Annotated in this window: 54 protein-coding genes, 1 tRNA gene and 1 pseudogene (1 of these 56 cut by a window edge); 26 read left to right on the top strand and 30 right to left on the bottom strand. The window is 71.6% G+C overall.

Annotation, left to right across the window (positions count from 1 at the left end):
• Window positions 1-235: 235 nt before the first annotated feature.
• Window positions 236-1345: a DUF2330 domain-containing protein gene (locus ACIGYR_RS10655; RefSeq protein WP_399595776.1), complete on the top strand. Its 1110-nt coding sequence runs from the start codon at window positions 236-238 to the stop codon at window positions 1343-1345.
• 63 nt (window positions 1346-1408) lie between these two features.
• Window positions 1409-2080 (top strand): O-methyltransferase, encoded by a 672-nt coding sequence (locus ACIGYR_RS10650; RefSeq protein WP_399595777.1) that lies wholly within the window; start codon window positions 1409-1411, stop codon window positions 2078-2080.
• A gap of 61 nt (window positions 2081-2141) precedes the next feature.
• On the opposite strand, the gene ACIGYR_RS10645 is transcribed toward ACIGYR_RS10650, so the two are convergent.
• Entirely contained in the window at window positions 2142-2534 is a 393-nt protein-coding gene (locus tag ACIGYR_RS10645) for a hypothetical protein (RefSeq protein WP_391838694.1), read from the bottom strand.
• A gap of 99 nt (window positions 2535-2633) precedes the next feature.
• On the opposite strand from ACIGYR_RS10645, the gene ACIGYR_RS10640 reads away from it, so the two are divergent.
• On the top strand, window positions 2634-3068 hold the full coding sequence (locus ACIGYR_RS10640) for a DUF1992 domain-containing protein (protein ID WP_399595778.1): 435 nt from the start codon (window positions 2634-2636) through the stop codon (window positions 3066-3068).
• Window positions 3069-3373: 305 nt separating this feature from the next.
• Here ACIGYR_RS10640 and ACIGYR_RS10635 read toward each other — a convergent pair whose 3' ends face one another.
• Complete coding sequence (locus ACIGYR_RS10635; protein WP_399595779.1) at window positions 3374-4354, bottom strand: hypothetical protein; 981 nt, start codon at window positions 4352-4354, stop codon at window positions 3374-3376.
• A 5-nt stretch (window positions 4355-4359) separates the two neighbouring features.
• On the bottom strand, window positions 4360-5040 hold the full coding sequence (locus ACIGYR_RS10630) for a hypothetical protein (RefSeq protein WP_399595781.1): 681 nt from the start codon (window positions 5038-5040) through the stop codon (window positions 4360-4362).
• 170 nt (window positions 5041-5210) lie between these two features.
• Between ACIGYR_RS10630 and ACIGYR_RS10625 the strand changes: the two genes are divergently transcribed.
• Window positions 5211-5828, top strand: coding sequence for a GNAT family N-acetyltransferase (locus ACIGYR_RS10625; protein WP_399595783.1), 618 nt, complete (start codon window positions 5211-5213; stop codon window positions 5826-5828).
• Between the two features lie 67 nt (window positions 5829-5895).
• Here ACIGYR_RS10625 and ACIGYR_RS10620 read toward each other — a convergent pair whose 3' ends face one another.
• Window positions 5896-7938: a DHA2 family efflux MFS transporter permease subunit gene (locus tag ACIGYR_RS10620; RefSeq protein WP_399595785.1), complete on the bottom strand. Its 2043-nt coding sequence runs from the start codon at window positions 7936-7938 to the stop codon at window positions 5896-5898.
• A gap of 1153 nt (window positions 7939-9091) precedes the next feature.
• The gene (locus ACIGYR_RS10615; RefSeq protein WP_399595787.1) at window positions 9092-9319 is read right to left on the bottom strand and encodes a hypothetical protein; all 228 of its coding nucleotides are present in this window, start codon (window positions 9317-9319) and stop codon (window positions 9092-9094) included.
• 19 nt (window positions 9320-9338) lie between these two features.
• On the opposite strand from ACIGYR_RS10615, the gene ACIGYR_RS10610 reads away from it, so the two are divergent.
• Window positions 9339-9566, top strand: coding sequence for a peptidoglycan-binding protein (locus ACIGYR_RS10610; protein ID WP_399595789.1), 228 nt, complete (start codon window positions 9339-9341; stop codon window positions 9564-9566).
• Between the two features lie 365 nt (window positions 9567-9931).
• On the opposite strand, the gene ACIGYR_RS10605 is transcribed toward ACIGYR_RS10610, so the two are convergent.
• Together ACIGYR_RS10605 and ACIGYR_RS10600 are read right to left on the bottom strand one after the other, a co-directional pair.
• The gene (locus tag ACIGYR_RS10605; protein ID WP_391838682.1) at window positions 9932-10600 is read right to left on the bottom strand and encodes an HAD-IA family hydrolase; all 669 of its coding nucleotides are present in this window, start codon (window positions 10598-10600) and stop codon (window positions 9932-9934) included.
• Between the two features lie 170 nt (window positions 10601-10770).
• Entirely contained in the window at window positions 10771-11352 is a 582-nt protein-coding gene (locus ACIGYR_RS10600; protein WP_399595791.1) for a TMEM165/GDT1 family protein, read from the bottom strand.
• Window positions 11353-11728: 376 nt separating this feature from the next.
• Here ACIGYR_RS10600 and ACIGYR_RS10595 point away from each other — a divergent pair, with 376 nt between their 5' ends.
• Window positions 11729-12373, top strand: a complete 645-nt coding sequence (locus tag ACIGYR_RS10595) for an HNH endonuclease family protein (protein ID WP_399595793.1) — start codon at window positions 11729-11731, stop codon at window positions 12371-12373.
• Between the two features lie 292 nt (window positions 12374-12665).
• Here the strand turns inward: ACIGYR_RS10595 and ACIGYR_RS10590 are convergent, their stop codons facing one another.
• The 3 genes from ACIGYR_RS10590 to ACIGYR_RS10580 all read right to left on the bottom strand — a co-directional run bounded on the left by ACIGYR_RS10590 (window position 12666) and on the right by ACIGYR_RS10580 (window position 14654).
• Entirely contained in the window at window positions 12666-13280 is a 615-nt protein-coding gene (locus ACIGYR_RS10590) for a DedA family protein (protein WP_391838677.1), read from the bottom strand.
• Between the two features lie 211 nt (window positions 13281-13491).
• Window positions 13492-13947, bottom strand: a complete 456-nt coding sequence (locus tag ACIGYR_RS10585) for a DoxX family protein (RefSeq protein WP_399595795.1) — start codon at window positions 13945-13947, stop codon at window positions 13492-13494.
• A gap of 461 nt (window positions 13948-14408) precedes the next feature.
• The gene (locus ACIGYR_RS10580) at window positions 14409-14654 is read right to left on the bottom strand and encodes a DUF2277 domain-containing protein (protein ID WP_391838673.1); all 246 of its coding nucleotides are present in this window, start codon (window positions 14652-14654) and stop codon (window positions 14409-14411) included.
• 93 nt (window positions 14655-14747) lie between these two features.
• Between ACIGYR_RS10580 and ACIGYR_RS10575 the strand changes: the two genes are divergently transcribed.
• On the top strand, window positions 14748-15647 hold the full coding sequence (locus ACIGYR_RS10575; RefSeq protein ID WP_399595797.1) for a ketopantoate reductase family protein: 900 nt from the start codon (window positions 14748-14750) through the stop codon (window positions 15645-15647).
• Window positions 15648-15743: 96 nt separating this feature from the next.
• Window positions 15744-16085 (top strand): hypothetical protein, encoded by a 342-nt coding sequence (locus ACIGYR_RS10570; RefSeq protein ID WP_399595799.1) that lies wholly within the window; start codon window positions 15744-15746, stop codon window positions 16083-16085.
• Between the two features lie 49 nt (window positions 16086-16134).
• On the opposite strand, the gene ACIGYR_RS10565 is transcribed toward ACIGYR_RS10570, so the two are convergent.
• Window positions 16135-16206, bottom strand: a tRNA-Val gene (locus ACIGYR_RS10565).
• 205 nt (window positions 16207-16411) lie between these two features.
• Here ACIGYR_RS10565 and ACIGYR_RS10560 point away from each other — a divergent pair.
• The 3 genes from ACIGYR_RS10560 to ACIGYR_RS10550 all read left to right on the top strand — a co-directional run bounded on the left by ACIGYR_RS10560 (window position 16412) and on the right by ACIGYR_RS10550 (window position 19319).
• Window positions 16412-17182, top strand: coding sequence for a DUF4097 family beta strand repeat-containing protein (locus tag ACIGYR_RS10560; RefSeq protein ID WP_399595801.1), 771 nt, complete (start codon window positions 16412-16414; stop codon window positions 17180-17182).
• 74 nt (window positions 17183-17256) lie between these two features.
• On the top strand, window positions 17257-18651 hold the full coding sequence (locus ACIGYR_RS10555; protein WP_399595802.1) for a hypothetical protein: 1395 nt from the start codon (window positions 17257-17259) through the stop codon (window positions 18649-18651).
• A 77-nt stretch (window positions 18652-18728) separates the two neighbouring features.
• A complete protein-coding gene (locus ACIGYR_RS10550) occupies window positions 18729-19319 on the top strand; it encodes a DUF4383 domain-containing protein (RefSeq protein WP_399595803.1) in 591 nt (196 codons plus the stop codon).
• Here ACIGYR_RS10550 and ACIGYR_RS10545 read toward each other — a convergent pair.
• The 3 genes from ACIGYR_RS10545 to ACIGYR_RS10535 all read right to left on the bottom strand — a co-directional run bounded on the left by ACIGYR_RS10545 (window position 19307) and on the right by ACIGYR_RS10535 (window position 24135).
• Entirely contained in the window at window positions 19307-20419 is a 1113-nt protein-coding gene (locus ACIGYR_RS10545) for an amidase domain-containing protein (protein WP_399596511.1), read from the bottom strand. The genes ACIGYR_RS10550 and ACIGYR_RS10545 overlap by 13 nt on opposite strands.
• Before the next feature lie 175 nt (window positions 20420-20594).
• A complete protein-coding gene (locus tag ACIGYR_RS10540) occupies window positions 20595-21890 on the bottom strand; it encodes a hypothetical protein (RefSeq protein ID WP_399595804.1) in 1296 nt (431 codons plus the stop codon).
• Window positions 21891-21933: 43 nt separating this feature from the next.
• Window positions 21934-24135, bottom strand: coding sequence for a transglycosylase domain-containing protein (locus tag ACIGYR_RS10535; protein WP_399596512.1), 2202 nt, complete (start codon window positions 24133-24135; stop codon window positions 21934-21936).
• Window positions 24136-24345: 210 nt separating this feature from the next.
• Here ACIGYR_RS10535 and ACIGYR_RS10530 point away from each other — a divergent pair, with 210 nt between their 5' ends.
• Window positions 24346-24561 carry a zinc ribbon domain-containing protein gene (locus ACIGYR_RS10530; RefSeq protein WP_391838661.1) on the top strand — a complete coding sequence of 72 codons (216 nt, stop codon included), beginning with the start codon at window positions 24346-24348 and terminating at the stop codon, window positions 24559-24561.
• Window positions 24562-24727: 166 nt separating this feature from the next.
• On the opposite strand, the gene ACIGYR_RS10525 is transcribed toward ACIGYR_RS10530, so the two are convergent.
• Genes ACIGYR_RS10525 through ACIGYR_RS10515 form a run of 3 tightly spaced genes read right to left on the bottom strand, consistent with a single transcriptional unit; the run spans window position 24728 to window position 29280 of the window.
• A complete protein-coding gene (locus tag ACIGYR_RS10525; RefSeq protein ID WP_399595806.1) occupies window positions 24728-25558 on the bottom strand; it encodes an HAD family hydrolase in 831 nt (276 codons plus the stop codon).
• Complete coding sequence (locus ACIGYR_RS10520) at window positions 25558-28086, bottom strand: phosphoribosyltransferase (RefSeq protein WP_399595807.1); 2529 nt, start codon at window positions 28084-28086, stop codon at window positions 25558-25560. The genes ACIGYR_RS10525 and ACIGYR_RS10520 overlap by 1 nt, the downstream gene beginning before the upstream one ends.
• A 27-nt stretch (window positions 28087-28113) precedes the next feature.
• A complete protein-coding gene (locus ACIGYR_RS10515; RefSeq protein ID WP_399595808.1) occupies window positions 28114-29280 on the bottom strand; it encodes an HpcH/HpaI aldolase/citrate lyase family protein in 1167 nt (388 codons plus the stop codon).
• Window positions 29281-29456: 176 nt separating this feature from the next.
• Here ACIGYR_RS10515 and ACIGYR_RS10510 point away from each other — a divergent pair, with 176 nt between their 5' ends.
• The gene (locus ACIGYR_RS10510) at window positions 29457-30239 is read left to right on the top strand and encodes a TerD family protein (protein ID WP_399595809.1); all 783 of its coding nucleotides are present in this window, start codon (window positions 29457-29459) and stop codon (window positions 30237-30239) included.
• Window positions 30240-30330: 91 nt separating this feature from the next.
• Here the strand turns inward: ACIGYR_RS10510 and ACIGYR_RS10505 are convergent, their stop codons facing one another.
• From ACIGYR_RS10505 to ACIGYR_RS10480, 6 genes are all read right to left on the bottom strand, one after another.
• Entirely contained in the window at window positions 30331-31068 is a 738-nt protein-coding gene (locus tag ACIGYR_RS10505; RefSeq protein ID WP_399595811.1) for a Tellurium resistance, read from the bottom strand.
• A gap of 88 nt (window positions 31069-31156) precedes the next feature.
• Window positions 31157-32296, bottom strand: a complete 1140-nt coding sequence (locus ACIGYR_RS10500) for a DUF475 domain-containing protein (RefSeq protein WP_391838649.1) — start codon at window positions 32294-32296, stop codon at window positions 31157-31159.
• Between the two features lie 75 nt (window positions 32297-32371).
• Window positions 32372-32950, bottom strand: coding sequence for a TerD family protein (locus ACIGYR_RS10495; RefSeq protein ID WP_391838647.1), 579 nt, complete (start codon window positions 32948-32950; stop codon window positions 32372-32374).
• Between the two features lie 95 nt (window positions 32951-33045).
• On the bottom strand, window positions 33046-33621 hold the full coding sequence (locus ACIGYR_RS10490; protein ID WP_391838645.1) for a TerD family protein: 576 nt from the start codon (window positions 33619-33621) through the stop codon (window positions 33046-33048).
• Between the two features lie 137 nt (window positions 33622-33758).
• Complete coding sequence (locus tag ACIGYR_RS10485) at window positions 33759-34217, bottom strand: peroxiredoxin (protein WP_391838643.1); 459 nt, start codon at window positions 34215-34217, stop codon at window positions 33759-33761.
• A 194-nt stretch (window positions 34218-34411) separates the two neighbouring features.
• Window positions 34412-34849 (bottom strand): DUF3052 domain-containing protein, encoded by a 438-nt coding sequence (locus ACIGYR_RS10480; protein WP_391838641.1) that lies wholly within the window; start codon window positions 34847-34849, stop codon window positions 34412-34414.
• 409 nt (window positions 34850-35258) lie between these two features.
• Between ACIGYR_RS10480 and aceE the strand changes: the two genes are divergently transcribed.
• Together aceE and ACIGYR_RS10470 are read left to right on the top strand one after the other, a co-directional pair.
• Complete coding sequence (aceE, locus tag ACIGYR_RS10475) at window positions 35259-38006, top strand: pyruvate dehydrogenase (acetyl-transferring), homodimeric type (RefSeq protein ID WP_399595814.1); 2748 nt, start codon at window positions 35259-35261, stop codon at window positions 38004-38006.
• A 146-nt stretch (window positions 38007-38152) separates the two neighbouring features.
• The gene (locus tag ACIGYR_RS10470) at window positions 38153-39001 is read left to right on the top strand and encodes a potassium channel family protein (RefSeq protein WP_399595816.1); all 849 of its coding nucleotides are present in this window, start codon (window positions 38153-38155) and stop codon (window positions 38999-39001) included.
• 27 nt (window positions 39002-39028) lie between these two features.
• Here ACIGYR_RS10470 and ACIGYR_RS10465 read toward each other — a convergent pair whose 3' ends face one another.
• Entirely contained in the window at window positions 39029-39334 is a 306-nt protein-coding gene (locus ACIGYR_RS10465; protein ID WP_391838635.1) for a small hydrophobic protein, read from the bottom strand.
• A 239-nt stretch (window positions 39335-39573) separates the two neighbouring features.
• A complete protein-coding gene (locus tag ACIGYR_RS10460) occupies window positions 39574-41193 on the bottom strand; it encodes an MFS transporter (RefSeq protein ID WP_391838633.1) in 1620 nt (539 codons plus the stop codon).
• Window positions 41194-41307: 114 nt separating this feature from the next.
• On the opposite strand from ACIGYR_RS10460, the gene ACIGYR_RS10455 reads away from it, so the two are divergent.
• The 3 genes from ACIGYR_RS10455 (at window position 41308) to ACIGYR_RS10445 (ending at window position 44227) form a co-directional block, all read left to right on the top strand.
• Window positions 41308-41934, top strand: coding sequence for a TetR family transcriptional regulator (locus ACIGYR_RS10455; RefSeq protein WP_399595819.1), 627 nt, complete (start codon window positions 41308-41310; stop codon window positions 41932-41934).
• Window positions 41935-42094: 160 nt separating this feature from the next.
• Window positions 42095-43312, top strand: coding sequence for an alpha/beta hydrolase (locus ACIGYR_RS10450; RefSeq protein WP_399595820.1), 1218 nt, complete (start codon window positions 42095-42097; stop codon window positions 43310-43312).
• A gap of 66 nt (window positions 43313-43378) precedes the next feature.
• Complete coding sequence (locus tag ACIGYR_RS10445) at window positions 43379-44227, top strand: DUF4429 domain-containing protein (protein ID WP_391838627.1); 849 nt, start codon at window positions 43379-43381, stop codon at window positions 44225-44227.
• Here ACIGYR_RS10445 and ACIGYR_RS10440 read toward each other — a convergent pair whose 3' ends face one another.
• Together ACIGYR_RS10440 and ACIGYR_RS10435 are read right to left on the bottom strand one after the other, a co-directional pair.
• Window positions 44228-45244 carry an aldo/keto reductase gene (locus ACIGYR_RS10440; RefSeq protein WP_399595822.1) on the bottom strand — a complete coding sequence of 339 codons (1017 nt, stop codon included), beginning with the start codon at window positions 45242-45244 and terminating at the stop codon, window positions 44228-44230. It lies immediately after the preceding gene.
• Window positions 45241-45705 carry a MerR family transcriptional regulator gene (locus ACIGYR_RS10435; protein WP_391838625.1) on the bottom strand — a complete coding sequence of 155 codons (465 nt, stop codon included), beginning with the start codon at window positions 45703-45705 and terminating at the stop codon, window positions 45241-45243. Before ACIGYR_RS10435 ends, ACIGYR_RS10440 begins: the two co-directional genes overlap by 4 nt.
• A 158-nt stretch (window positions 45706-45863) precedes the next feature.
• Between ACIGYR_RS10435 and ACIGYR_RS10430 the strand changes: the two genes are divergently transcribed.
• Window positions 45864-46685 (top strand): serine hydrolase domain-containing protein, encoded by an 822-nt coding sequence (locus ACIGYR_RS10430; RefSeq protein ID WP_399595824.1) that lies wholly within the window; start codon window positions 45864-45866, stop codon window positions 46683-46685.
• A gap of 27 nt (window positions 46686-46712) precedes the next feature.
• Here ACIGYR_RS10430 and ACIGYR_RS10425 read toward each other — a convergent pair whose 3' ends face one another.
• On the bottom strand, window positions 46713-47369 hold the full coding sequence (locus ACIGYR_RS10425; protein ID WP_399596514.1) for a pirin family protein: 657 nt from the start codon (window positions 47367-47369) through the stop codon (window positions 46713-46715).
• An 84-nt stretch (window positions 47370-47453) separates the two neighbouring features.
• Between ACIGYR_RS10425 and fasR the strand changes: the two genes are divergently transcribed.
• From fasR to ACIGYR_RS10400, 5 genes are all read left to right on the top strand, one after another.
• The gene (fasR, locus tag ACIGYR_RS10420; RefSeq protein WP_391838621.1) at window positions 47454-48659 is read left to right on the top strand and encodes a fatty acid biosynthesis transcriptional regulator FasR; all 1206 of its coding nucleotides are present in this window, start codon (window positions 47454-47456) and stop codon (window positions 48657-48659) included.
• A gap of 89 nt (window positions 48660-48748) precedes the next feature.
• Window positions 48749-49696 carry an ACP S-malonyltransferase gene (locus tag ACIGYR_RS10415; protein WP_399595825.1) on the top strand — a complete coding sequence of 316 codons (948 nt, stop codon included), beginning with the start codon at window positions 48749-48751 and terminating at the stop codon, window positions 49694-49696.
• A gap of 16 nt (window positions 49697-49712) precedes the next feature.
• Window positions 49713-50744, top strand: a complete 1032-nt coding sequence (locus ACIGYR_RS10410) for a ketoacyl-ACP synthase III (protein WP_391838617.1) — start codon at window positions 49713-49715, stop codon at window positions 50742-50744.
• An 80-nt stretch (window positions 50745-50824) separates the two neighbouring features.
• Window positions 50825-51073: an acyl carrier protein gene (locus ACIGYR_RS10405; protein ID WP_018545314.1), complete on the top strand. Its 249-nt coding sequence runs from the start codon at window positions 50825-50827 to the stop codon at window positions 51071-51073.
• Window positions 51074-51156: 83 nt separating this feature from the next.
• Window positions 51157-52428: a beta-ketoacyl-[acyl-carrier-protein] synthase family protein gene (locus ACIGYR_RS10400; RefSeq protein WP_399595827.1), complete on the top strand. Its 1272-nt coding sequence runs from the start codon at window positions 51157-51159 to the stop codon at window positions 52426-52428.
• 291 nt (window positions 52429-52719) lie between these two features.
• Here ACIGYR_RS10400 and ACIGYR_RS10395 read toward each other — a convergent pair whose 3' ends face one another.
• A complete protein-coding gene (locus tag ACIGYR_RS10395) occupies window positions 52720-53214 on the bottom strand; it encodes a DUF3145 domain-containing protein (RefSeq protein WP_330340336.1) in 495 nt (164 codons plus the stop codon).
• A gap of 257 nt (window positions 53215-53471) precedes the next feature.
• Between ACIGYR_RS10395 and ACIGYR_RS10390 the strand changes: the two genes are divergently transcribed.
• Window positions 53472-54356, top strand: a complete 885-nt coding sequence (locus tag ACIGYR_RS10390) for an SGNH/GDSL hydrolase family protein (RefSeq protein WP_399595829.1) — start codon at window positions 53472-53474, stop codon at window positions 54354-54356.
• Between the two features lie 402 nt (window positions 54357-54758).
• Here the strand turns inward: ACIGYR_RS10390 and ACIGYR_RS10385 are convergent.
• A pseudogene (locus ACIGYR_RS10385) lies at window positions 54759-54926 on the bottom strand (fibronectin type III-like domain-contianing protein); the annotation flags it as partial.
• A 215-nt stretch (window positions 54927-55141) separates the two neighbouring features.
• Here ACIGYR_RS10385 and ACIGYR_RS10380 point away from each other — a divergent pair.
• Window positions 55142-55758 carry the start of a pyroglutamyl peptidase gene (locus ACIGYR_RS10380; protein WP_399595830.1) on the top strand. The gene runs 625 nt beyond the window's last position, so the window shows 617 of its 1242 coding nt (coding positions 1-617); it begins with the start codon at window positions 55142-55144; the stop codon falls past the right edge of the window.

Below are 55758 nucleotides of genomic sequence, written 5' to 3'. Positions count from 1 at the left end.
GTGCGGGGCGTGCGCCGGGGTGCGGTGAGCACCGCAGGGGTGCGAGCTGCCCCGGGGTCGGTAGGCGCCGAAGGGGTGCGGGACGTGCGCCGGGTGCGGGTCCGCCGTGGCCGCCCGCTTCCCGCGCCCTCTCCCCCTCCCCGGTGCCTCCCCTTGCCCTTCGGGGGCGCGGGGAGGCGCCGCCGGGTCGCGCTGACACCGGAACCGCCGCCACACCGGCACCGTCTGTAACCCTGTGACACGCGCCCGGATACTCACCGTCGTCCTCGCTCTGCTCGGCGTTCAGCTCGGTTGGCTGATGGCCCCCGCCTACGCCTGTGGCTGCGGTGCGATGGTGCCCGGTCCGGCCACCCGCATCGCCGTCTCCGAAGAGCGGTCCGTCCTGCGCTGGGACGGCCGGCGGGAGCAGATCGTGATGCGGCTGACGGTCGACGGCGACGCCGAGCACGCCGCCTGGATCATGCCGGTCCCGCACCGGGCGACCGTCCGCCTCGGCGACCCCGCCCTCTTCGCCCAGCTGGCCAAGGCCATCGCCCCCGTGCACCGCACCCGGTACCACTTCTGGCCGGAGAACGGCGACTGGCCCTTCGACGACCACGACATCACCGACGGCGCCCCGCCCCCCGCGGCCCCCGGCGCCACCGCCGTCGGCGTCGTCGGCCGCCAGCGGCTCGGCCCCTTCGACGTGGCCCGCCTGACCGCCACCGACCCGGCCGCCCTCCAGGACTGGCTGCGCGACCACGGCTTCTCACTGCCCGCCCGGCTGAAGACCGCCCTGCGGCCGTACGTCGACCGGCACTGGGAGTACGTCGCCGTCCGCCTCGCCCCCGACACGCACGGCACCCCGCTGCACGGCGCCCTCGACCCGCTGCACCTCACCTTCGCCGCCGACCGGCCCGTCTATCCCATGCGCCTGTCCCGGCTGGCCACCACCCCGCAGTCGCTCGGCCTGTACGTGCTCGCCGCACACCGCATGGAGACGAGCGGGACGATCGGCGGCGCGCCGCCCGGCGTGGTGTTCGCCGGCCGGCTCGACACCCGCGAAGGCGCCCTGGGGAGGCTGACCGCCGGCACCCCGTATCTGACGGCGCTCACCCAGAGCTTCCCCGACCCCGCCCGCATCTCCGGCGACCACGAGCTGCGCCGGGCCGCCGCGGACACGCCGGTCCAGCAGGTGATCTACGAGGACGAGTTGCGCCGGGTCGCCGGGATCCCGGCCTGGTCGCTGACGGTCGGCGGGGTGCCGGCGCTGGTCGTCACAGCGGTCGCCCTGGTCGTCGTACGGCGCTCGCGGCGGCCGGTGACTCCCCCGCCGCCGGTCTACCCGCCCGCGCCGCTCGGCTGAGATCATCGAAGAGGGCAGGGCGGTACAGCCCCCGGCAGACACTCGGGAAAGGCAGCAGGCGCTATGAGCGGGTCGCAGGTCTGGGACGACGTCGACGACTACTTCATCAGCCATCTCTCACCGGACGACGATGCACTGCGGGCGGCCCTGCGGGAGAGTGAGGCCGCCGGGCTGCCGAGCATCGCCGTCACGGCCGCGCAGGGCAAGTTCCTCCAGTTGCTCGCACAGTTGCAGGGCGCCCGGAACGTCCTGGAGATCGGCACGCTCGGCGGGTACAGCACGATCTGGATGGCGCGTGCCCTGCCCGAGGACGGCAGGCTGATCTCGCTGGAGTACAGCGCCAAGCACGCCGACGTGGCCACCCGCAACATCGCCCGGGCCGGGCTGGAACGGGTCGTGGAGGTGCGCGTGGGGCCGGCCCTGGAGTCGCTGCCCAAGCTCGCCGACGAGAACCCGGCCCCCTTCGACCTGGTCTTCATCGACGCGGACAAGGCCAACAACCAGCATTACGTGGAGTGGGCGCTGCGGCTCACCCGCGCGGGCAGCCTGATCGTCGTGGACAACGTGGTGCGCGGCGGCCGGATCGCCGACGCGGGCAGCACCGAGCCGGACGTGGCCGGCACCCGCGCCGCGATCGAACTGATCGCCACGCACCCGCGGTTGAGCGGTACGGCGCTGCAGACGGTCGGCAGCAAGGGCTACGACGGGTTCGCGCTGGCCCGGGTGCTGGGCTGAGCCCGGGTGCCGGACTGAGCCCGGGTGCCGGACTCAGCCCGGGGCAGGCCGCGTGCGGGGCTCAGACCTCGTGGTAGAAGCCGACGTTGACGCTGCTCGGCGCGGTGCGGTCCTGGACGATGATCTCGCCGGACCCGCCGTAGGGCAGCGGCACGGTCGCGCCGTAGCCGACGGGCTGCACGTGCGGCCCGGAGGTGAGCCGGACCTCGGACGCCGGGTCGGGCTGGGAGCCGCGCACCCACGTCAGCTGCCAGGTGCCGTCCGGGCCGCACAGGAACTCCAGGTGGACGCGGGAGATGAACAGCCAGTCCTCGGGGGTGACGAGCCGGCACACCGCCGCGTCGCGGCCGACCCGCAGCACGGCGCCGGGCTCGCTGGGCGCCTCGGCCATCGTCATGCCGGCCGTGGCGCCCGCGTCCGCCCCCGAGACGGCGGCCATGGTGAGTTCGAGCACGAGCGATCCCCCTGAGACGTCCTGGTGCGGTGGGCGGAATGCCGTACCGCCGCCGCATGATAAAACGCCCGGCGGGGTCCCGTCCGGCACAATGGGTCCATGACCGAGCGAAAGCCACCGGGTGTTCCGTTCGAGTCCTGGGTGGACAAGCAGATCCGTGACGCGCAGGGGCGCGGGGAGTTCGACCGGCTGCCGGGAGCGGGAGCGCCGCTGCCCACCGAGGTCGACTCCACGTACGACGAACTGTGGTGGGTCAAGCGGAAGATGGTGCGGGAGGGGCTGGCCCTGCTGCCGCCCGCGCTCGCGCTGCGCAAGGAGGCGGAGGACGCGCTGGCGGCAGCCTACGCGGCCCCTTCGGAGCGGATCGCCCGGAAGATCATCGAGGACGTCAACGTGCGGATCCGGGACATGATGTTCAAGCCGCCGCCCGGCCCGCCGCTGGGGAAGAAGCCGTACGACGTGGAAGAGGTCGTACGCGAGTGGCGGCAGCGCAGGGCTGCCGCCGAGGTCAACCCGCCGGAGTCAACCGTGTGACAGACCCCGGCGCCCACGCGAGCGACGCCGGCGCAGGACCGTCCCCGAAGAGGACGCGTCGGCGTGGGCCGTGTGACAGACATCCGGCGCGCACGCGGCTCGGCCGCAGCGCAGGGCTGCCGCCGAGCGGAACGCGCCGGAGTCAACCGTGTGCCGCCATCCGGCGCGCACGCGAGCGACGCCCACGGAGGACCGCCGCCGAAGGGGTAAGCGCCGAAGGGGTAAGCGTCGGCGGTGCAGCAGGCGTCCGGCGCGCACGCGGCCGGCGGCAGCGCAGGGCTGCCGCCGAGCGGAACGCACCGGAGTCAGCCGTGCAGCAGGCGTCCGGCGAGTTCCCGGTAGTCGCGCAGGGCGAGCCGCAGTTGCTCGGTGTCGGTCTCGGCGCCGGGCCCGCGTCCCTCGGTGCCCTCCCAGGACATCCGCAGGGTGCGGCGCCGCTGCGTCACGGCCTCGCTGAATCGCGCGGCGATCTCCTCCAGCGTCCGGTCGGCCTGCTCGACGGCCACCCTGGGCTCGTCCACGAAACCGCCGACCACCTCCCGCAGCTGCCGCTCCCACCGCTCGCTCTCCTCCTGGGCGAGCAGCGGCGCACCGGTGCCGGAGGACCCGTTGCCGGTCTCGCCGACCGTGCCGGTGCCGGGAGCCGCCGTGCCGCCGGGGGTCTCGCCGACCGTGCCGGTGCCGGGAGCCGCCGTGCCGCCGGGGGTCGTCGGCGAGGTGTCGCCTCCCAGGTGGCCGGTGGTGCCCGCCTCGCCTCGGCCGGTACCGCCGGGGGCGGGCTCGCCGAGCCCGTTGTCGGGCATCCGGTCCTCCTCGGCGGACGCCGCCCGCTCCGTCCGGTGGCTGGCGGTGAACCCGGCGTCCACCCCGGTCCCCATGTCCTCCGTACCGGGACGGAGCCCCTCGGTGCCGTGCCACTGCCCGGCGTCCGGGCCGCCCGACCGCCCGGCCTCGGGGACCCCCGCCGGTCCCGGCGGCGGCTGGGGGGTGTTCCCCGGGATGCGGTCGTCGCCCGTCAGACCCTCACGGCCGGGACCGGTCGAGCCGGGCAGCCGGCTCGCGTCCCCGCCCGTACCCGGCCCCCCGGGCAGCCGCTCTCCGGGCAGCTGCTCTCCGGGCAGCCGCTCCTCGGGCCTGGCTTCCCTCGATATGCGCCGCCCCGGCGCCGCGTCTCCCGGCGCCCACTCGTCCTCCGGCGTCATCCGCTCGTCACCCGGCACGACCTCGTCGGCGGGCCGCTGTGCGGAGCGCCGGGCGTCACCCGGATCGCTCGTCCTGTCCGACATGGTGCTCAGCTCTCCTTCGGTCGGCTCCGGTGCAGGGCCCACGGCGCGTGCGAGCGAGCGTGGGTGCGGCTCTTGTCGAGGGCCGTGGAACGGCTCGTGCCGCCCGAAGCCCGGTGACGGCCGGACTCGGCGCTGGTCAGTTCGTCGAAGAGGGCGCGGGCGCCGAGCAGCGCCGAGCGCAGCTCCTCGGTCCCGGCGCCGGTCTCGCCCACTCCGCCGTCGGCACCGGTGCGGGCCGCCAGGTGCACCTGCCGGTAGCCGTCGACGTGGTCGGCGTGGTGCACGGACAGCGCGGCGAGCTGCTCCTCGTAGCGCCCGCCATCGGGGTAGCCGCGCACCGCGGCCACTTCGCCGAGCAGCCGGTCGGCCTCGGCCACCGCCTCCCGCGGGGAGTCGACGAAGCGTTCCTGAACCGCCGTCCAACGGTCCGCGTACCGCTGCCGCTCGACGCCGTCCAGCGGCTTCTCTTGCAGGTCACCATGGCGTTCGACCCGCTCGGCCAGCTCTCGTTCGGCGGCCGCGGTGTCCCCGTCGTGCAGGGCCACGGTCCGCTCGTACTCGGGCCCGAAGCGGTGCTTCAGGCTGGGCCCGCCATGCCGTCCGCGGCTGCGCAGGAACAGGGTGGCTGCGCCGAGGACCACGACCGCCGCGATCACGATCAACAAAATGATCAGCCCAGTGGACATGATTGCCTTCCCCTCGGACCGGCCCCGCCGGCCGGTTCTCCCTCCGGGTGACCCGGAACCCGCCCGGCAAACGGCCTCCCCCGGCGGCCGGCCGGCCCGCGGCGCCAGGGCCGGTCGCGCCGGAGGCCGCGCGATATCCGGTTGCCGAAGGCGCGGGACGGTTCCCCACAATGACCGCCATGACATGGACGATCGCCGCGGAACCGTACGACTCGTCGGCCGCCGCCGCCCTGTGGCGGGCGTACTACACGGAGGTCAGCGACCGCTGGTATCTGCTGCACGAGGGGCGCCGCACCGACCCGGACGAGCTGGAGCGGGAGATCGCGGCCCAGACCGGCGCGGAACTCGCGCCGCCGACAGGCCGGTTGCTCATCGGGCGGTACGACGGCACACCGGCGGGCTCGGCGGGCGTACGGCTGCTGGACCCGGACACCGCCGAGCTGACCCGGGTGTTCGTGCTGCCGGGGATGCGCGGCCTGAACGGGGCCGCGCGGCTCGTGGCCGCCGCCGAGCGGGCCGCCCGTCTGCTGGGCGCCCGGCGGCTGGTCCTGGACACCCGCGCCGACCTGGTCGAGGCCCGCGCCCTGTACGCCCGCCTCGGCTACACCGAGACCGGCCCGCACAACACCGACCCGTACGCCGACCACTGGTTCCGCAAGGAGCTGGGGCCGGATCCGGGCCCGGTCCCCGAGCCGGGTCCCGAGCCGGGTGCGGGTCCCGCGCCGGGTCCGGGTCCCGCGCCGGGTCCTGAGCCGGGTCCCGCGCCCGAGCCGGAGCCGGGTCCGTAGCCCGAGCCAGGTCCCGAGCCGGGTCCCGAACCGAAGCCGGTTCCCGAGCCTGAGCCGGGCAAGGACGTCAGCTGAACCTGGTGACCGGGGCGGCGTCGTGCGGACGTTCGCTCTCGGCGCCGCACAGCTCGCCGGTGAGCTCCTTGACCAGCTGGGTGAGGTCGGCCGAGCGGCCGGGCCGCCACCAGTCGCCGAGCAGCTCGGCCAGGGACTCCTCGCGGGCCTTGGCGAGCCGTTCGGCCACCTCGCGCCCCGCGTCGGTCAGGACGAGGTCCAGGCCCTGGCGCTCGGCGAGCCGCCGTTCCTCGACCTGGCGGGCGGCGGCCATGACCGCCTGGAGCGGGACCACGCTGCGCTCGGCCAGCACCCCCGGTTCGACGGAGCCGTAGCGGCGGACACGGAGCAGCAGCCAGCTGGCGGCGGGCAGCAGGTCGTACCCGGCCCGTTCGGTGATCTTCCGGTAGATCTCGCGGCGGCCCTCACGGGTACCGAGCACGGACAGGGCGCGGCACGTCTCGTCGTAGGACGAGCGCTCGACCGGGTTGGGCGGGATGGTCTCGGAGACGTCCGGCGCGGTGACCGAGCCGCGCAGCCGGTCCTCCTTCAGGTACCAGGCCAGCACGAAGCCGAGGAGGGCGACGGGCGCGGCGTAGAGGAAGACGTCGGTGATGGCGGACGCGTACGCGTGCAGGGCCGCCGGACGCAGCGTGGGCGGCAGGGCGGCGATGCCCCGCGGGTCGGACTTCAGCGCGTCGGCGCCGACACCGGGCGGCAGGCGTACACCCCGGAGGGCGTCGGTGAGCCGGTCGCCGAGCCGGCTCGCGAAGACACTGCCGAAGATGGCCACGCCGAAGGAGGCGCCGATGGACCGGAAGAAGGTGGCGCCGGAGGTGGCGACGCCCAGGTCCTCGTACGACACGGCGTTCTGCACGATGAGCACCAGGACCTGCATGACCAGGCCGAGTCCGAGGCCGAAGACGAAGAAGTAGACGCTCATCTCGGCGGTCGGGCTGGACTCGTCGAGCCGGTGCAGCAGGAGCAGGCCGATGGTGGTGACGGCGGTGCCGGTCACGGGGAAGACCTTCCAGCGGCCGGTGCGGCTGACGATCTGCCCGGAGATCGTGGACGACAGCAGCAGCCCGGCCACCATCGGCAGCATGTGCACCCCGGACAGGGTCGGGGAGATGCCGTGCACGACCTGGAGGAAGGTCGGCAGGTAGGTCATCGCGCCGAACATGGCGAAGCCGACGATGAAGCTGATGACCGAGGCCAGGGTGAAGGTACGGATGCGGAAGAGCCCCAGCGGCAGAACCGGTTCGGCGGCCCGGCGTTCGACGGCGACGAAGGCCGCTGCGAGCGCGACGCCGAGCACGGCGAGCCCGATGATCTGCGCCGAGTCCCACGCCCAGGTGGTGCCGCCGAACGAGGCGACCAGGACCAGGCAGGTGGCGACGGCGGCGATCAGGAAGGTCCCCGGGTAGTCGATGACGTGGCGGGCGGTACGGCGCGGGATGCGCAGCGCGGCGGCGATCACCGCCAGAGCCACCACGCCCACCGGCAGGTTGACGTAGAACACCCAGCGCCAGCTCAGATGCTCGGTGAACAGCCCGCCGAGCAGCGGCCCGAGCACACTGGTCGCGCCGAAAACCGCGCCGAACAGCCCCTGGTAGCGGCCGCGTTCGCGCGGCGGCACGAGGTCGCCGACGATCGCCATGGACAGCACTATCAGCCCGCCGCCGCCCAGGCCCTGCAACGCCCGGAAGCCGATGAGCTGCGCCATGTCCTGTGCCATGCCGCACAGCGCCGAGCCGATCAGGAAGATCACGATGGCGGTCTGGAACAGCCGCTTGCGGCCGTACTGGTCGCCGAGCTTGCCCCACAGCGGGGTCGCGGCGGTCGACGCCAGCAGATACGCGGTGACGACCCAGGAGAGGTGTTCGAGGCCACCGAGATCGCTCACGATGGTCGGCAGCGCGGTCGCCACGATGGTCTGGTCGAGGGCGGCGAGCAGCAGCCCCAGCAGCAGGGCGCCGATCGGGACCAGTACGCCGCCCGGGACGCCTTCGCCACTCCTCGCGTCCTGTGCCGCGCCGTGCGTGTCCAGGGCCATGGAGACCTCCCGGGGCTCGGGTGCACCTCTTCCATCGTGATCGGTGTCACCGCTTATGGCCTGTCGAGTCCTGGGGATGTGACGGAGATCCGCATATTCTCTGAAGTTCCCGAGGGGAGGGCCGGACGGTGACGGGAAGCCAGGGCGCCACGTGCCCGGAGTGCGGGACCCCGAGGGGCCCGGACAACACGCCGTCGTGCGACTGCACCGAGCGGGCGTCCGAGGCGCTGCGCGAGGCACGAACGGCCGAGGCGGCAGCGGCGGAGGACTTCGACTCCCTGCGGATACGGCCGTATGTCGAGGTCCCGACCACGTCCGCCCCACCAGCCCCGCCACCCGATGCCGACGCGTCCACGCCTCGACATCCGACGCCCGAACCGGCCAAGTCCCCGCACCGGCCTCCGACGCCCGAACCGGCCAAGTCCGAACTCCAGCCCCCGACGGCAGAGCCAGTCCCCCCTGCGCCACCACGCCCGCCGACAGGACCCGATACACCGGCACCGGCACCGGCGCCCGTCCCATCGGCACGACCCGGTACACCGGCGTCGGCGCTCGTCCCGGCGGCGGAGATGACCGGGGCCGCACCACGGGCGGCCGAGACCATCGAGACCGACGAGACAAGGGGGACGAAGGGGACCAGGGGGACCCGCGAGAGCGGCGAGCCGATACCGGGCGGACAGACGCCCGACAGGCCGATACCGAACGGGCCGACACCGGACGAGCCCACACCCGGCGGGCGGATACCGGACGGGCCGACACCGGACGGGCCCACACTCGGCGGGCCGGCACCGGACGAGCCCACCCCCGGCGGGCCGGCACCGGACGGGCCCACACCCCGCGGGCGGATACCGGACGGGCCGACACCGGACGGGCCCACACCCGGCGGGCGGATACCGGACGGGCCGACACCGGACGGCCCGGAGGACCACGGACCCCGGATTCGCTCGCGCCCGGCGGACGATGGGCCTGGGCGCCGCTCAGGCGCGGCGGACGACGGGCCTGGGCGCCGCTCAGGCGCGGCGGACGACGGGCCTGGGCGCCGCTCGCGTCGTACCGTGCTGCTGGCCGCCGGAAGCGCGGGGGCGGTGATCTTCGCGGCGGCCGGTTTCGCGCTGTTCTCCTACCACGCGCCGGTCCGGGACCGGGCGGCGGCTCAGGAGGTCAGGGAGAGCATCCCGGCCGCGACCATACGGCCGCCCGCCTCGGTGAAGGCACCGGCTTCGGTACCGCCCGTCGTGCCCCGCTCGCCGTCCCACTCCCCCTCGGCGTCGGCGGACCCGAGCCCCTCCGCCGGTACGGCGTCACCGTCACCGACTCCCACGGCCTCGGGCAGCGCCTCCCCCACCGCCTCGCCCAGCCCGTCCGTGACGGTGTCCGGCACCCCGGGGACCACGCCCGCCGTGGCACCGGTACTGCGGCGCGGCGACACCGGCCCGGAGGTCGTCGAACTCCAGCTCCGGCTGAAGCAGTTGAACCTCTACGGCGACCGGATCGACGGCGCCTTCACCCGCCCGGTGGAGGACGCCGTACGCAACTACCAACTGGCCCGAGGCGTTCTGCGCGACCCCCTGGGCGAGTACGGCCCGGCGACCCGAAAGAGCCTGGAAGCCGAAACAACGAAGCCCTGACACCACCACCCCGCCCCACCCCTTCAGGGGCACGAGAAACCACGCAACCAGCCACCACACACCCGCACCCGACCAACCGACACCCCGCACCCGGCACCCGGCACCCGGCAGGGGCGCGAGGAACTGCGCGACCAGCCACCACACACCCGCACCCGACCAACCGCGGCACCCGGCACCCGGCAGGGGCGCGAGGAACTGCGCGACCAGCCACCGCTCACCCGCACCCGACCAACCGCGGCACCCGGCACCCGGCAGGGGCGCGAGGAACTGCGCGACCAGCCACCGCTCACCCGCACCCGACCAACCGCGGCACCCGGCACCCGCACCCGCACCCGCACCCGACCAACCGCGGCGCCCCCCAATCGTCAGCCGAGGCGCAGCCGAATCGTGCCGTCGGCCACCGCCTCGACCCGCACCCGCGCGAGGTCCGGCACGGCCACGTCCGGCTCGTGGACGACCGCTCGCGGGCCGACACCCACGACCCGCATCCCCGCGGCGCGCCCCGCCGCGATCCCCGCGCCGGAGTCCTCGAAGACGACACAGTCGGCCGGGTCGACGCCCAGTTCGGCGGCGCCCTTGAGGAAGCCCTCGGGGTCGGGCTTGCTCGCGCCCACCGACTCGGCGGTGACGCGGACCGCGGGCAGGGGCAGCCCGGCGGCGTTCATGCGGGCGGTGGACAGGGCGACGTCGGCGGAGGTCACCAGCGCGTGCGGCAGCCCGTCCAGCGCGGCGAGGAAGGCCCCGGCACCGGGGATCTCGATCACGCCGTCGGTGTCGGCGGTCTCCTCGGCGAGCATGCGGGCGTTGTCCGCCAGGTTCTGCTCCTTGGGCCGGTCGGGCAGGAGTACGGCCATGGAGGCGTGCCCCTGCCGGCCGTGCACGACCTTCATCACCTCGTCGCCGTCCAGCCCGTTCCGCTCGGCCCAGCGCCGCCAGATGCGCTCGACCACGGCGTCCGAGTTGACGAGGGTGCCGTCCATGTCGAGCAGGAGGGCACGGGCGGTGAGGACGGTGGGTGCGGCAGTGGCCGGCATCGGCAGCTCCAGATACGAAAAGACCCGGTGTCGTGGGGGACCGCGGGAGGGACAAGGCGGCCCCGCCCGCCGGTCAGGGAGAACGGGCGGGAGCCACTTTGTTCCTCCACGGTACAAAACAAGCCCCTGATCCCGCCACCACCCCGGCGAGCGTTCATCCGCCGTTCAGCTCAGCCGCTCACGGCCTCCCACAGGCTCCACACGCCGAGCGCCAGCATCAGCAGCGCCGCGATCTGCGTGATCAGCCGCAGCGGCACCCGCTTCATCAGGGCCTTTCCACCGACGATGCCGAGTCCGGCGACGGCCCACAGTCCGAGCACGGCGCCGAGACCGACGGAGAGGGGGTCGTCGTAACGGGCGGCGAGGTTGGCGGTCATGATCTGGGTGAGATCGCCGAACTCGGCGACGAGGATGAGCATGAAGCCCGTACCCGCGACCCTCCAGAAGGACTGGTCGGCGGGCTTCTTCACCTCTTCCTCCGCCTCGTCCTTCTTCAGCAGCAGCATCGCGGCCCCGCCGAGGAAGAGGACGCCGGTGAGGGCGTGCACGATCTGCTGCGGCAGCAGGGTGAGCACACTGCCGGCCGCCACGGCGAGCACGACGTGCAGCAGGAAGGCGGCGGCGACGCCCGCGAAGACGTACGAGGCGCGATAGCGGGTGCCGAGGACGAGGCCGGCGAGCGCGGTCTTGTCCGGCAGTTCGGCGAGGAAGATGACGCCGAAGACAAGCGCCGTCACGGTGATGCTGATCAAGGTTCCTCAATCGGTCGGGGCTGCCCGCCGAGAGTGCGGTACATCACGCGATGACACCTCGGCACGGCAGCGCACACGGCGCCCGCACCAGGAGGCACGGGCGTGCACTGCTTGCCGAAGGTCTCGCTGACGGGCCCCACAGGGTCCGCCTCCGGGCGCCGGCTCAGGCTCGCTGAGCAGTATGTCGACGGTCCGGCGAAGAGCTACTCCCCTTCTGCGCCTCCCATCGTACGGGATGTGAAAGTTCGCTCGTAAACCTTGTAGTGACATGCACGCGTCACTAGTTTCTTACCGAGCGCTCACCCTCCGGCAACACGGCCCCGCGAGCATTCCCTCGCTCGCACCCAACGTCCCTACCCCGCAAGGGAGTTCACGCATGTCCAGGTTCTACGCGCGTCGACGGACGAGCATACTCGCGGCCCTCACCGGCCTGATAGCCTCCGTCGCCCTGTTCAACTCCCCGAGCGCCTCCGCCGCCCTCCCCACGCCGGTCAGCGCCGCCACCGCCCGCAGCTACCTCTCCCAGCTCACCGTGGCCACCGAGAACCGCACCGGCTACGACCGCGACCTCTTCCCGACCTGGATCACCATCTCCGGCAGCTGTAACACCCGCGAGTGGATCCTCAAGCGGGACGGTTCGAACGTCGTCACCGACTCGGCCTGCGCCGCCACCAGCGGCAGCTGGTACTCCCCGTACGACGGCGCCACCTGGACCGCCGCCTCCGACCTGGACATCGACCACCTCGTGCCGCTCGCCGAAGCCTGGGACTCCGGGGCGAGCAAGTGGACCACCGCCCAGCGCCAGGGCTTCGCCAACGACGTCACCCGCCCCCAGCTCCTCGCGGTCACCGACAACGTCAACCAGGCCAAGGGCGACCAGGACCCGGCCACCTGGATGCCGTCGCGTACCGCGTACCGCTGCACCTACGTCCGTGCCTGGGTCCAGGTGAAGTACTACTACAACCTCTCGGTCGACTCCGCCGAGAAGAGCGCGCTGACGAACTACCTGGCCGGCTGCTGAGGTTCCGGACTTCTCGGCAGCGCCGTAACGCTTGCCGCCGCGGGCCGGCCGTAGCCGATTGCGAACCCGTGGCTGATCGCGGGCCGGTCGTAGCCGGTTACGGACCGGCCGATCGCGGGCCGGCCGTAGCCGATCGCGAACCCTGGCCGAGCGCGGGCGGGCCGTGGCCGGTTGCCGAACGGCCGGCCGAAGTCCGGTCGCGGCCGGCCGTGGGGTCGTTGGCCGGTCGCGCAGTTCCTCGCGTCCCCGGGGAGCTGCGGCGGCCGGCGTGCCCGCACCGCCCCGCGGCTCGTCAGGAAACCGGCGTGCGGCGCATCACGTAGCCCGCCGCCGCGCCCGCTCCGAACAGCGCGGCCACCGAAACCCCGGTGGCCAGCCAGGTCGCGCCCAGCCACTGGGCGCCGTAGTAGCCGAGAGCCACGCTGTACGCGGCCCAGGACAGGCCGGCCAGGGCGGACCAGGGCAGGAAGTCGCGGGCACGGCGATGGGCCGCGCCCGCGCAGAAGGACACGACCGAGCGGCCGGCGGGAGCGAAGCGGGCCAGCACGACCAGCGCGCCACCGCCACGGGCGAGCGCATCGCCGAGACGTTCCTGCGCGGTGGTCAGCCGCCGGGAGCGGGCTATCGCCCGGTCCAGCCGCTCCCCGCCCCGCCAGGCCAGCCGGTAGGCCACCAGGTCGCCGAGGACCGAGGCCGTCGCCGCGGACAGGATCAGGGCCAGGATGTCCGGCACCTCGTGCGGCACCCGGCCCGTCGCCGCCCCGGAACCCGCCGCCGCTGCCGTGCCGGCGGTGATGACGAGCACACCGCTGGGCAGTACCGGCAGGAACACGTCAAGCAACACCGACACGGCCACCACGGCATAGATCCATGGCCCGGCCGCGAGCGCACCCACGCTTTCGAACACGACGACTCCCGTCACTCCCCCGCTGACAGCCATACAGCGTACGCCGGGGGTGTGACAGGAGGTTCGCGGGGGGTGTGTGGGGTGATCACACGACGTTCACAGTGGGGTGACCGCGTGTGCCGGTCAGGTCGCCGGCGGGGGCCGCTCGGCTGCGAGCCGTATGCCGGTCAGGCCACCACCGAGACACACTCGGCCACGAGCCGTATGCCGGTCAGGCCGCCACCGGGGCCCGCTCGGCCGCGGGCTCGCTGTCCGCCGCCGTGCGCCGGCCGACGAGACGGTCCAGCCCGAAGGCGCCGGAGCCGGTGAAGACCAGCAGGAAGAACGTCCAGCAGAACAGCACCGACAGCTCGCCGCCGTTCTGGATGGGCCACAGGGCGGCCTGCTGGTGGACGTCGAAGTAGGCGTACGCCATCGAGCCGGAGGCGATCAGCGCGGCCCCGCGGGTGCCGAGGCCGAGCAGCACCAGGGCGCCCGCGACCAGCTGGATCACGGCCGCGTACCAGCCGGGCCAGGTGCCGGCCGGGATCGTGCCGCCGCCGGTGCCCCCGGCGCCGCCGAGGACGCCGAACAGGGAGGCGGCGCCGTGCACGGCGAAGAGCAGGCCGACGACCATGCGGAAGGCCCCGATGACATAGGGCTGGGCGGAGTTGAGACGAGCGGACATGAGGGAGGACTCCTCTTCGGTGTCTGTCGGGCCGGCCGGGGACTGAGCGGGCCGGTCGTGGGGGCGGCGGTAACCGAATGGACCATAGGTTAGGCACACCTAATCTGTGCTTGCAAGTTCAACATTCGGCCATGCCACGACTCCCCGCTCAGGGAGTCCGGGCACACGAAAACCGCCGCCCGGCACGCGAGTCATCGGCCGTGCGGCGGGTGAGGGTTCGGGAGCCGTCGCCCCGTACGAGTGATCACCCGGCGACGGCCCCTGCCGTGCAGTGCCCCCGTCACGCGTGGCCCCTGCCGTGCAGTGACCCCGTCACGCGTGGCCCCTGCCGTGCAGTGACCCCGTCACGCGTGGCCCCTGCCGTGCAGTGGTCCCCTTAGGCGGTGACCCCCTCTATGCGGTGACCCCCTCTATGCGGTGACCCCCTCTACGCGGTGACCCCCCTCATGCCGTGGCCCCCCTCATGCGGTGTCCGTCTGTTCGGCGGGCCGCGCGGAACGGCCGCGTACCTCCAGCCCCGCGAGCAGCTCCGCCGTGGCGCGGGCCACGGCGTCCACCGCCTCGTCGAACACCTCACGGTTGTGGGCGGCGGGGGCCCGGAAGCCCGAGATCTTCCGTACGTATTGCAGCGCGGCCGCGCGGACGTCCTCGTCCGTGGCCTCACCCGGCAGCGCGGGCGGTCGCAGCGTCTTGATGCTCCGGCACATGCTCCCAGTCTGGCGCGCCCCGCCCACGCCTGCGATGATCACCGCGAAGGCGGCCACCGACTCCCGGGGCCGACCATCGAAAGGGACAACTCCATGACGAACCCGCTCACCGTGGCCGTCCTCGGCCCCGGCGGCACCGGCGGCCTGCTCGCCGCCCTGCTCTCCCGCTCCGGCCACCGCGTGATCTGCCTGGCCGGGGAGGCCACGGCCGAGACCCTGCGCCGTGACGGCATCACGGTCCGCAGCCCGCAGTTCGGCGACTTCACCGCCCCCGTCGAGGCGGACACCGCACTGCGCGAGCCGGTGGACGCCTGCCTGATCACCGTCAAGCACACCGCGCTCGACGCCGCCCTCACCCGGATCCCGCGCCCGGTCCTCGGCGACGCCCTGTTGGTGCCGCTCCTGAACGGCGTCGAACACCCCGCCGCCCTCCGCGCCGGCCACCGTCCCGACCGGGTCGCCCCGGCCGTGATCCGGGTGGAGTCCACCCGGGTCGCCCCGGGCGTGATCGAACACGGCAGCCCGTTCACGGAGATCGACCTGACCGGGGACGCCGTACCCCGGGGGCGCCTCGAGACGCTGGCCGACCGGCTCACGGACGCCGGCGTGACCGCGCGCGTGGCCGGTGAGGAGACGGCGGTCCTGTGGGCCAAGATGGCGTTCCTCGCGCCGTTCGCCCTGCTCACCACCCGCTACGGCGTCCCGCTCGGCGAGGCCCGCACCCGTCACCGCACGGAGCTGGAGGCACTGGTGGCCGAGACCACCGCGGTCAGCCTCGCCTGCGGCGCCCCCGCCGACCCGGCCCGGGCCCTCGCCCGGTACGACACCTTCCCGCCGGCCACCAAGTCGTCCATGCAGCGTGACGCCGAGGCGGGCCGCCCGCTCGAACTCGACGCGATCGGCGGTGCGTTGCTCCGGGCGGCCGAGCGGCACGGCGTACCGGTGCCGGTGACGGCACGGTTGGTACGGGAGCTGCGGGACGCCGGTCACTGAGCCGGCGCCCCACCGCCGCCACCCGTTCGGCTGAACCTTGTCCCTGGGCCCGGATCGACCTCGCCACCCAAAATCGAACAGGCGTAGCATTGTCGCGTGGCTACGACCTATGAATTCCCCAGTGACCTCCTCGCCGGCCAGGAGGAGCTGCATCAGGTCCGGGCCGAGCTGTCGGCCCTGCTCAAGCGGTTGCCCTGGTCGGTCGAGCCGATGGACGGCTTCAGTGACGACACCGGCTGGCGCAAGGTGGAGCGGCCCGCGTCCCCCGGCTGGACGGAGGACGAGCAGGCCGAGGTGGAGAAGCTGCGGCGGCGCGAGCACGAGCTGGCGGTCTTCGTCAGCACCCATCGCTTCTGGGCCGAGGTCGCGGCGGGGGACCGCATGGAGGCCCGCACGCGGCTGAAGCGCGCCCGCGAGGAGGCGGCACAGGAGGAGTAGCGGAAAGAAACAAACCGGCCCCCCGGAGACTTCCGAGGGGCCGGACCTGTGGGCGCGGACGGTTTCGAACCGCCGACATCCTGCTTGTAAGGCAGGCGCTCTACCCCTGAGCTACGCACCCGGGACAGGTCGACAGCCTACATCGCCCGGTGGGCTGCACCGCAAACCGTCTTCCCCGCCTCACCTGGGCCGAGGGGGGATATCCCCACCCTCGGTACGGGTGGGGGCCGCAGCGCGGTTCCGGGGCGATGACGTCTACGGTCTTCGAAGACCGACACACTTCCGGCCGCCGGGTCCGGCGGGCGGGACCAGGGGGAGAAGACCGAATGGCTCGTTCACGTCCCGTCCGCGCCGCCGGCACGGCCGCGCTCGCCGCTGCGCTCATCGCCGGTGCCAGTGCCTGCGGTGCCTCCGCCGCCGACGACGACCACCCGGACCACCGGGCCTTCACGCTGCACGGCCGCACCCTCACCGTCGACTCCGACGACTCCGCGCTGGAGGTCGTCGCCTCGGACAGGCAGAAGGCCGGGACAGTCGACGTCACCCGCTGGTTCGAAGGGTCCGTGGTCGCCGGCGGCGAACCCACGGTGAAGTGGTCCTTCGCGGACGACCGGCTCGTGCTGAGTGTGCACTGCAACGGCTTCATCGCCGACTGCTCGGCCCGGCACCGGATCGTGGTGCCCCGCGGGGTCGGCGTCAAGGTGGAGAACGCCGACGGAAACGTGCGGGCCTCGGGCTTCCGGGAGCCGGTCAGCATCCACGTCGACGACGGCGCCGTGCGCGTCACCGGCTCCAGCGGGCCGCTGGACCTGGCGGCCGGCGACGGGTCGGTGCGCGCCGAGGTGTCCTCGCGCCGGGTGAAGGCCGTCACGAGCGACGGCTCGGTGGACCTCGAACTCTCCCGCACCCCCGACCTCGTGGACGCCGGCAGCGACGACGGCTCGGTGACGGTCGCCGTGCCCAGGAGCCCGTACCGGGTGTCGGCCGGCTCCGACGACGGATCGGTGTCGGTGTCCGTACCCCGCGACGACAGCAGCCCGCACCGGGTGTCGGCACACACCTCGGACGGGAAAGTCACGGTGCGCACGGCGAACTGACCGGCCCGTGTGTTCGTCTCCAACGGGTGGGAGAATGACACCACCCAGGGCGAACCACAGCACGGGAGAGGGATGTGACGGCGACACCGGGCACGCCAGCGACACCGCCGTACCCGCCGCCGTCCACCCCCCGGGCCCGGCGTACTCGCTCCGCCCTGCGTGACACCCTCGCCCTGCTGAGCCTGCCGCTGCTGGCCGCACCGGTGCTGGCCGCCTCCTTCGCCGGTGGCGGCACCCGGCGCTGGTTCGGTGGCCGGGCCGAGAGCCAGCGGGCCGAGGCGCAGGCCGCGAAGGACGCCGCGGCGGCGGCGTTCTACGAACTCGACACCGCCCAGCGGGATCTGCGGATCTCGATCGAGACCATCTCGGCGGTGGACGACTCCCCCGCCGCCCGGCGCGCCGTCTCCGACTTCGAGGCGCTCGGGCACCGGATCGACGAGGCCAGCGGGCAGTACATCCAGGCCGTGGACGCCCACGACCTGGACCGGCACGACCTGGAGGCCGGCACGGCCGCCCGGGCGCGCGCCGAACTGACCGCGGCCAAGGACGAACTGCTGAGGGCCCGGCAGGAGCTGGACCGGTTCGGCGGCTCGCTCGGGCCGCTGCTGGGCAAGGCGGAGACCCAGCTGGCCCGGCTGGCCCCCGCGGTGGAGCGGGCCCGGCAGTCGCTGCTGGCCGCGAGCAACGCCCTGGACGCCGTACGGGAGAAGAACCTGCGGGCCGATGACCTGGCCGCGCGGCTGGCGGCCCTGTCCCCGGAGCTGACCAGGCTGAACCAGGGCGCCGGGCAGCACGGGGTACAGGCCACGCTGGAGCGGGCCGAGCGGGTGCAGCGGGAGGCCGGGGCGATCCGGGTCGAGGCCGAGCGGCTGCCTGAGCGGGCCGCCGAGACAGACCACCGGCTGGTGTCCTTGCGGACCAGGGCGCAGGCGCTGACCACCCGGGCCGGGCAGGTGGAGCCGGTGCTGAGCGAGCTGCGGCGCCGGTTCGCCGCCGCCTGCTGGCAGGATCTGCAGCAGGTGCCCGGGCTGACCGCGGAGAACGTGCGGCAGGCCGAGCTGAAGCTCCGGGAGGCGCAGACCGCGCGGGACGCCCAGCGGTGGCCGGACGCCACCTCGCTGCTGTCGACCGTGCGGGCGCTGCTGAATGCCACCGACGACGCCGTATCGGCCGCCGGAGACCGGCTGGCCAGGCTGAACGCGGTACAGAAGGACCCGCAGGCGGAGATCGAGCGGACCCGGTTCGCGATCCGGGACGCGCAGCGGCTGGCCATGACGGGCCGTACGACCCCCGATCCGCGGCACGCCCGGCCACTGGACGACGCCGTGGCCCGGCTGGAGCGGGCGATCGGCACGCTGGAGGGGCGGCATCCGGACTACTGGCACTTCCTGACCGAGACGGAAGGGGTGCGGCAGGCGGTGGCGCGGGTGGTGGCACAGATCCGCGAGGAGCGCGGCGCCGGGCACTGAGCCGTGTTGCCGGTCGGCCGGGGCAGGCGGATATTGAATGGACGGATGGCCTCCGCTAGCGCCCGAGGGAGGCGGACATGGCCACACACTCAGTGCGTACCGGGAACGCCGGCGAAAGCCGGCGCACGCGGCTGGACGACCACCTGCCCGTCGACCACCGGCTCAACACGGTCTACCGGATCGGCGCGGGCCTGATCGGCGCGTTCCTGGTCGCCTTCGGCATTCTGGGCCTGATCGACCAGATCGGCTTCTTCAACACCGGCGGCAACAGGGTGGCCGGTCTGAACTCCAACGGCACGCTCAGTGTGCTGTCGATCTGCATCGGCGCGCTGCTGCTGGTCGGCATGGTGATCGGCGGGAACTTCGCGTCGACCCTGAACATGGTCCTCGGCGTGCTGTTCCTGCTGAACGGCTTCCTGTTCCTCGGCCTGCTGGACACCGCCAACAACTTCCTGGCGTTCAAGATCCAGAACGTGTACTTCAGCTTCATCGTGGGCCTGCTGCTGATGACCTTCGGCATGTACGGCCGGGTGGGCCACAACCTGCCGCACGACAATCCGTACTGGCGGGCCCGCCACCCGGAGCCCTCCCCGCACGAGCAGCGGACGCAGCACGAGCTGCGGGAAGGGCGGGAGCGGCAGGACCCGCCGCCGGATCAGGTCCGGTAGGCGTAGAACGCCGCGGTCGGGTACGAGGCGACGAGGCTGGCCACCGACCTGTTGTAGGTGTTGGTCGAGTGGTAGCTCACGTACGGCACGCCCCGGCTGTCACGGTTGGTGACGATCATCGAGTGGTCCTTGGACCCGTCCCGGTTGAAGTCCATCTGCAGCACGTCGCCAATGTCCAGCTGGTAGACGTTGGCGAGGCTGGTGACCCGCTTCGAGGACAGGGCGAACCAGGAGAACTCGTTGACACCGACGAAGGAGTCCGACTGGATCTCGGAGTTGCCGAACCACTTGTGGAAGTCGTTGGTGTAACCGGGCACGTGCTTCCAGCCGCCGGCCTTGAGGGCCTGGCTGACGAAGTTGGTGCAGTCGCCGCCGGCTCCCTGACCGTTGAAGTCCGGGTAGTCCGGGTTGTACGTGTTCCAGTACTTGGCCGCGTACGCCACCATGGCCTTGTAGTCGTACCCGGTCGTGGTGAGGTTCTTCCTGTTGGCCGGGGCCGGCCAGGTGGTGGCCGCGCGGGCCGCGCTCGGCGGGCCGTCGTCCGCGGTGGTCTTCACCTTGGCGACCTCGGGCTTGGCGACCTGGTTCACCGCGAGGTAGCCCTGGTCGGTGTCCTGGATGCCGGTGAGCTGCCAGTCGCCGTGCCGGTCGGCCGTGAAGCTCAGCTCGTGGTGAGCCTGGAAACCGGTCGACTTCGGGCTGTTGGCCTTGGCCTTGTCGTAGGTCAGCGTCGTGGTCTCGGTGACGGCGACCTTGGCGTGCCGGCCCTTCACCTGGGTCGCGTCGAGCGTGACCTTGGTGCTGCCCGCGCGGTACGTCTCGCCCAGTCGGGCGAGCCGGCTGCGGCGGTCGCGCAGCTCGTCCAGCGCGGACTTCTGCTCCTGCGTCTGTCCGCCGGACAGACGCACGGACCCGGAGAAGCCGGACGTGTGCCGGGTGTCCGCCTGGCCGGCACCCTCCACGAGGGTCTGCGTGCGGTCCGTGAAGACCGCGTCGGCCAGCCGCTGGAAGGTCGCCTTGGTGGCCGCGTCCACCGTCGGGTCGTCGGTCACCGCCGCGCCCGCGCTCCAGTTGGGCACCAGGGCCACACCGGCGACCACCGAGGCGGCCGCGGCGGTGACTATGGCGGTACGGCTCCGCTTGCGGCTCAGTCTTCTAGATTTCAATGATGTTCCCCTCTACGCCGGTACTCATACCGGGAGAGGGGCATCTTCGCATGACGGGAGTGGCCCATGTGAAGGGGGTTGCACAAGTGGAACCCCCCGTGCTGACTTGTTACTTGACGACCGCCGACCAGTCCGGCGACTGGGCCGGGTCGAGGCTGCGCAGGGCGGCCAGGGTCTGCGGCTTCTGCACGTCGAGCCAGTCGGCCAGCTCCTTGAAGGACACACACTTGACGCCCTTCTTGCTGCACACGTTCTTGACCACCTGGTCGATGGACTTCATGTAGATGCCGCCGTTCCAGTCCTCGAAGTGGTTGCCGATGAACAGCGGCGCCCGGCTGCCGTAGTAGACCCGGTTGAAGCCGGCCATGTAGGACTCGACCGTCTGCTGCTCCCACTCGGGGAACTTGGCGGCGTCGCCCTGGGTCTCCCCGTCGGACTGGTTGTACAGGAAGTTGAAGTCCATGGACAGGCCCTGGAACTTGCCGCTCTCGTACGGCAGCATCTGCAGCGGGAAGTCCCATACGCCGTTCTTCTTCGACGGCCATATCTGGAAGTCGCCCGGCGAACTGGCGTCGTAGCGCCAGCCGTAGCTCTTGATGGCCTTCAGCAGGTTCGGCTGGCCCTCCAGGCAGGGTGCCCGGCCGCCCGTGACCTCCTTCTTGAAGTCGAAGGGCAGCGCCGGGACGTCCTTGAAGCCGGTGTTGGTCTTCCAGTGCTCCACGAAGGAGAAGAACTGGTCGATCTCGCTCTTCCACTCCGCCACGCTCCAGTCGCCGCCGCCCTTGGCGCCGCAGAAGTGGCCGTTGAAGTGGGTGCCGATCTCGTTGCCGTCCTCGTACGCCGCGCTCAACTGCTCCAGCGTGGTGCGGATGTGGTCGTCGGTGGCGTAGTCGATCGCGGCGTCGCCTGCGGAGTGCATGGGGCCGTGGTACTGGGCCTTCTTGCTCTTGGGCAGCAGGTAGATGCCCGTGAGGAAGAAGGTCATGTGGGCGTCGTACTCCTTGGCGAGCTCCCGGTAGTGCGAGAACAGGTGGTCGCTGCCCTCCAGCGCGCCGTCCCAGGAGAAGACCACGAACTGGGGTGGCTTCTCGCCGGGTTTGAGCGGCTTCGGCGCCAACTGCCCCTTCTGCGGCCCGGTGTAGGAGGTGGAGCCGTCGCCGAGGATCTTGGTCTTGCCGTCCCACTCCGGCGTCGGACTGGCCTTCGGCGCGGACGTGGCCTTGCCGCCGGCCGCGGCGGTCGGCGTGCCGTCGCTGTCCGTGCCGGACAGCGCCAGGAAGCCGGCCACCAGCGAGGCCACGACGAGGAGTGCGGCGAGCGTCAGGACCTGCGGCCGGGTGGCACGGGGCACACTGCGGCCGCGGGGGGCTCGACGACGGCCTGACGACGACATCTTGCGGGACATGCGCGGCTCATTCTGCGGAAGGGGAGGGTGGACGGATCACGGCTCAGCCGAGACCCGTCGCGGCCGACCAGAGGGCGTACGGAACGCTGTTGGCGGACGTACCGGCCAGCCCCTTGAGCGGCAGCGGCTCCAAGGACTTGGCCAGGTCGATCCGGTAGACGACGACCGCGGTGGACACGGAGTCGGCCGTGCCCACGTACCAGGATGCGGTGTCCTTGTCGGTGGTGCCCGCCTTCCCGGAGATCCCGGACCGGCCGGCCGCCGCGTCGGGGTGGGCCGTCTGGAAGGAGTCGGTGAGCGCCTCCGTGACCTCCTCGGCCACCGTCGCGCCGACGGCGCGTCCGGGCCGCGGGGTGGCCAGGGCGATCGGGGAACCGTTGCGGGTGATCCGGCGCACCGAGTACGGCTCGGTGTGGTTGCCGTCGGCGGCGAAGGTGGCGTAGCCACTGGCCATCCGGATCGCGCTGGGCGTGGAGTTGCCCAGCGACAGGACGGGCACCTGGGGGCCGATGCTGGAGGCCAGCAGTCCGGACTCCTCGGCGGTCTGGCGCACCTTGTCCAGGCCGGCGTCCATGCCGAGCTGCATGAACGGGGTGTTGACCGACTTCGCGAGCGCCTCGCGCAGGGTGATCTGCCCGTACGACTTCCCGCCGTCGTTGTGCGCGGCGACCTTCTTGCCGCTGCGGTCCCAGTACGGCCCCTCGGGCGTGGTGACGGGCACGCCGTCGTCGCCGTCGTAGACGCTGTCCGGGGTGACCTGGGTGGCGGGACCGCCGCGCGTCTTGTGCACGCCGTGTTCCAGCCCGGCGGCGTAGACGAACGGCAGGAACGCGGTACCGGCCGGGACCGTGGTCGCGTTGGACTCGTTGTAGCCCTGCTTACGGTGGTCCGGGCCGCCGTAGACGGCGAGGATCCGGCCGTCCGCCGTCACCGAGGCGGCGCCGTAGTGCCCGTTCTTCGCCAGCGCCGGATCGTCCTTCTTGGCCTCCTTGCGGGCCTTGGTGACGGCGTCGGTGAGCGCGCGCTCCCGCTTGCGGTCGAAGGTCGTGTAGATCTGGTAGCCGCCCAGGTCGAACTGCTTGTCCGTCAGGTGCCCGGACTTCTTGGCGTACTGCGAGGCCAGCTCCACCAGGTAGTCGCTCTGCTCACCGGTGTCGTACAGCGGGTTGGTCTTGAGCGGGTCGGGGAACTTGGTGTACTTGGCCCGTTCCTGCGGCGACAGCTTGCCGATCTTGACCATGCGGTCCAGGATCCAGGACCAGCGCTCCACGGCCCGCGCGTGGTTGGCCTTGCTGAGGGTGGGGTCGTAGAGACCGGCGCCCTTGAGCAGCGAGGCGAGCATGGCCGCTTCGGAGGCGTTGAGCTTGCCGACGTCCTTGCCGTAGTACGCCTGGGCGGCGCGCTGGATGCCGTAGGTGCCGCGGCCGAACCAGCTGGTGTTGAGATAGCCCTCCAGGATCTCGTCCTTGCTCATCTTGTTGTCGAGCTTGAGCGAGATCATCGCCTCGGTGAATTTGCGGCTGATCGTCTGGTTCTGGGTCAGATAAACGTTCTTCACATACTGCTGAGTAATGGTGGACCCGCCCTCGGTGTCCCCCTCGCCCACCGTGCGGAACAGCGCCCGGGTGATGCCTTTGACGGATATGCCCGGGTCCGAGTAGAAACTCTCGTTCTCCGCGGCGAGCACCGCCCAGCGGACGTCCTCGGGTATGTCCTTCAGCGGCATCGCCTGGCGCTGCACCCAGCCCGTGCGGGCCATGGGCGTGCCGTCGGACCAGAAGTAGACGTTGTCCTGCTGGGTCGCGTACGAGTTCAGGTTGCTCGGTATGTCCGTCATCGCGTACGCGGTGACGAGGAACGCCCCGAGGAGACCGCACGAGGTCAGGACGGCGCCGATCCACTGGCGCCAGGAGGGCATCCAGCGGCGCCAGCCGGTGCGGCCGGGGCGCGGGTAGACCGGCTTCAGGCGGCGCGCATAGGGGGCTATTCGGCGCGCGTAGGGGGCCAGCGGGCCGAGCAGGCGGCCGGCCGCGCTCGCGACCGCGACCGCGGAGGCGGCCCGGGCCTTCTCCCGTCCGGCGGAGCGCGTGCTGCGCCGGCGCTCGGCCCGGCCACCGCCCGGAGCGGGTGGCTCCGGCGGCGCCGGAACGCGCAACTGCATCGTCTCGTCCGCCCTGAGAGCCTCGACTCTCAGATGCAGGGTCTCGTCGGCGTCCGACGGCTTCTCGCCACGGCCACCCCCCATGGGGCCGTCCTCCCCTTGCGACGCATTGGTCACGCCTGCGTCTCCCTCCGCACTCGGTCTTGCTCGCGCGGGTGAGCTGAGCATCCTCGCAACGGCGTTCACAAATTATCAGTAAGGTTTTCGAATGCCCTGCACATATGCCGGATAGAAAGCAACACTCATGAAACATTGAGATGCCCCGGGCCGGGCCTTGACGGCTAACCTGGGCGCATGCCTCGCTACGAGTACCGCTGCCGGACCTGCGGCGACACGTTCGAACTCAGTCGCCCGATGGCGGAGTCCGCCGCCCCCGCCAGCTGCCCCGCCGGCCACGACGACACGGTGAAGCTGCTGTCGACGGTGGCCGTGGGCGGCGTGTCGAACGCCCCGGCGCCGGCCCCGCGGGGCGGGGGCGGCGGATGCTGCGGGGGCGGGTGCTGCGGCTGAGCCGGTTTGCCTACGAGCGTGGGCCAACGAGTGTTGACCTACGGCTGTGGTGTCCACGGACGCCGACCTACCGGCACCGACCCACCGGCCACTGGCCGCTGCGCGTTGGCCTACGGACGTTGACCCACAGCCGTTGACCCACAGCCGTTGGCCCATGGGTGTTGGCCTACGACTGTTGGCCCACAGCCGTTGACCCGTGTACCGCTCTCATGAACTCCCTGAGGATCCGCTCCCCCGCCAGCACGCCCCGCTCCGGAAGCGCGCTGATCCCCGGCGCGCTCCAGCCGGCGTCGGCCAGTTCGCCGTGGCCGGGGCGCCAGCCGCGGTCGGCGGCCAGCAGCAGGTCGGCGTCGAGCAGCGAGTCCCCGGCGGCCAGGATCAGCTCCGCGCCGGTGCGGCGGGCCAGCTCGCGGACGGCCGCGCTCTTGGTGAGCGGCTTCGGGACGGCGTAGATCTTCCGGCCCTGCAAGGACACCGTCCAGCCCCGGTTCTCCGCCCACACCGCCAGCTCCTTCACCCAGTCATCGGGCAGCAGCTCGCGCTCGACCACGAGGTAGGCGAACAGGTCCTCGGCGACCCGGTGCTTGCGCACCCACACCGGGTCGGAGGTGCGCAGCAGATGCTCGCGGATCTCCGCAAGCGGAGCGCACTCGTCGGCGAGCCGCGCCTGCACGCGTCCGTGCCAGTCGGCGTCGGTGACCCCGTCGACCAGCAGATGCCCGCCGTTGGCGCAGATCGCGTACTTCGGCGGCGGGCCGGGCAGGTTGATGCGCTGGTACTGCTTGCGCGTCCGGGTCGTCGTCGGCACGAAGACGGCCGAGTCGCCGAGGTCGGTCAGCAGGTGGGCCGCGGTCTCCGTCATGTAGGAGAGCGGCTTGGCCTCGTGCACCTCCACGCACAGCAGCCGGGGCGCCCGCGCGTCGGGCATGGTCAGGGCGAGGGCCGCCGCGGAGTAGATGAGCGTACGGTCGAGGTCGCTCGCCACCAGCACCGCCATCAGAGGTTCACCGCCTTGCCGTCGGCGCCGGTGGCGCCCCGCGTGTACTTGGGGTGGATCAGGCCGACGCAGGTGTACGGCAGGTCGCCGACCTCCTCGACGGGCACCCCGCGCTGCTCGGCGAGCAGCCGTACGTGGTCCAGGTCGGCGCCGGCCCCCGCCCGGGCGAGGATCTTCCACGGCACCCGGCGCAGCAGCACCCGGGTGGTCTCGCCGACGCCGGGCTTGACCAGGTTCACGTCGTCGATGCCGTACTCCTCGCTGATCCGCTCGACCGCCCGCCAGCCCGCCCAGGTCGGGGTGCGGTCGGCGGCCGACAGCTCCTTGACCGCCACCTCGACGGTGTCGGCGACCTCGGGGAAGCGGGCGGAGACGGCGTCCAGGAAGGCCACGGAGACATCGGCGCCGGCGAGTTCGCGGTAGAACTTCGCGCCGTGGAAGTCGTGCGGGCCGACCAGGTCGTCACGCAGGACCGTGCGCGAGATGAGACCGGAGACGGTCGAGTTCAGACAGGCGGAGGGGATGAGGAAGTCCTCACGGGTGCCGTAGGTGCGCACGCAGGAGCCGGGGTCGGCGAGGACGGCGATCTCCGGGTGGAACCCGACGATGCCCTCCTTCGCCTCGAACTCCTCCACCGCCTGCGCGAGTTCGCGGGTGATGGCGCCCTTGCCGGTCCAGCCGTCGACGAAGACGACGTCCCGGGGGTCGTGGTGGGCGGCGAGCCAGCGCAGCGCGTTGGTGTCGATCCCCCGGCCGCGCACGATCGACACGGCGTAGTGCGGCAGGTCGAGCCCGTGCCGGAACTGTGCCCAGCGGCGCATCAGGACGCCGACCGGGGTGCCCGCGCGGGCGAGGGAGACCAGCACCGGGCGGGGGTCGGAGGTTCCCCTGCCCGAGCGGGGCCGGGAATGCGGGAGCTCGGCGATCACCGTCTCGGTGACCACGCCGACCGCCCGCGCGATCCGGGCCGCCGAGGCTTCCAGGGCCGCGTGGAACAGTTCCTGGTACTGCTCGCTGGGCTGGTACTCCACCGGCAGCGACTCGGCGTAGTGGGCACCGCCGCTCTGGATGGCCTCCTCCCGCTCCTCGGTCGGCGCCTCCAGGGTGACGGCGGAGAGGTCCTGGAGCAGCCAGCCGACCTCCTCCGGCGCGTACGAGGAGAATGCGGGGCCGCGGAGGGGCTCGGGCAGCATGGCCGGCCTTTCGGGAGCGTGCGGGACGTACGACGGTACGACCGCGAGCAGGACGTGCGGGGCGTGCGCGGCGAGGCGGGCCAGCAGGCCGTCGGGCGCGTGCAGGGCGGGGGTGTCGGCGACGGAGTCGACCACGGCGACGACGGCGTCGAAGCCACCGCCGGCGACGTTGTAGGCGTAGCGCTCGCCGGGGCCGTCGGCCGGGTCGTCGTGGGCGGGGAAGACCAGGCGGGTGCGGATCGCGTAGCCGGGATCGTCGACCGCGAGGACGGGCGAGCGGGTGGTGGTGGAGAAGCGCACCTCGGCGTCCGTGGCCTGCTCCAGCGCGTGGGCGAGGCGCAGCGGGACGTACATCAGCTCTTCACAGCCGAGGACGAGGACGCGGCGGGCGCCGGCGGGCAGGGCGTGGCGTATGCGGTCGGCCATGGCGGGCAGGGCGGCCTCCAGGCGGCCCCGGTGGTGGGGCGTGAACCCGTGCCGGCCGCCGTCGGGGAGACCGGGGGGCCAGCGGAGATCGACGCGGGCGGGCTGGTACGCCCGGGAAGGGGTGCGGGACGGGGCTGCGTGCGGCTCCGCCGCGTGGGCGCCGCCGGCCTCGGCGGACCGGCGCCCGGCGGCCTCGCAGTCCGCCACCAGTCGCTGCCCCTTCTCCAGTACGCCCTCCGGCAGCCGTACGACCCCGGACGCGGCGGCGATCAGGTCCACCCGCGCTCCGATCTCCCCGGCGAACCGTTCCATCCGGGCGGAATCCTCGGGCGAACGCATATCGACCAGCGCCACCACCACATACCGTCGCCGCGGGTGCCGCTCGTGCAGGTCGCGGATGGTGTTGAGCACCGTGTTACCGGTCGAGAACTCGTCGTCGACCAGCACCAGCGGCCCGGCACCGGCCAGCAGGGCGGGGTCCTCCGGCAGCAGCAGGTGCGTCGTCGCGTGGGAGTGCGACTCCTCGAACCCGCCCGCCGCGGACACTCCGGGAACCGGCCGCCGCGTGGAGTGCAGGTACGGCGCGGAGCCCAGACCGTCGGCCACCGCGTGGCCCAGTCCGGTCGCGGTCTCCGCGTAGCCGAGGACGACCGCGGTCGCCGTCTCCGCCTCGCCGAGCAGGTCACGGACGCGACGGCCCAGACGGAGGCCGTGGTCGTAGACCACGGACGGCGACTGGGGGACGTGCTTGCCGAGGACGTTCGAGACCAGCAGGTGGGCCCGCTTGGGGTTGCGCCGCAGCGCGAGCCCCAGCAGGGCCGGCAGCCCGTCGTCGCCCACGAGTGCGACCCCGAGCCGCTCGGCGACCCAGCTGCCGGACCAGACCCCGTCGTTCACTGCGTTCTTCATGCGTTCCTTGGTGAGGTGGAGAAAGGTTCAGCCGGGTATGCCGGCGGCGAGCAGTTCCACGAAGCCGACGTCCTCGTTGGCGACGCCGAACACCTCGGCCCGCAGCAGGGTCCGCTCGGCCCAGGCGCGGTGCGGCTTCACCTCGTTCATCTTGTTCGTGTAGGCCGACCGGAGTACACCCCCGCCGCCGCGTTCCGGCCGCAGGATGTCCTGCGCGTCGCTGAATTCCTCGTGGCTGACCACGGAGAGCGCGTGGACGGGCAGGACGTGGGAGGGGTGGATGCAGGTCTTGCCGAGCAGGCCGTTGGCCTGGTCGAGGGAGATCTCCCGGAGCAGTCCGTCCATGGCGTGCTCGATGAGCTTCTCGCGCAGCTCCACGGCCTGCACCTCCAGGAAGGGGCTCTGCCGGAGCTGTGGTTTGAACATGCGTTCGGGAGCGCGGAAGTACTCCCAGACCGGGCCGGTGACGGTGAAGCCGGTGCCGTCGGCGCGGGCGAACACGTTCACGACGTCGGCGATCACGGAGGCGACGATCTGGACGTCGTAGGCGGTCATGTCGGGGGCGCGGCGCAGGCCGTAGGAGGAGCAGAAGTCGGTGACGCCGAGGCGCAGGGCCAGCACCCGGTCGCGGTACTTGTCGACCGCGCGGGAGATGCCGTCCAGGGTGTCCGCGCGTGACTCCCGGTAGAGCAGCTCGGGGGACTCCAGGACGGGCATGGCGAAGAGTCGCCGGCCGCCGGCGTTCTCGGCCGCGGTCAGGGCCTCCAGGAAGGGGATGCCGCGCTGCTCGGTGAACTTGGGCAGCACGAACCCGGAGAGCAGGCGCACGGCCGGGCCGAGCCGGCGGACCAGGTCCGGGATCTGCTCGGGTGCGCGCACCCGGATGAACAGCAGGGGCGGCTCCAGGCCGGGGCGGGCGGCGAGGTCGGCGAACTGCCGGACGAGGTTCTCCTCCCCCGCCGCGACGTCCGCGTCGCCGATCGAGTCCTCCAGGCACAGCACCATCGAGACCACGCCGTGGCCGGCCTGCTTGACGATGTCGTCGGCGAGCCGCGGCCGGGTGGCCGGACTGTAGAGCGTGGCGCCCAGGGCCGCGGAGAGCAGCCGGGCCGGGGAGTCGGCGGTGAACGCGCATGGCTCCCGGTGGAAGAGGCGTTGTCGTACCTCGGGGACGATGTGCCCGAAATGACGCATAGGACTCCCTCAGGGTGCGAGCCGAGCCTCTGGGTTCGGTAAAGGGTGGCCGGTAATAGTACGTAGAGACCCATGTCGGGGGTTCCCACCGGGCATGAATTTCCGGTAACTCGCCCATGTCGGCGGCACAGCCCCCCGCATTGTCGTGACCAGGACCGAGAAGGCAGGATGACCGCATGACGCACGCGATGCTGAAGGGGTCGAACGTCCCGCTGGAGGCCACCACGGTGCGCGCCGTGCTGCGCTGGACGCCCGGGCAGGGGGTCCCGGACGTGGACGTGTCGGCGCTGCTGCTGGGCCCTGACGGCCGTGTGCGCTCCGACGAGGACTTCGTCTTCTACAACCAGCCCCGGCACCCCTCCGGGAAGGTGTGGCGGCTCGGCAAGAAGCGGGTCAGCGAGGGGCTGACCGACACGATCCAGACAGACCTCTCCGGTGTCGAGCCGGACGTCGGCCGGATCGTCGTGGTCGCCTCCGCGGACGGGATCGTCTTCGAGCAGGTGCCGGCGCTGTGCATTCTGCTGTACGACGCGGCGGTCGCCGACGCCGAGCCGCTGGCCCGGTTCGACATCAAGCCGGAGACCGGCGCGGAGACGGCGCTGATCTGCGGTGAGCTGTACCGGCGCGGAGAGGGCTGGAAGTTCCGGGCGCTGGGCGAGGGTTACTCGAACGGGCTGAAGGGGCTCGCCACGGACTTCGGTATCTCGGTGGACGAGTCGGAGGCGGCGGAGGACCGGGCGCCGGGCGAGCCGACGTCGCAGCCGCTGCCTCCGGAGCAGCCGACGTCGGCGGTGCCGGGGCAGCAGCCGGCGTACGGGTATCCGCAGCCGACGTCGTCGCTGTCGGCGTACGGGTATCCGCAGCAGGCCTACGGTTACCCCCAGCCGCAGCCGGTACCGGTGGGGGCGGATCCGAACTTCCGGCTGCCTCCGCAGGGGCCGCAGTTCATCGGGCGGTAGTCCCGCCGCAGCGCCCGGTGGGTGCGGGTGATACGGCGGGCGAGGGCGGTGTCGGGCTGCTCGCGCGGTTCCCCGCGTCCCGTACCGGGCGCTACCTGTCCGCCTTCGCCTTGTATCCCCGGCCCCACTGCAGGCCCCAGCCGTACAGGCGGTCCAGTTCGCCCTGGAAGCCGTAGACGAACTTCACCTCGCGGCGGACGATCAGCTCGTCCTTGACGTTCTCGATCATGACCACGGCGCAGGAGCGGGCTTGCGGGTGGCGTTCGTCCAGACCTATCTCGATGCGGGGGCCGTTGCTCGGGTAGAGGGTGACGATGGCGTGGGTACGGTCGAAGGCGGGGGTCTGGTCGTAGATGTAGACGAAGACCAGCATCCGCTTGAGGGCGTCCCGGTGGTCGAGGTTGACGTACATCGTCTCGCCCGACGCCGAGCCGAACCGGTCGTCGCCGCTGAGTTTTATGTACGGCGGTGCGTTGACGTCTCCCAGGTAGCCGCCGAGCGGCTGTACGACCCCCTTCGTGCCGTCGGTCAGCTCGTACAGGCAGCCGAGGTCGAGGTCGACGTTGACCATGCTCTGGCCGTGGCCGAGGACCTCGGGCGGCCTCAGGGCCTTGAAGGGATGGCGCAGGAGGCTGGTGCGCTGGGAACCGTCGAAGTCGGAGGTGCGCATCCGCCAGGCGAGGTTGACCCGCAGGTGGCCGCTGGCCGCGTCCTGCCTGGTGAGGGACACCGTCTGGTGCCGTCTGGTCAGTTCGATGGCGTTGGTCGACGCGTTGCCGGAGTCGAAGTCGGCGGCGCGCCCGCCGAGCAGACCGTCGAAGAAACCCATTCCCGCCCCCAGGTACCTGTCGTGACGCCGGCGGGGCGGCCGACCGTGTCGGCCGCCCCGCTCAGAGCGTTCCTCATCCTCCGGGGTGTCACACCCCGGAGGAGACCTCCGCCTTCTCGCCGGTGCCCTCGCCCGCCGCGGCCAGTGCGCGGTTGCGGCGGACCGAGGAGAAGAAGGACCAGGCGATCAGGACGACACCGACGAGACCGGTGACGACCTCGTTGATCTCGTGCTGGATGGTGACCATGAGGATCACGGCGAGGGCGCCGATGGCGTAGTGGGCACCGTGCTCGAGGTAGACGTAGTCGTCCAGCGTGCCCTGGCGGACCAGGTACACGGTCAGCGACCGGACGTACATCGCGCCGATGCCCAGGCCGAGGGCCATCAGGACGATGTCGTTGGTGATGGCGAAGGCGCCGATCACGCCGTCGAAGGAGAAGGACGCGTCCAGGACCTCCAGGTAGAGGAACATGAAGAACGCGGCCTGACCGGCCAGGACGATCGCCGGCTTCTGCTTGCCGCCGCGGGCGGCTTCCTCCTCCGCCTCGTGCTCGCGCTCCTCCTCTTCCTCCAGCTTGTCCTCGAAGTAGCCGGAGAGGCCGCCGACGACCATGTAGGTGATCAGGCCGGCGATGCCGGCGATCAGGACCGTCTGGGCCTTGTCCACGTGGGCGCCGCCGTGCTGGTGGGCGTGGGTGGCGAAGGTGAAGGAGGTGATGAGCAGGACGATCAGGGCGATGCAGACCGACAGCATGTCGACCTTGCCGAGCTTGGCCAGGGGCCGCTCGATCCAGCGCAGCCACTGGATGTCCCGGTCCTCGAAGATGAAGTCGAGGAAGATCATCAGCAGGAACATGCCACCGAAGGCCGCGATCGCCGGGTGGGCGTCGGTGACCAGCTCCTGGTAGCGGTCCTTGTTGTTGAGCGCGAGGTCGACGGCCTCGATCGGGCCCATCTTCGCGCTGATCGCGACGATGACGACGGGGAAGACCAGCCGCATGCCGAAGACGGCGATGAGGACACCGACCGTGAGGAAGATCTTCTGCCAGAAGGCATTCATCTTCTTCAGGATTCCGGCGTTGACCACCGCGTTGTCGAAGGACAGCGAGATCTCCAGGACGGCCAGGATCGCCACGATGCCGAAGGCGGTCCACCCCCCGTAGAACACCGCCGCGACCAGACCGAGCGCGGTGACCGCGAACGACCAGCCGAAGGTTTTGAGAAGCACTGGCTACCCCATCGTTGTGTGGGGGCGCCCCCAGACGAAGTCTGGGGGAGGGTCTCCCCCGCGCCGTACTCGGCTTTACGAAACGTTGACTCCGAAGTCTAGAGCGATGCCCCGCAGCCCCGACGCGTACCCCTGTCCCACGGCCCGGAACTTCCATTCGCCCTGGTATCGGTACAGCTCACCGAAGATCATCGCCGTCTCGGTGGAGGCGTCCTCGCTGAGGTCGTAGCGAGCCAGTTCCTGGCCGTCGGCCTGGTTCACGACACGGATGAAGGCATTGGAGACCTGGCCGAAGGTCTGGCCGCGCTCGTCCGCCATATGGATGGAGACCGGGAAGATGATCTTCTCGCACTGCGGCGGGACCTGGGGCAGGTCCACCAGGATCGATTCGTCGTCGCCCTCGCCCTCACCGGTGAGGTTGTCACCGGTGTGCTCCACCGAGCCGTCGGGGCTCTTGAGCTGGTTGTAGAACACGAACCACTCGTCGCCCATCACCCGGTTCCCGGCATCGCACAGCAGCGCGCTGGCGTCCAGGTCGAAGGGGGCGCCGGTGGTGGAACGGGCGTCCCAGCCGAGCCCGATCATGACGTTCGTGAGGTTCGGTGCGGCCTTGGAGAGGGAGACGTTGCCTCCCTTGGCGAGCGTGACGCCCATGGTCCTGGTCCTCCCCTGGTGATGCTTCCCTGGTTGTCCTGCACGTCCGGCGCCGCCCCTAAACGGTGCGGCGCCGGACTCGAGGGCTGTTCGCGTCAGACGTTGACGCCGAAGTCCTGCGCGATGCCGCGCAGCCCCGAGGCGTAGCCCTGTCCGATGGCGCGGAACTTCCACTCCGCGCCGTTGCGGTACAGCTCGCCGAAGACCATGGCGGTCTCGGTGGAGGCGTCCTCGCTCAGGTCGTAACGGGCGATCTCCTGCCCGCCGGCCTGGTTCACGACGCGGATGAAGGCGTTGCGGACCTGGCCGAAGGACTGCTGGCGGTTCTCGGCGTCGTAGATCGAGACCGGGAACACGATCTTGTCGACGTCGGCCGGGACCCCGGCCAGGTTGACCTTGATCTGCTCGTCGTCGCCCTCACCCTCACCGGTGATGTTGTCGCCGGTGTGCTCGACCGAGCCGTCGGGGCTCTTGAGGTTGTTGAAGAAGACGAAGTGCTGGTCGCTGATGACCTTGCCGGCGTTGTTCAGCAGCAACGCGCTCGCGTCCAGGTCGAAGTCCGTGCCGGTCGTGGTGCGCACGTCCCACCCCAGGCCGACGATGACGGCGGTCAGGCCCGGGGCCTCCTTCGTCAGCGATACGTTGCCGCCCTTGCTGAGGCTGACTCCCACGGGTCCTCCATGTGGTGTTCAGGGGCCGGGGCCCCGTCGTGCTTCGGATATGGGATCAACGTGCCGATCCTAGTGACGGGTTCCCGCACCCCGCAGACCCTGACCCGATGAATCTCAGGTGTCGGCCCGCGGCCCGCTCACAGGGTGTCGAGCGCCTTCACGTAGTCGTCGAGGTCACGGGCGTCCGGCAGGCCGTTGACCACGGTCCACCGCACGACGCCCTCCTTGTCGATGATGAAGGTGCCCCGGACGGCGCAGCCCTTGTCCTCGTCGAAGACGCCGTACGCGCGCGAGACGTTGCCGTGCGGCCAGAAGTCGCTGAGCAGCGGGTACTCCAGGCCCTCCTGCTCGGCGAAGACGCGCAGGGTGTGGATGGAGTCGTTGGACACGGCGAGCAGCTGGGTGTCGCGGTCGGCGAACCTCGGCAGGTTGTCGCGCAGCTCGCACAGCTCGCCGGTGCACACGCCGGTGAAGGCGAAGGGGTAGAAGAGCAGGACCACGTTCTTGTCGCCGTGGAAGTCCGAGAGCCTCACGGTCCGGCCGTGGTTGTCCTTGAGCTCGAAGTCGGGCGCCTTGTCGCCGACCTGGATCGCCATCGTCGTGCATCCCTTCGGTGGGCTGTTCGGGTGAGCGCGCACAGCGCGACGCTCGGTTCCACCCTACGCAGCGATCACCGGAAGGCTCCGGACGGGCTGAGGTTCTCAGCCCGTCCGGTTTTCGAGGACGAGGCCGCGGGCCGGTCAGGTATCCGGGGGGCGCAGCCCCCGGCGACGGCCACCGCGGCTCGCGGTCACCTCTTGGGCTTGGCCGCCTTCGGCGTCGCCAGCCGGCTGCCGCTCCAGTCCTTGCCCACACTGACGCTCTTCGACGCCGTCAGGCCGGCCGTCGAGACGGCCTCCTGGATGTCGCTCGGCTCCACGTACCCCGAACGGCCGGTCTTCGGCGTCAGGAGCAGGATCGCGCCGCCCTCCTCGATGTACGTGGTGGCATCCACCAGCGCATCCGTCAGGTCGCCGTCGTCGTCACGGAACCACAACACAACGGCGTCGGCCACGTCGTCGTAGTCCTCGTCCATGAGGTCGCCCTCGATGGCTTCCTCGATGGCCTCACGGAGCTCCTGATCGACGTCGTCGTCGAAGCCGATCTCCTGGACCACCTGCCCGGGCTGGAACCCCAGCCTGGCGGCAGGGTTCGTCCGCTCCTCCGCGTGGTCCGCGGTCGCGCTCACGGGTTGCCTCCTGATCATGTTTTTCGGTGAATGTCTCAGCCACGCGCGTGCGCGAAGCATTGGCCGTAGTCCACACGGGCGGGGCGGATCGCGCAAGTACCCGGCCGTCGGGACCGCCGAAACGGTGACGATCCCGGCCGTGTCGCCGCAACTCCTGGCACCGTATCGCGCTTTCCCGCGGCTCACATCACACCGATGTGCCCGGTTTGCGTGGTTCGGAATCATCCAGTGTTACGTCGCTCGAACAACTTTGCCATGCCCGTCACACCCCGGGCGTATCGTTGCGTTTTGACCGGTGGGGCACCGGCGGGGACGAGAGTGGAGATGACGTACGCCTTCCCGAGGTACACGATGGGGAACGGTGTAGGCAGGTGCAAAAAAACTGGCCCTCTGACAGGTAAGGAACAGCGTGGCTTCCGGATCCGATCGCAATCCGATCATCATTGGCGGCCTTCCGAGTCAGGTTCCTGACTTCGATCCCGAAGAGACCCAGGAGTGGCTCGACTCCCTCGACGCCGCCGTCGACGAGCGCGGCCGGGAGCGGGCCCGCTATCTCATGCTGCGCCTGATCGAGCGGGCCCGCGAGAGGCGCGTGTCCGTACCCGAGATGCGCAGCACGGACTACGTCAACACGATCCCCACCAAGAGCGAGCCGTTCTTCCCGGGCAACGAGGAGATCGAGCGCAGGATCCTGAACGCGACCCGCTGGAACGCGGCCGTGATGGTCTCGCGCGCCCAGCGCCCGGGCATCGGCGTCGGCGGCCACATCGCCACCTTCGCCTCCTCCGCCTCGCTGTACGACGTCGGCTTCAACCACTTCTTCCGCGGCAAGGACGAGGGCGACGGCGGTGACCAGGTCTTCTTCCAGGGCCACGCCTCCCCTGGCATCTACGCGCGCGCGTACCTGCTCGACCGGCTCACCGAGGACCAGCTGGACGGCTTCCGCCAGGAGAAGTCGAAGTACCCGGACGGCCTGTCCAGCTACCCGCACCCGCGCTCGATGCCGGACTTCTGGGAGTTCCCGACGGTCTCCATGGGCCTCGGCCCGCTCGGGGCGATCTACCAGGCGCGGATGAACCGCTACATGGAGGCGCGCGGCATCGCCGACACCTCCGCGTCGCACGTCTGGGCGTTCCTCGGCGACGGCGAGATGGACGAACCCGAGTCGCTCGGCCAGCTGACCCTGGCCGCCCGCGAGGGCCTGGACAACCTGACCTTCGTGGTCAACTGCAACCTCCAGCGGCTGGACGGCCCGGTGCGCGGCAACGGCAAGATCATCCAGGAGCTGGAGTCGGTCTTCCGGGGCGCCGGCTGGAACGTGATCAAGCTGATCTGGGACCGCACCTGGGACCCGCTGCTCGCGCAGGACCGGGACGGCATCCTCGTCAACAAGATGAACACGACCCCGGACGGCCAGTTCCAGACCTACGCCACCGAGTCCGGCGCGTACATCCGTGAGCACTTCTTCGGCGACGACCACCGGCTGCGCGCGATGGTCGAGAACATGACCGACGACCAGATCCTGCACCTGGGCCGCGGCGGTCACGACCACCGCAAGATCTTCGCGGCGTTCAAGGCGGCCAAGGAGCACAAGGGCCAGCCGACGGTCATCCTGGCCAAGACGGTCAAGGGCTGGACCCTGGGCCCGAACTTCGAGGGCCGCAACGCCACGCACCAGATGAAGAAGCTGACGGTCGACGACCTCAAGCGCTTCCGGGACCGCCTGCACCTGCCGATCTCCGACAAGGAGCTGGAGTCCGGCCCGCCGCCGTACTACCACCCGGGCCGGGACACGGAGGAGATCCAGTACATGCACGACCGCCGCAAGGGCCTCGGCGGTTACGTTCCGACGCGTGTCGTCCGCTCCGAACCGCTCACCCTCCCGGACGACAAGGTGTACGCGACTGTGAAGAAGGGCACGGGCCAGCAGTCCATCGCGACCACGATGGCCTTTGTGCGCCTCCTCAAGGACCTCATGCGGGACAAGGAGATCGGCAAGCGGTTCGTGCTGATCGCGCCGGACGAGTACCGCACGTTCGGCATGGACTCCTTCTTCCCGAGCGCGAAGATCTACAACCCGCTCGGTCAGCAGTACGAGTCGGTGGACCGCGAGCTGCTGCTCGCCTACAAGGAGTCGCCGACCGGCCAGATGCTGCACGACGGCATCTCCGAGGCGGGTTGCACGGCCTCGCTGATCGCGGCGGGCTCGGCGTACGCCACGCACGGCGAGCCGCTGATCCCGGTGTACGTCTTCTACTCGATGTTCGGTTTCCAGCGCACGGGCGACCAGTTCTGGCAGATGGCCGATCAGCTGGCGCGCGGCTTCGTCCTGGGCGCGACCGCCGGCCGCACGACCCTGACCGGTGAGGGCCTGCAGCACGCGGACGGCCACTCGCAGCTGCTGGCGTCCACCAATCCGGCGTGCGTCGCGTACGACCCGGCGTACGCCTATGAGATCGCGCACATCGTCCAGGACGGCCTGCGCCGCATGTACGGCAGCTCGCCCGAGCACCCGCACGGCGAGGACGTCTTCTACTACCTCACCGTCTACAACGAGCCCATCCAGCACCCGGCCGAGCCGGCGAACGTGGACGTCGAGGGCATCGTCAAGGGTGTCCACAGGATCCGCGAGGGCACGGACGGCTCGGTCCCGGCGCAGATCATGGCGTCGGGTGTGGCGGTCCCGTGGGCGCTGGAGGCGCAGAGGATCCTCGGCGAGGAGTGGAACGTCAAGGCGGACGTGTGGTCCGCGACGTCCTGGAACGAGCTGCGCCGCGAGGCCGTGGAGTGCGAGAGGCACAACCTGCTCCATCCGGAGGAGGAGCAGCGGGTGCCGTTCGTGACGCGCAAGCTCGGCGGGGCCGAGGGACCGTTCGTGGCCGTGTCCGACTGGATGCGATCGGTTCCGGACCAGATCGCGCGGTGGGTCCCGGGGACGTACCAGTCGCTGGGCGCGGACGGCTTCGGCTTCGCGGACACCCGGGGGGCCGCGCGCCGCTTCTTCCACATCGACGCCCAGTCGATCGTGGTGGCGGTGCTGACCGAGCTGGCGCGCGAGGGCAAGGTGGACCGGTCCGTGCTGAAGCAGGCCATCGACCGCTACCAGCTGCTGGACGTCTCGGCGGCGGACCCGGGCACGGCGGGCGGCGACGCGTAACCGCTGCGCTCGGCCCGGGCCGAGAGGGCTGTGGGGATCCGCGGGCCGGTTCGAGCCGGTCGCGCGGTTCCCGCGCCCCTTCGGGGTGCTTGAGGGGCGGTGGGCTGATGGTCCGCCGCCCTTACGTTTTCTTTACGATTGCGTCCATGGAGCGACGGTCGGCGCAGGCGCGGTGGGAACGGCACACGGAGCGGCCACTGCTGGCGCTCGCGATAGCCTTCGCCGTCGCGTACACGGTGCCGATCGTGGACGCTTCCGCCGGGCACGGTCTGACGGCCGCGTGCACGGCGGTGGAGTGGGTGGTGTGGGGCGCGTTCGCCCTCGACTATCTGGTCCGGCTGGCGCTCGCCCCGCGGCGCGGACGGTTCGTCCGGCAGCACTGGCCGGACCTGTGCGCGGTCGTCCTTCCGGTCCTTCAGCCACTACGGCTGCTGCGGCTGGTCTCGACGCTGTTGCTGGTGGGCCGTCGGGCGCGGATGGCTCCGCAGATCCGGCTGACCACATATGTCGTCGGGGCCGTGATCGGGCTGCTGATGTTCGGCTCGCTGGCGGTGCTGTCCGTGGAGCGGGAGTCGCCGCGCGGGAACATCCGGACCCTGGGTGACGCGGTGTGGTGGTCGTTCACGACGATGACCACCGTGGGGTACGGGGATCACGCGCCCACCACCGGGCTCGGGCGGATGATCGCGGTCGGGCTGATGCTGTCGGGGATCGCGTTGCTGGGTGTCGTGACCGCGAACATCGCCGCGTGGTTCATCTCGCGCTTCGAGAAGGACGACGTCGAGGAGCGGCGGCAGACGGAGGCGATCGCCGCGCTGACCGAGGAGGTGCGGTTGCTGCGGGCGGAAGTGGCCCGGTTGGCGCAGCCCCCCGAAGGGGCGTGGGGAACCGGGCGATCGGCTCCCCACGCCTCGGCGGCCGGCGAGCGCTGCCCTCGTCACGACGGCGAGGCGCCGTCGACCGGAGCGGCCCGGCGGCGAGGCGCCGTGGGCTAGAGCAGCCCAGCGGCGAGGCACCGTGGGCTAGAGCAGCCCGTGGCCCCATGTCGCCGCGCCCGCCAGGGCGATGACGGCCAGCAGTGTGTCGATCGCGCCCAGGATCAGGGCCACCAGGGCCGGGACGTTGCGATCGCTGGACCACTTGCGGCCCATCGACTGCCAGCCGCAGAACATCGCGACGGGACCGAGGACGATGCCCAGCGCGAAGAATCCCGCGACCGCGCAGATGGCGCCGATGATCCCCAGCGTCGCGCGGTCCGGCCCGGTCCGTTGCCACGTCCGGCCACGCGACCGGGGGTACCCGCGCGTTCCGTGCCCGAAGCCAGCCATCATCAACTCCTTGAGTCCTGTGGACAGTTCGGCTTCGCGGTGCGGGTACCCCGGTTCCGCCGGGGCAGACCTGCGCGCGCTGCCCCCCTCCGGCAGCGCGCGCCACGGCCCGGTCGTCCTCCCATGTCCTGCGGAGGACTTGACCCACTGTGACCTGCGGCGCGTGCCGTGAGCCAGGGATCTTTAGCGGAGTCACCCTGATAGGGGAACTCCGCCGGGAAGAGGCAGGGAACGCGGGGTCAGATGTGGCCCACGCCCGCGCCCTCCGCCGCGTTCGCGCCCCGCTTGGTGAGCAGCGCGACCAGGACGGCGACCGCCGCCACACCCGCCGCCACCAGGGAGGCCAGGCTCATGCCGGAGATGAAGGTGTGGTGGGCCACCTCGGTGATCTTCGCGGCGACCGGTGCCGGGGTGCCCTTGGCGACGGGGGCGACGCCCTGCTGGACGGCCTCGGCCGCCTGGTGCAGCTGCTGCGGGGGCAGCTTCGGCAGTCCGGCGCCGGCCCAGTTGTCCGCGAAGGTGCTGTCGACCTTGGAGGCCATCACCGCGCCGAGGACGGCCGTGCCCAGGCTGCCGCCGATCTGCATCGCCGCCTGCTGCAGGCCGCCCGCCACGCCGGACAGCTCCATGGGGGCGTTGCCGACGATGACCTCGGTGGCGCCGACCATGACCGGCGCGAGGCCGAGACCGAGCAGGGCGAACCAGACGGACATCACACCGCTGCCGGTGTTCTCCTCCAGCGTGGACATGCCGTACATGGCGATCGCGGTGACGGCCATGCCGCCCGCCAGCGGGATCCGCGGCCCGAGCTTGGTGATCATGGCGCCGGCCAGCGGGGAGCCCACGATCATCATGCCGGTCAGCGGCAGCAGGTGCAGACCCGCGTCGATCGGGCTCATGCCGTGCACGTTCTGCAGGTAGAAGGTGACGAAGAACAGTCCGCCCATGAACGCGATGGCCATGAGGACCATCAGGACGACGCCCGCGGACAGCGGGACCGAGCGGAACAGCGCCAGCGGGATCAACGGCTCGCGCACCCGCGTCTCCCAGAAGGAGAAGAGGGCGAAGCCGACGACCGAGGCGAGGATGAACAGCCAGGGCCTGGCATCGCCCCAGCCCCAGGCCGGGGCCTTGATGAGCGCCCAGACCAGACAGAACATCGCGCCCGAGAGCAGGGCGATACCGAGGATGTCGAAGGACCGCGGGGCGTTCTCGGCACGGTGGTCGCGCAGGATCAGCGAGCCCATCAGGAGGGCGAGCGCGCCGACCGGCACGTTGACGAAGAACACCGACTGCCAGTTGACGTGTTCGACGAGGACTCCGCCGAGGATCGGGCCGCCCGCGGTGGACGCCCCGATCACCATGCCCCAGATGCCGATCGCCATGTTGAGCTTCTCGGCCGGGAAGGTGGCCCGCAGCAGGCCGAGCGCGGCCGGCATCAGCAGCGCGCCGAACAGGCCCTGGCACACGCGGAACGTGACGACCGCGGCGATGCTGTGGGACAGGCCGATGGCGCCGGAGGCGGCGGCGAAACCGGTCACGCCGATGAGGAAGGTCTGCCGGTGGCCGAAGCGGTCACCGAGCTTGCCGGCGGTGATCAGGGAGACCGCCAGGGCCAGGAAGTAGGCGTTGGTGATCCATTGCAGCTGGGCCCAGCTGGCATGCAGGTCCCTGCCGATCGCCGGGTTGGCGATCGCCACGATGGTGCCGTCGAGGGCCACCATCATGACCCCTACGGCGACGGTGAGGAGAGTGAGCCACGGATGGCCGCGCAACCCCGCGGCGGGGGCCGGCTCCGGCCGGGCTGCCGACGCTTCGTCCCCCGGCCCCGTGATGTCGATGGTGGTCCGACTAGTCATACCCCGAGAATACTGACAGCCACTGACAGTTGAGAGACTGGACCACAAGTCGTCGGCTGACACACCGCCAGCCCGTAGGCTGAGCTGGGAGAACACACACGGGAAGAGAGGGCCATGGAGACGCTGCGCGAGCGCAAGAAGCGGCGTACCCGGGAAGCACTGCTACAGGCCGCTCTCGAGCTGTTCACCACGCAGGGGTACATGCGGACCACCGTCGACGAGATCGCCGAGGCCGTCGACGTCTCGCAGCGCACCTTCTTCCGCTACTTCGCGGGCAAGGAGGACGTGGCCTTCGCGGTCCAGGAGATGACGGAGGCGGCGTTCGTGGCGGCGGTGCGCGCGCGTCCGCCGCACGAGGCGCCGATGGAGGCCATGCGGCAGGCGTTCCTGGAGGGCTGGGACACGATCCGCGAGACCGTCGAGTCGGTCACCCCGGTCGAGCTGTATCTGCGCATGTACCGGACGATCGCGTCCACGCCCGCGCTGCTCGCCGCCCACCTGCGCCGGTCGGCGACCACGGAGGCGGCCCTCGCGCACGTGCTGGCCGAGCGGGAGGGCGTCGACGTGGACACCGATCCGCGACCCCGGCTGGCGGTGGCCGTGTTCGGCGGGGTGATAAGGGTCACCGAACGGCACTGGTGCACGAGCGAGGACCTCGGCCTGGAATCGATCCGCACGCTCACCGCGTCGTACCTCGATCAGGTGGGTTCGGCGCTCACGGGAAACTGGCGCACCCCCTGAGGACGTTGACAGAGCGTCCGGCGGATCGCGGGCGCGGCGCGCCGTGCAGGGTGGCGCCGCTCCCCCGGATCACCGGGCGCAGTGTCCACCGCCCACCGAAACGTGATCCCTGTCACTCGGTTACCCCGAGACCCGCTCGTTCTCCTAGTGTGTCCTCCCAGTGACTTCCTTCGACACCTCCCCGCAACTCAACGTCTGGCGCGCACTGCTCGCGCTGGCCGTGGTGTTCGTGATGCTCGCGACCACCGGCTGGACCGCCCTGCACACGCACCGGGAATCCTCGGCGCTGCAGACCTCGCTCGCCAAGTGGGAGCACGGCCGCATCCACGGTCGTCCGCTGCCGGACCCCGAGGCAGCCCCGGCGCGGCTGAGCCGTTTCTTCGCCTCGCTCACCGCCCACGACCGTGGCCGCCTCGCCCGCCGTTATCCGCTCGCGGTCGGCAACATGAACGGCGCTCCCGTCTCCCTGCGCTACCGGGCCAACCACATCGCGCTGGAGCAGGCCCGCAAGGCCGAGCGCAAACGCATGCAAGACAACCGGCTCAGCACGGCCGGCCAGCAGGACGCGGGCCGCCGGATGCACCGCTACGAGTCCCTGCTGGACCCCGGCCGGCAGATCCTCGCCTTCGACCCCGAGGGCTCGGGCCGGGTCGCCGAGGTGTTCGGCAGTCTCACCTCGGCCGAGCGGATCTCGGTGGTCGTCCCCGGCGTCGACACCGACCTGCTCACCTTCCAGCGGACCCACCGCCGCTACAGCGCCCCGGTCGGCATGGCCAAGGCGCTGTACGCGGCCGAGCGCACGGCGGGTCCCGGGACCCGTACGGCCGTGATCGCCTGGGCCGACTACACCTCCCCCGCGGGGCTCGGGGTGGACGCGGCCACCGGCCTGCGCGCCGGGGAGGGCGCCGTACGGCTGAACGCGCTGCTGCGCGCCCTGCCCGGCCGGGCCCCGGTGTCGATGTTCTGTCACAGCTACGGCTCGGTGCTCTGCGGGGTCGCCGCACGCGACATGCCCCGCCGGGTCGCCGACATAGCGGTGGCCGCGAGCCCCGGCATGCGCGTTCCCAGGGCCTCCTACCTGGGCACGACGGCCCGGGTGTGGGCCATGCGGGACGCCAGCGACTGGGTGCGGGACGTGCCCTATCTGGAGCTGGGCGGACTCGGCCACGGTGCCGACCCGGTGTCCGCAGGGTTCGGGGCACGAGTGCTGTCGGCCCGGGACGCCCAGGGTCACAGCGGTTACTTCCAGCCCGGCACGGACAGCCTGCGCAACCTCGCCGACATCGGTGTGGGCGCGTACGACGCGGTGACGTGCGCACGGGAGGACGATGCGTGCCGGTCCGGTCTGTCCGGCACGACGACGGCCGGACGCGCGTAGAGACAGCAGGAAGTGCGGTCTGCGCGGGTGGCGACGGAGGGGCACGTGCCGCATACGATGAGCCGCATGGGTGACGTACTGGCGGGTTTTCATGCCGTCTGGGAGTTCGAGTCCGACTCCGTGCTCATCCGTTACGAGCGGGGGATTCGAACACCGAAGCTTTTCCAGGCGCTCGGCGAGCGGCGGATCCCGCTGTCCGCCGTCGAGGGCGTGACCCTCGCCCCGGGCAAGCGCGGCACGGTCGTCCTGCGCCTGCGGCCACGCCCCGGCGCCGATCCGCTGATGGAGGCGGCCGACGGACAGCTGAAGGAGGGCTCCGACCCCTACCGGCTGGTGCTGCCGGCCGAGCGGGAGACCCTCGCCGAGTACTACGCCGACGAGCTGAAGGGGCTGCTGACCGAGTCCGGCCCCGCCGAGCGGCACCTGGTGGCGCCGCCCGAGGCGCCGTTGCACTTCAAGGCGTACGACGGAAAGGCGTCCTTCGACGGGACGTCCGTGCAGTTCCGCTGGTCCTGGACGGGGGCGTCCTCGGCCAAGTGGAAGGCCGGCGACCAGAGTTTCGCGGTCGCCGACCTGAGCGGGCTGGAGTGGCGTTCACCGGAGGTCTTCGAGGGGCACCTGCGGTTGATCAGGCGGTCGGCCGGCCCGGCGGCACCCGTGCCGCCCGACCAGGATCCGGCGACGGTGGTGTTCGGGCTCGGATACGGGCCGGTGCACGAGTCGTTGCCGTTCGCCGCGGCGGTCCTGGCGGCCGTACGCACACGAGGGCCGGTACCGGTGGTACCGGCCCCGTCACGGCGTGACCCCGCCGACATCGCCGAGCGGATCCGGCATCTCGGGGAGCTGCATCAGGCCGGGCTGGTCACCGACGAGGAGTTCGCCGGCAAGAAGGCCGAGTTGCTGGCCGAGCTCTGACTACTCCCGTCCCGCGGAGGCGAACGACATGTCCGCGTAGCGGTTGCCCGCCACCTTGGCCGCGATCGGCTCCAGCCGGGCCAGTTCCTCGTCGGTCAGGGTGAGGGCGGTTGCGGCGGCGTTCTCCTCCACCCGGCTCGGCTTGCGGGTGCCCGGGATCGGGACCACCGTCAGGCCGTCGACCGCGGCCCGCTGCTGCACCCAGGCCAGGGCGATCTGGCCGAGGGTGGCGCCATGGGCCTCGGCGATCGCACGGACCGGCTCCAGCAGCGCCGCGTTGGCGGACGCGTTGGCGCCGGTGAAGCGGGGGTGCTGGCGGCGGAAGTCACCGTCCGTCAGGTCCTTCTCGGCGTCGGCGAAGGACCCGGTGAGGAAGCCGCGGCCGAGCGGTGAGTACGGCACCAGGGCGCTGCCCAGGTCACGCACGGCCGGGACGACCTTGGCCTCGATGTCGCGGCTGAACAGGGACCACTCCGACTGCACGGCCGCGATCGGGTGCACGGCGTGCGCGGCGCGCAGCTCGTCGGCGGTGACCTCGCTCAGGCCGAGGTGCTTGACCTTGCCCTCACGGACCAGGTCCGCCATCGTCCCGACGGTCTCCTCGATGGGCACGTTCACATCGCGGCGGTGCATGTAGTAAAGGTCGATCACGTCGACGTCGAGCCGCCGCAGGCTGGCCTCGACGGCCTCGCGGATGTACGGCGCGTCGTTGCGGATGACCCGCTTCGTCGGCTCCCCCGGCGGGATCGACAGGGCGAACTTGGTGGCGATGACCACCTCGTCCCGGTGAGCCCTGAAGAACGAGGACAGGAACCGCTCGTTCTCCCCGGCGCCGTAGGCGTCGGCGGTGTCGTAGAGCGTGACGCCGAGTTCCAGCGCCCGCTCCAGTGCCGCCCGCGCCTGTTCGGTGTCGGTGGGGCCGTACGCGAAGCTCATGCCCATGCAGCCGAGCCCCTGTACGCCCACCTCCGGCCCCTGTTCACCGAGCCGTGCCGTCGGAATCCGGGCGTCGGTCATCGTGTGGTCCCCTCCGTGGCGTAAAAGCTGATCTTGCGGTCGAGTACGGCGAGCGTGTCCCGCAGTTCGGCGATCCGGGTCAGCACGTCCCGGCGGGTCGACTCCAGCAGGGCCCGCCGCTCCCCGTAGGTGTTCTCGCCCTCCCTGACCAGTTCCGCGTACCGGACCATGTCCGCCACCGGCATGCCGGTCAGCCGCAGCTTGGTCACGAAGTCCAGCCAGTCCAGGTCGCGGTTGCTGTAGCGCCGCTGCCCGGTGTGCGAGCGGTCGACGTGCGGCATCAGGCCGATCCGCTCGTACCAGCGCAGGGTGTGCGCGGTGAGACCGGTGAACGCGACGACCTCGCTGATCGTGTAGCGGTCCTGGCCGTCGGGGCGGGGATGGCGCCGGGCTGGGGCGGAGCAGATGTCGGCGGGGTTGGCGTCCTCGGTGGCCGCTGGCGTGGTCTGCATCACCGTCATGGCCCCCACGCTATGACCTTGGAGTGCACTCCAAGCAAGCCGGTCCGGTAAGAAATCCGCGAGACCGGAGGCCGAGCCGCTGTACGCCGCCCTCGGCTTCACCCGGGATCAGGACCCGTCGACGCGGCTGCCGCTGTGAGCCGCATAGGCTCGGACCCATGTCGTTGCAGAGCCTGGCGCTGATCGAGAACTGGCCCGTCCCCACCGTCGCGGCGGGTGTCGTACGAGCCGACGGGACCGTCCTCGGGACGCACGGTCCCGTCGCGCACCGTTTTCCGCTCGCCTCCGTCACCAAGCCGCTGGCGGCCTACGCGGCACTCGTCGCGTACGAGGAGGGCGCGATCGAGCTGGACGAGCCGGCCGGTCCGCCCGGGTCGACGGTCCGCCATCTGCTCGCGCACACCTCCGGACTGGCCTTCGACGCACACCGGGTGACAGCCCCGCCCGGGGAGCGGCGGCTGTACTCCAACGCCGGCTTCGAGCAGCTCGGCGACCACATCGCCAGGGCGACGGACATCCCGTTCGGGGAGTATCTGCGGCAGGCCGTGCTGGAGCCGCTGGGCATGACGGCGACATCGCTGGCGGGGTCGCCGGCGAAGGACGGGGTGTCGACGGCCGGGGACCTGCTGCGGTTCGCGGCGGAGGTGCAGGCGCCCAGGCTGCTGGACCCGCGGACCGTGGCGGCGGCGATGACCGTGCAGTACCCCGGGACGAAGGGGGTGCTGCCCGGCTACGGTCACCAGAACCCGAACGACTGGGGCCTGGGTTTCGAGATCCGGGACGGCAAGTCCCCGCACTGGACCGGGAGTTCGTCCTCGCCGCGCACATTCGGGCACTTCGGGCAGTCCGGTACGTTCCTGTGGGTCGACCCGGACGCCGGGGTGGCCGGGGTCGCGCTGACGGACCGCGCGTTCGGCCCCTGGGCGATCGAGGCGTGGCCGGTGTTCACGGACGCGGTGCTGGCGGAACTGCGCGGCTGACTCCGCCGGCGGTCAGGACGCCCGCGGTCAGGACGCCGCCATCTCCCACAGCAGCAGCTCCGCCGCCGTCACGCCGATCGCCTCCATGCTCTCCGCCCCGGTGATCCGCGCCGAGTCGCCGGGGCCCAGCTCCTCCCGCGCCAGCCGGACCCGGCCCCGCACCACGTGCACGTACAGGCGGGCCGCGTCCGGTACCGCCGTCCGCTCCCCCGGTCCCAGGCGGCGCACGTGCAGCATCGCGCCGGCGGCCGGCACCGGGTAGGGGGTGGAGTCGGCGATGCCGGGGACGAGGGCGTACGAGGGGGTGCCGCCCGGTTCGCGTGGGGCCAGCCACATCTGGACGAAGGTCAGCGGCTCCTCGCCGTCGTTGCGTTCCACGTGCCGCACGCCGGCCGCCGCGCTGAGGTGCTGGACGTCCCCGGGACGTACCCGCGTCTCGTGGCCCGCGGAGTCGCGGTGGGTCAGCTCACCCTCGACCACCCAGGTGACGATCTCGGTGTGGCTGTGCGGGTGTTCGTCGAAACCGGTACCGGGGGCCAGCCGCTCCTCGTTGCAGGCGATCACGGCACCGAAGCGGAGGTTGTCGGGGTCGTAGTGCGGGCCGAAGGAGAAGGCGTGGCGGGTGTCGATCCCGGCCTCCGGGTCCCCTCCGGGGTAGCGCTCACCGGCGCGCCGTACGTCCATCACGGGCACCACGGTAGCCGCCGGACCGGCGCCCACCATGACCCGCAGCGCACCCCCGCGTCCGGATAAGGCAGTCTTGTCCCCGTGCCCGAACCCGAATCCCACAGCGGAGATCCCGCAGCCCATGCCCTCCACCCGCACTCCGCGACCCTGAAGCGACTGGAGAAGTCCTCCGGGAGTCTCGCCGCGCAGGCCATCGCGCGCATGGACGAGACCCTGCCGTGGTACCGGGCCATGCCCCCGGAGAACCGTTCCTGGATCGGCCTGGTCGCCCAGGCGGGCATCGCGGCCTTCACGGAGTGGTTCCGGCGTCCGGACGCGCCCCAGGCGATCTCCACGGACGTCTTCGGGACGGCGCCGCGTGAGCTGACCCGGGCCATCACGCTGCGGCAGACCGTGGAGATGGTGCGCACCACGATCGAGGTCATGGAGTCCGCCATCGACGAGGTGGCGGCCCCGGGGGACGAGAGCGTGCTGCGTGAGGCGCTGCTGGTGTACGCCCGGGAGATCGCCTTCGCCACGGCCCAGGTGTACGCCCAGGCCGCCGAGGCACGGGGTGCCTGGGACGCGCGGCTGGAGTCGCTGGTCGTCAACGCCGTGCTCAGCGGGGAGGCGGACGAGGGAGCGGTGAGCCGGGCCGCGGCTCTGGGCTGGAACTCGCCCGAGCATGTGTGTGTCGTGCTCGGGACCGCGCCCGACGGGGACAGCGAGCTGACCGTCGAGGCCATCCGCCGGGCCTCCCGGCACGCCAAGGTCCAGGTGCTCACGGGGGTGCTCGGGGACCGGCTCGTCGTCATCGCGGGCGGGAGCGACAATCCGCTCGCCGTCGCCAAGTCGCTGATCGGGCCGTTCGCCGCCGGGCCGGTCGTCGCGGGTCCCGTCGTGGCCGATCTGCTGGCCGCGACCCGGTCCGCGCAGGCCGCCGCGGCGGGGCTGAAGGCGTGCACCGCCTGGCAGGACGCGCCGCGGCCGGTGCTGGCGGACGATCTGCTGCCGGAGCGCGCCATCGCCGGGGATCCCAGCGCCCGCGAGCAGCTGGTGGAGGAGATCTACAGACCGCTGGAGGAGGCGGGCTCGGCACTCCTGGAAACCCTGAGTGTGTACCTGGAGCAGGCGAGCAGTCTCGAAGGCGCGGCGAGGATGCTCTTCGTTCACCCGAACACCGTGCGCTACCGGCTCCGACGTGTGACTGACGTCACCGGCTGGTCGCCATCGGATGTACGATCCGCGTTCACACTGCGGATCGCCCTCATCCTGGGGCGTCTGGCCGACGGTGATAGCCCCGCATAGGGTTTTGTCGGAGGTCCACAAAAGCCCTTCCTGTTCTTCGTCCCTGTCCCCACGGGCGGCCGTGCCCGTCCCCAAGAGAGAGTGTGAGAGTGCTCGTACTCGTCGCTCCCGGCCAGGGCGCCCAGACGCCCGGCTTCCTGACTCCCTGGCTCGACCTGCCCGGTGCCGCGGACCGTATCGCCGCGTGGTCGGACGCCATCGGACTGGACCTGGTCCACTACGGCACCCAGGCCGACGCCGACGCCATCCGTGACACCGCCGTGGCCCAGCCGCTGCTGGTCGCCGCCGGTCTCCTGTCCGCCGCGGCACTCGGTGACATGTCCGAGATCGCCCCCGGCGCGGTCGCAGGTCACAGCGTCGGCGAGATCACCGCCGCCGCCTTCGCCGGCGTCCTGGACGACACGGCCGCCCTGGGGCTCGTCCGCAAGCGGGGCCTGGCGATGGCCGACGCCGCCGCGGTCACCGAGACCGGCATGGCGGCGCTGCTCGGCGGTGACCCCGAGGTGACCCTCCCGCACCTGGAGAAGCTGGGCCTGACCCCGGCGAACATCAACGGCGCGGGCCAGATCGTCGCCGCGGGCACGCTGGAGCAGCTGGCCGCGCTGGCCGAGGACAAGCCCGAGGGCGTCCGCAAGGTCGTCGCGCTGAAGGTCGCCGGCGCCTTCCACACTCCTCACATGGCGCCCGCGGTCGAGACACTGGCGAAGGCCGCGGCGGAGCTGTCGCCGGCCGACCCCAAGCTCACCTACGTCTCCAACAAGGACGGCCGGACCGTCGCGTCCGGAGCCGAGGTGCTGGAGCGGCTGGTCGGCCAGGTCGCCAACCCGGTCCGCTGGGACCTGTGCATGGAGACCTTCCGGCAACTGGGCGTCACCGCGGTCATCGAGGTGTGCCCGGGCGGCACGCTGACCGGCCTGGCCAAGCGGGCCCTGCCCGGTGTCCGGACACTCGCTCTGAAGACCCCCGCCGACCTGGACGCTGCCCGCGAGCTCATCGCAGAGGCGTCAACGCCTGCCGCCGACGCGGCGGGCGCCTGACAAGGAGCCCGAGAGCATGTCGAAGATCAAGCCCAGCAAGGGCGCCCCGTATGCGCGCATCCTCGGCGTCGGCGGCTACCGGCCGACCCGGGTGGTGCCGAACGAGGTGATCCTCGAGAAGATCGACTCGTCGGACGAGTGGATCCGCTCCCGCTCCGGCATCGAGACCCGGCACTGGGCGGGTCCCGAGGAGACCGTGGCCGCGATGGCGATCGAAGCCTCCGGCAAGGCGATCGCGGACGCCGGCATCGACGCCGAGCAGATCGGCGCCGTGGTCGTCTCGACCGTCTCGCACTTCAGCCAGACCCCGGCCGTCGCGACCGTGATCGCCGACAAGCTGGGCACCGACAAGGCCGCCGCCTTCGACATCTCGGCCGGCTGCGCGGGCTTCGGCTACGGCCTGACCCTCGCCAAGGGCATGGTGGTGGAAGGTTCCGCCGCGTACGTGCTCGTCATCGGCGTGGAGCGGCTGAGCGACCTGACCGACCTGGAGGACCGGGCGACCGCGTTCCTGTTCGGTGACGGCGCCGGCGCGGTCGTGGTCGGCCCGTCCCAGGAACCCGCGATCGGCCCGACGGTGTGGGGTTCCGAGGGTGACAAGGCCGAGACGATCAAGCAGACCGTCTCCTGGGACCGGTTCAGGATCGGTGACCTGTCCGAGCTGCCGCTGGACAGCGACGGCAACGTCAAGTTCCCTGCGATCACGCAGGAGGGCCAGGCGGTGTTCCGCTGGGCCGTGTTCGAGATGGCGAAGGTCGCCCAGCAGGCGCTGGACGCGGCCGGAATCACCCCGGACGACCTGGACGTCTTCATCCCGCACCAGGCCAATGTGCGGATCATCGACTCGATGGTGAAGACACTGAAACTGCCGGAGCACGTCATGGTCGCCCGTGACATCCGCACCACCGGCAACACCTCGGCCGCCTCGATCCCGCTCGCGATGGAGCGGCTCCTGGCGACCGGGGAGGCGAAGAGCGGCGACACCGCGCTCGTCATCGGATTCGGGGCGGGTCTCGTCTACGCCGCCACGGTCGTTACCCTCCCCTAGGCACTCCGTGCCGGATCATGCGGTCCGGCACGGATACAAATGCCACAAACCGTCTGGATATCTAAGAAGGAGCGCCTGACATGGCCGCCACTCAGGAAGAGATCGTCGCCGGTCTCGCCGAGATCGTGAACGAGATCGCCGGGATCCCCACCGAGGACGTCCAGCTGGACAAGTCCTTCACCGACGACCTGGACGTCGACTCGCTGTCCATGGTCGAGGTCGTCGTCGCCGCCGAGGAGCGCTTCGACGTGAAGATCCCGGACGAGGACGTCAAGAACCTCAAGACCGTCGGTGACGCGACCGACTACATCCTCAAGCACCAGGCCTGAGCCACCCTTCGGCCTTAGGCCGCAAGGCCCCGCCACCCGGCGGTGGCGCCGTTGATCCCGCATCCGTTGGAGAAAGAATTCCCGTGAGCCCGACCAATCGCACCGTGGTCGTCACCGGTATCGGCGCAACCACACCGCTGGGTGGCGACGCAGCCTCGACCTGGGAAGGTCTGATCGCCGGCACGTCCGGCGTCAAGCCCCTGGAGCAGGAGTGGGCGGCCGAGCAGGCCGTCCGTATCGCGGCCCCGGTCGCCGTGGAGCCCACCGAGGTCATCCCGCGGCCGCAGGCCCGCAAGCTGGACCGTTCGGCCCAGTTCGCCCTGATCGCCGCTCAGGAAGCCTGGAAGGACGCGGGCTTCACCGGCAAGGCCGGGGAGGACGGCAGCGTCGACCCGGACCGGCTGGGCGCCGTCATCGCCTCCGGCATCGGCGGCGTGACCACGCTGCTCGACCAGTACGACGTGCTCAAGGAGAAGGGCGTCCGCCGCGTCTCCCCGCACACCGTCCCCATGCTGATGCCGAACGGCCCCTCGGCCAACGTGGGCCTGCTCGTGGGCGCCCGCGCGGGCGTGCACACGCCGGTGTCCGCGTGCGCCTCGGGTGCCGAGGCGATCGGCTACGCCATCGAGATGATCCGCACCGGTCGCGCCGACGTCGTCGTCGCCGGTGGTACCGAGGCGGCCATCCACCCGCTGCCGATCGCCGCGTTCGGCAACATGATGGCGATGTCCAAGAACAACGAGAACCCGCAGGGCGCGTCGCGTCCCTACGACGTCGACCGCGACGGTTTCGTCCTCGGTGAGGGCGCCGGCGTGCTCGTCCTGGAGTCCGCCGAGCACGCCGAGAAGCGCGGCGCGCGCGTCTACGCGGAGGCCGTCGGGCAGGGCATCTCCGCCGACGGCCACGACATCGTGCAGCCGGAGCCCGAGGGCCGCGGCATCTCGCACGCGCTGCAGAACCTGCTGGACAACACCGACCTGGCCCCGGCCGAGATCGTGCACGTCAACGCGCACGCGACCTCGACGCCGGCCGGTGACATCGCCGAGCTGAAGGCGCTGCGGAAGGTGTTCGGCGACGACGCGGACCACTTCGCGGTCTCCGCCACCAAGTCGATGACCGGTCACCTGCTCGGTGGCGCGGGCGGCGTGGAGTCGGTCGCGACCGTGCTCGCGCTGTACAACCGGCTGGCGCCGCCGACGATCAACGTCGAGAACATCGACCCCGAGGCCGAGGCCAACGCCGACGTGGTGCGGGGTGAGGCTCGCAAGCTGCCGGCCGAGGGCCGTATCGCCGCTCTGAACGACTCGTTCGGCTTTGGTGGCCACAACGTGGTGCTGGCGTTCAGGACCGTCTGAGTGCGGTGAACGTTCAGGACCGTCCGAGTGCGGCAAAGCTTTGATGGCCCGGTCTCCTTGGGTGGAGATCGGGCCATCGCCGTCGGTGGGGCTGTCCGCTGCCGGGTACGGGTCCGTCGTGGCCTGTCGCGCAGTTCCCCCGCCCCTGCGGGGTCCTCATCGCCGCCGGGCGCGGCGGCGTCCTGTCGCGCAGTCCCCGCGCCCTCTGCGGGGCGCAGGGGGCGCGTCGCGGGCGGGTGCGGGGGCGTCGTGGCTTGTCGTGCAGGTTCGCGGGTCCCTTGCGGGGTGCTGTCAGACCACCTGGTGGAGCCAGCGGACCGGGGCGCCCTCGCCCGCGTATCTGAAGGGTTCCAGTTCGTCGTCCCACGGCTTGCCGAGGAGCTTGGCGATCTCCGCTTCCAGGTCCGTCTCGCCCCGCTGGGACCGCGTCAGCGCCGCGCGCAGTCGGTCCTCGGGGATCAGGATGTCGCCGTGGATGCCGGTGACGGCGTGGAAGATGCCGAGGTCGGGGGTGCAGCTGTAGCGCTCTCCCTCGGCGGTCGGGCAGGGCTCGGCGGTGACCTCGAAGCGCAGCAGGTGCCAGCCGCGCAGGGCGGAGGCGAGCTTGGAGGCGGTACCGGCCTCGCCCTGCCAGGAGAACTCCGAGCGCCAGGTGCCGGGGGCCGCGGGCTGCCGGATCCAGTCGAGGCTGACGCGTGTGCCGAGCACCCCGGCGACGGCCCACTCGACGTGCGGGCACAGCGCGCGCGGCGCGGAGTGCACGTACAGAACTCCACGTGTCGTCACCGGAACCTCCGGGCAGAGCGGGACATCTTGCGGACTGGCTGGGCGGCAGTGGCACGACGGCCGCGTTGATGGCGAGGCTACCCTGCGGCGGCGCAAGGAGTGTGACGTACCGTCGGTCCCGGTGCCAGGAAACCTCCGCCATTCACCCAGGGGGACGCTTGTACGGGGGTGCGCCGTTCCCGGGCCGCCCGGCCGGGAACCCTCGCACGTTGTTATGTGAGGGAGTGCCGGAGCGTCGAGCGAGGAGAACAGCAGGGATGCGGAAGCGAAGCCACCGTGTGCGAGCCGTTCTCGCCGTCGTGGCGGCCGTGGTGCTGGGGGCCGCCGGATGTGACGGCGGGGGCGGGGGTTCGCCACGGCCGGAGGAGACCAAGGCCCGCACGGCCCGGCCTCCGGTATGGGACCGCAGCCCGGACTCGATCGCCGCGGTGGGTGACTCCATCACGCGCGGCTTCGACGCGTGCACGGTGCTGTCGGACTGCCCGGAGGCGTCGTGGGCGACGGGCAGCGACGCCCGGGTAAAAAGCCTGGCGGTACGGCTGCTGGGCGTGCCGGGGGCGGCGGAGCACAGCTGGAACTACGCGGTGACCGGTGCCCGCATGGCGGACCTGCCGGAGCAGATGGAGCAGGCTGCCTCCCGCAGCCCGGAGTTGGTGACGGTGATGGTGGGCGGGAACGACGCCTGCCGGTCCTCGGCGTCGGCGATGACCCCGGTGGCCGACTTCCGCGCGGACTTCGAGGAGGCGATGGCCACCCTGCGCTCGTCGCTGCCGAAGACGCAGGTGTACGTGTCGAGCGTGCCGAATCTGAAGCGGCTGTGGTCCCAGGGCCGGACGAACATGCTGGGCAAGCAGGTGTGGAAACTGGGCATCTGCCCGTCGATGCTGCGCGACGCGGACAATCTGACCAGAGGGGCGATGCTGCGCCGGGACAGCGTGCAGCAGCGGGTGGTGGACTACAACACGGTCCTGAAGCAGGTCTGCGCCAAGGACCGGCGCTGCCGCTTCGACGGTGACGCGGTGTACGAGTACCGCTTCGGCACGGACCAGCTCAGCCACTGGGACTGGTTCCACCCCAGCAAGGACGGACAGGCCCAGCTGGCGCGGATCGCGTACCGGAGGATCACGGCGGAAAACCCGTGACCCGGGTGCACACCGGTGGACGCGGGCCTGGTTCCCGGCAGGAGCGCTCCAGGACGTGTCGGGTTCGCGTTCCGGCTTCCGGACGGCCCGGCCGTTCGTCCCGGGCGCCGGGGCCGCCCTGGAGACGCAGCACTTCCCGGACTCCCCCACCGCCGTAGCTCTGGGGCACGGCCCCGCGGCCCGGCGAGGCCCCACGGTCCGGCGGGGACTCGCGGTCCAGCGGGGACTCGCGGTCCAGCGGGGACTCGCGGTCCGAGGCGGTGTGCGGCTTCGGGGTACGACACGCAGGACGGGACCGGACGCGGGCCCGACGGGCGGTGCGAGCCCCGGTCCAGGGGTCAGGTCCCGGACCGGGGCTGCTCGTGGGGGACTTTGTCCCCGGTGCGCGGGGACTGTCCCGGATCAGACGTTAATCGCCGCGGTCAGCCTGCGGTCGGCGATCGAGCGTCCGGCGGTGATCTCGTACGAACCCTTCACATACGCCCACGCCCTCGCCGCCTCGTCCCCGACCTCGAAGGCACGGCGCGGGAGCTCGACGGTCACCTCGGCGCTCTCGCCGGGCCCGGCCTCGAACGACTGCTGGGCGAGCCGGTCGGCTGAAGGGCCGCCGACGCCGGGCGGTCACCAGCCGACGGCCCGGGCGCGGATGCCGTACCGGCCCGCACACGACGACGCGGGCGCGGTCCCCCACAGGCACCATGGCGCGGGCCACGTCCGCCACGCGATACTGCCGCCGTCCACCGCACCACGCGCCCCACAGCGACGGAAGGACCCGAAGTCCCTTGATGTCCCGACGCTTTCGTCTCGGTGTTCTCGGTCTGGCCCTGCTGACCGCCGTGTCCACGCCTGCCACCACCGCCTCCGCGGCCTCCTCCCCGACCACCGAGGAACGGCGGCTCGACCAGCCCCTGCCGCAGGAGATCCTGCGGCTCTCCGGGTTCGACGGCGTGGCACCCGGGTTCGGCCGCGCACTGGCGGACGCGCACTCCTACGCGCAGGCCCGGCGCATCGTCGTACGGCAGGGGTCCGCACTGTGGCGGCGGGCCGTGGAGCGGGCGCAGGGGCGGGGACCGGCCGGGGGCGAGCTGAGCCGGGACGACGACCGGCCGTTGTACTGGGCGCGTCTGGGCATGACGCGTGAAGTGCGCACCTGGCAGCCGCGGTTCGGTCTCTCCGACGCACAACGCGGCGAGCTGCTGGACCGGTTGGAGCGGACCTCGCGCGGACAGACCGACATCCGCTATCCGGGGAAGGGTCAGCTGCGGCGCGTCCTGCTCACCGGCTTCGACCCCTTCACGCTGGACCGGGACATCCGCATCTCCAACCCGTCCGGGGCGACCGCGCTCGCGCTCGACGGCACGGTGATACAGACGGCGGCGGGCCCGGCGCGCGTCGAGACCGC

It is taken from the genome of Streptomyces sp. NPDC053076, from assembly GCF_044546845.1.
In the GTDB taxonomy this organism is placed as follows: domain Bacteria; phylum Actinomycetota; class Actinomycetes; order Streptomycetales; family Streptomycetaceae; genus Streptomyces.
Note: the sequence above shows the minus strand (reverse complement) of the source record. Positions and strands in the feature narration are given on the sequence as shown.

Excerpts from the sequence above, each read along its gene's own strand:
- ACIGYR_RS10435 (WP_391838625.1), bottom strand. The coding sequence starts at position 45,705 with ATGACGGTGATGCAGACCACGCCAGCGGCCACCGAGGACGCCAACCCC.
- ACIGYR_RS10640 (WP_399595778.1), top strand. The coding sequence starts at position 2,634 with ATGACCGAGCGAAAGCCACCGGGTGTTCCGTTCGAGTCCTGGGTGGAC.
- ACIGYR_RS10460 (WP_391838633.1), bottom strand. The coding sequence starts at position 41,193 with ATGACTAGTCGGACCACCATCGACATCACGGGGCCGGGGGACGAAGCG.
- ACIGYR_RS10425 (WP_399596514.1), bottom strand. The coding sequence starts at position 47,369 with ATGGACGTACGGCGCGCCGGTGAGCGCTACCCCGGAGGGGACCCGGAG.
- ACIGYR_RS10630 (WP_399595781.1), bottom strand. The coding sequence starts at position 5,040 with ATGTCCACTGGGCTGATCATTTTGTTGATCGTGATCGCGGCGGTCGTG.
- ACIGYR_RS10650 (WP_399595777.1), top strand. The coding sequence starts at position 1,409 with ATGAGCGGGTCGCAGGTCTGGGACGACGTCGACGACTACTTCATCAGC.
- ACIGYR_RS10405 (WP_018545314.1), top strand. The coding sequence starts at position 50,825 with ATGGCCGCCACTCAGGAAGAGATCGTCGCCGGTCTCGCCGAGATCGTG.
- ACIGYR_RS10620 (WP_399595785.1), bottom strand. The coding sequence starts at position 7,938 with ATGGCCCTGGACACGCACGGCGCGGCACAGGACGCGAGGAGTGGCGAA.
- ACIGYR_RS10635 (WP_399595779.1), bottom strand. The coding sequence starts at position 4,354 with ATGTCGGACAGGACGAGCGATCCGGGTGACGCCCGGCGCTCCGCACAG.
- ACIGYR_RS10505 (WP_399595811.1), bottom strand. The coding sequence starts at position 31,068 with ATGGGTTTCTTCGACGGTCTGCTCGGCGGGCGCGCCGCCGACTTCGAC.
- ACIGYR_RS10515 (WP_399595808.1), bottom strand. The coding sequence starts at position 29,280 with ATGCGTCATTTCGGGCACATCGTCCCCGAGGTACGACAACGCCTCTTC.
- ACIGYR_RS10580 (WP_391838673.1), bottom strand. The coding sequence starts at position 14,654 with ATGTGCCGGAGCATCAAGACGCTGCGACCGCCCGCGCTGCCGGGTGAG.
- ACIGYR_RS10595 (WP_399595793.1), top strand. The coding sequence starts at position 11,729 with ATGTCCAGGTTCTACGCGCGTCGACGGACGAGCATACTCGCGGCCCTC.
- ACIGYR_RS10575 (WP_399595797.1), top strand. The coding sequence starts at position 14,748 with ATGACGAACCCGCTCACCGTGGCCGTCCTCGGCCCCGGCGGCACCGGC.
- ACIGYR_RS10535 (WP_399596512.1), bottom strand. The coding sequence starts at position 24,135 with ATGGGGGGTGGCCGTGGCGAGAAGCCGTCGGACGCCGACGAGACCCTG.
- ACIGYR_RS10530 (WP_391838661.1), top strand. The coding sequence starts at position 24,346 with ATGCCTCGCTACGAGTACCGCTGCCGGACCTGCGGCGACACGTTCGAA.
- ACIGYR_RS10440 (WP_399595822.1), bottom strand. The coding sequence starts at position 45,244 with ATGACCGACGCCCGGATTCCGACGGCACGGCTCGGTGAACAGGGGCCG.
- ACIGYR_RS10485 (WP_391838643.1), bottom strand. The coding sequence starts at position 34,217 with ATGGCGATCCAGGTCGGCGACAAGGCGCCCGACTTCGAGCTCAAGGAC.
- ACIGYR_RS10540 (WP_399595804.1), bottom strand. The coding sequence starts at position 21,890 with ATGTCCCGCAAGATGTCGTCGTCAGGCCGTCGTCGAGCCCCCCGCGGC.
- ACIGYR_RS10525 (WP_399595806.1), bottom strand. The coding sequence starts at position 25,558 with ATGGCGGTGCTGGTGGCGAGCGACCTCGACCGTACGCTCATCTACTCC.
- ACIGYR_RS10445 (WP_391838627.1), top strand. The coding sequence starts at position 43,379 with ATGGGTGACGTACTGGCGGGTTTTCATGCCGTCTGGGAGTTCGAGTCC.
- ACIGYR_RS10430 (WP_399595824.1), top strand. The coding sequence starts at position 45,864 with ATGTCGTTGCAGAGCCTGGCGCTGATCGAGAACTGGCCCGTCCCCACC.
- ACIGYR_RS10510 (WP_399595809.1), top strand. The coding sequence starts at position 29,457 with ATGACGCACGCGATGCTGAAGGGGTCGAACGTCCCGCTGGAGGCCACC.
- ACIGYR_RS10520 (WP_399595807.1), bottom strand. The coding sequence starts at position 28,086 with ATGAAGAACGCAGTGAACGACGGGGTCTGGTCCGGCAGCTGGGTCGCC.
- ACIGYR_RS10470 (WP_399595816.1), top strand. The coding sequence starts at position 38,153 with ATGGAGCGACGGTCGGCGCAGGCGCGGTGGGAACGGCACACGGAGCGG.
- ACIGYR_RS10410 (WP_391838617.1), top strand. The coding sequence starts at position 49,713 with ATGTCGAAGATCAAGCCCAGCAAGGGCGCCCCGTATGCGCGCATCCTC.
- ACIGYR_RS10605 (WP_391838682.1), bottom strand. The coding sequence starts at position 10,600 with ATGCCGGCCACTGCCGCACCCACCGTCCTCACCGCCCGTGCCCTCCTG.
- ACIGYR_RS10625 (WP_399595783.1), top strand. The coding sequence starts at position 5,211 with ATGACCGCCATGACATGGACGATCGCCGCGGAACCGTACGACTCGTCG.
- ACIGYR_RS10550 (WP_399595803.1), top strand. The coding sequence starts at position 18,729 with ATGGCCACACACTCAGTGCGTACCGGGAACGCCGGCGAAAGCCGGCGC.
- ACIGYR_RS10390 (WP_399595829.1), top strand. The coding sequence starts at position 53,472 with ATGCGGAAGCGAAGCCACCGTGTGCGAGCCGTTCTCGCCGTCGTGGCG.
- ACIGYR_RS10465 (WP_391838635.1), bottom strand. The coding sequence starts at position 39,334 with ATGGCTGGCTTCGGGCACGGAACGCGCGGGTACCCCCGGTCGCGTGGC.
- ACIGYR_RS10585 (WP_399595795.1), bottom strand. The coding sequence starts at position 13,947 with ATGTCCGCTCGTCTCAACTCCGCCCAGCCCTATGTCATCGGGGCCTTC.
- ACIGYR_RS10455 (WP_399595819.1), top strand. The coding sequence starts at position 41,308 with ATGGAGACGCTGCGCGAGCGCAAGAAGCGGCGTACCCGGGAAGCACTG.
- ACIGYR_RS10495 (WP_391838647.1), bottom strand. The coding sequence starts at position 32,950 with ATGGGCGTCACGCTCGCCAAGGGAGGCAACGTCTCCCTCTCCAAGGCC.
- ACIGYR_RS10560 (WP_399595801.1), top strand. The coding sequence starts at position 16,412 with ATGGCTCGTTCACGTCCCGTCCGCGCCGCCGGCACGGCCGCGCTCGCC.